Origin of the sequence: Klebsiella sp. NPDC088457, assembly GCF_044900465.1 — a bacterium.
GTDB lineage: Bacteria > Pseudomonadota > Gammaproteobacteria > Enterobacterales > Enterobacteriaceae > Klebsiella.
Window position 1 is genome coordinate 1 of sequence record NZ_JBJDNH010000033.1, and the last position, 41,596, is coordinate 41,596.

The following is a 41,596-nucleotide window of genomic DNA, read 5'->3' on the forward strand; positions in this document are numbered from 1 at the left end:
TCATCTTTGGATAATCAATCTGTTACAGTGAGCAGATTGCAGAAAAGTAAATAGCTTCGCCTATTATACACGGTGCGCGCTAAAAATTCCGCACGTCGAGCGGTTATTGCGCTTTAAAAGCGTGTAAACGGTTGGTCGCTTTGGTGAGGCCCTCTTTCAGCCAGACCTCGGTGCAGCGCGCCGCTTCGTCAACGGCCTCGTCAATCAGTTTCTGTTCGCTCATCGGCGGTTTACCCAACACAAAACCGACAACTTTATTTTTATCGCCCGGATGGCCGATCCCGACCCGTAAGCGGTGAAAGTTAGGGTTATTTCCCAACCTGCTGATGATATCTTTCAGCCCGTTGTGCCCGCCGTGGCCGCCGCCGAGCTTAAATTTAGCCACGCCCGGCGGTAAATCAAGCTCATCGTGCGCCACCAGAATTTCATCCGGGTTAATACGGTAGAAGGTCGCCATCGCCGCCACGGCTTTACCGCTGAGGTTCATAAAGGTGGTTGGAACCAGCAGACGTACATCTGCGCCGGCAACGTTAATCCGCGCGGTATAGCCAAAGAATTTGCTCTCTTCACGCAGCGGGGCGCGATGGCGATCGGCCAGTAAATCTACGTACCAGGCGCCAGCGTTGTGTCGTGTCGCCGCGTATTCGGCGCCGGGGTTCGCCAGGCCGACAATCAGTTTTATCGTCACGTTTTCTATCCTGCTTGGGTCGTTCTCTGGCGCGTAGTGTACTGGTTGCTGAGGCGCTTGACAAAATTCTGCCAGCGTAGCGGCGCAGGGGGCGATAATTTCCCTGCTGAACCATTAGAATTTGATGTTGTTCAGTAAGTTATTTGTAATTTTTTGTTGGTTTGATATTAACTAATGTGATCGCCGACGCAATCAACCTTATCCCCGTTGTCTATACTAATCCTATAAGTTTTGGGGATATTCCCAGATGACCCAAGGTTCCGGAGGTGACATATGAAACGCAGAAACGCTTCGTTACTCGGTAATGTACTGATGGGTTTAGGATTGGTCGTCATGGTGGTGGGCGTCGGTTATTCTATTTTAAACCAGCTTCCGCAGCTTGACCTGCCGCAGTTCTTCGCTCATGGCGCGGTGTTAAGTATTTTTGTCGGCGCCGTACTTTGGCTCGCCGGGGCGCGCGTCGGCGGGCATGAACAGGTCAGCGACAAATACTGGTGGGTACGCCACTACGATAAACGCTGCCGTCGTGACCAGCATCGCCACAGCTAGGCCAGTCCATTGCCTGCACCTGTTGCCAGGCGGGTGCAATTTTGTGAATTCATCCGCACTGCCGCCAGCCGCGATCTAACCGGCTGGCTGACTATGTTACTCCTGCTTATTTTACTCCCGCAACGGCCGTCCCGCTGATATTGTTGCCCCCGTTGATAAATATGCGCTTGACCCTAACGTAACGTCAGGCGGCAGAGTTGTGCCACTGGCAGACAAAAGGAGCAGTCATGTTAATTCAGGTGGGGGAACTGGCGAAACGCGCCGGAATAACCGTCCGTACGCTGCATCACTATGAACAAACCGGGCTGCTGACGCCTTCGGCCAGAAGCGCGGCGGGTTATCGGTTGTACGATCTGGCGGCCGTTCAGCGGCTGCATATGATTAAGGCGCTGGCACAGGCCGGGCTGGAACTCGCCGCTATTAAGGAGCATCTCGATCGCGGTTCGCTTTCGTTATCCGATCTGCTGGTGCAGCAAATTGCCACCCTTGATACGCAGCTGCGCACGATTTCAACGCTGCGCGAAAGGCTGGCTCTGCTGCGCGACGAGTTGGGTAGCGGGAATGAACCCGATCTGGAGTCCTGGCTACAGACCCTGGAGCTTATGAATATGTACGATCGTTGGTTTAGTCCGCAGGAACTACAGGCGCTGCCGTTCGCAGAACAGGACGAGCAGCGCAATCAAATCTGGCAGGCGCTGGTCATTGAGGCGCAGCGGCTGATGGAGGAGCGCAGCCCGCCAGACTCGCCGTCGGCGATGGCGCTGGCCACCCGCTGGATGGAGCGCCTGGAGCTTGATACCGCCGGGCGGCCTGAGTTTCTCACCCGCCTCAATGAGATGCACGCAGCGGAACCGCAAATGCGCGCGCAAACCGGGATTACGCCCGAGGTGGTGGACTACATTACCCACGCCTTTGCGCAAAGCAAGCTGGCGATCTGGGCGCGCTATTTGAACGCCGACGAGCTGGCGTTTACCCGTGAGCACTATTTCGATCGGCTGATGGAGTGGCCGGGGCTGGTATCGGCGCTGCATCAGGCCTGCGCTGAGCAGACCGATCCGGCATCCGAGGCCGGGCAAAAGCTGGCGCGGCAGTGGCTGGCGCTGTTCCAGTCGTATGCCGGAACCAGCCCGCAGACCCAGCAAAAGTTTCGCCACGCGATGGAGCGCGAACCGCATCTGATGAAAGGGACGTGGATGACGCCGCCGGTGCTCAGCTGGCTCCAGCAGGCGATAGGAGTGATGATGCGGGCGTGAACGCCCGCATCCCGCTGTGGTTAAATATTCGCCAGCGCGGCGTTGCGATCGGGGTAGAAGCTCAGGCGTCCGGCAATGGGCTGGACTCCGGCGCGCGCCAGAGTGCGCAGCGGCTGAAATTCCAGATTAGACACCCGCAGCTCACAGCCTTCCGGCAGCTTTTTCACGAAACGCTGGAAGGCATCCAGGCCGCCGGCGTCCAGCACCGGCACCGCATCCCATTTCAGCACCACGATCCGCTTACCCTCAATCCGCGTTTCCAGATCGTTAAACAGCCCCTCGGCGGCGGCGAAGAACAGCGGGCCGATAACCCGCAGCACCAGCACGTCGTCGGGGACGTCGACGTTGACCGGAGCCAGGCGCGTCATGCGGGCGATACGGCGCATAAACAGCAGCGAAGCCAGCACGATGCCGACGCTAATCGCAATGACCATATCAAACAGCACCGTCAGCGACATGCACAGCAGCATCACGATAATGTCGTCCTTCGGCGCATAGCGCAGCAGGTTAACCACTTTATGCGCTTCGCTCATGTTCCACGCCACCATCAGCAGCAGCGCCGCCATCGCCGAAAGCGGCAGCCAGGAGAGCAGCGGCGCCAGCACCAGCAGCGCCATGATCACCAGCAGGGCGTGGATAACGGCGGAGACGGGCGAGGTGGCTCCTGCGCGGACGTTGGCTGCCGAACGGGCAATGGCGGCCGTGGCGGTAATCCCGCCGAAGAACGGGGCGACGATGTTGCCAAGCCCCTGGCCAATCAGTTCGCTGTTGGCCTTGTGCTTGGTACCGGTCATGCCATCGAGGACTACCGCGCACAGCAGCGATTCAATCGCGCCAAGCATCGCCATCGAGAAGGCCGCCGGCAGCAGCGCCTGCAAAGAGGCCCAGCTGAGCGTAAAGTTGGAACCCGGCATATCCCACGGCAGCACCAGCTGCGGCAGCAGCTGCGGAATACCGTTGCCCTGGCTGCCGTCGGCGAGAAGGTAGTGGAACTGGGAGCCGATGGTAGCGACCTGGTCGCCCAGCAGATTGACGACCGCCATCACCGCACAGCCCGCCAGCAGCGCGGGCAGGTGGCCGGGCAGGCGGATCCCGAGACGCGGCCACATAATCAGGGTGCCGAGAGTGACGATGCCGATCGCCGCATCGCCGAGGTTGACCGTCGGCAGCGCCATGACCAGGGCGGCAACTTTCTGCAGGTAGTGCTCCGGAACGTGGGCCATCTGCAGACCAAGAAAATCTTTAATCTGCATGGTACCGATAGTAATACCGATACCTGAAGTAAATCCGAGGGTCACGGAAAGCGGGATATATTCGATCAGCCGGCCAAAGCGTGCCAGGCCGAAAAGAATTAAAAAGATCCCGGACATCAACGTCGCCACCAGCAGCCCTGCCAGGCCAAACTGTTGCGAGACCGGATAGAGGATCACCACGAAGGCGGCGGTGGGGCCGGAGACGCTGAAACGCGAACCGCCGGTCAGCGCGATAATGATACCGGCGACGGCCGAAGTGTAGAGCCCGTACTGCGGGGCCACGCCGCTGCCAATCGCCAACGCCATTGCCAGCGGAATGGCGATAATCCCTACCGTTATCCCGGCGATCAGATCGCGGGTGAAGCGTGGGAGGGTATATTTTTCTTTCCAGCAAGCATCGATGAGGGCGCGGAAAGGCATCACATGTGAGGAAAATAATCTGTTCACAATAATGTTTCGTCCATAGGCGCATCATCTGTCAACTAAATGGCAGGTGAAGGAGGCATTGGTCATACAAATAAATGTCGGGGACAAAAAAACCCGCCGCAGCGGGTTTTTTGGCCGGGCTCGATTAATGTTCGAACATAGCAGAGATGGATTCTTCGTTGCTGATACGACGAATCGCTTCTGCCAGCATGCCAGAAAGCGTCAGCGTACGCACTTTATCCAGCGCTTTGATTTCCGGCGCCAGCGGGATGGTATCGCAGACGACGAATTCATCAATCACAGAGTTTTTAATGTTCTGGATAGCATTGCCCGAGAAGATCGGGTGGGTGGCGTAGGCGAATACGCGTTTGGCGCCACGTTCTTTCAGCGCTTCAGCCGCTTTACACAGCGTGCCGCCGGTATCGATCATGTCGTCAACCATCACACAGTCGCGGCCGGCAACGTCGCCGATGATGTGCATCACCTGGGAAACGTTAGCGCGCGGACGACGCTTGTCGATGATCGCCATATCGGTATCGTTCAGCAGCTTGGCGATAGCACGAGCACGTACCACGCCGCCGATGTCCGGAGAAACCACGATCGGGTTGTCCAGATTCAGCTGCAGCATGTCTTCCAGCAGGATTGGGCTGCCGAAGACGTTATCAACCGGAACGTCGAAGAAGCCCTGGATCTGTTCTGCATGCAGGTCAACGGTCAGGACGCGGTCAACGCCGACGCTGGACAGGAAGTCAGCCACGACTTTCGCGGTGATAGGCACACGGGCGGAACGCACACGACGGTCCTGACGAGCATAGCCAAAGTAAGGGATAACGGCGGTGATACGACCCGCCGAAGCGCGACGCAGAGCATCAACCATAACAACCAGTTCCATCAGGTTGTCGTTGGTGGGAGCACAAGTGGACTGGATGATGAAAATATCACCACCGCGTACGTTTTCATTGATTTGTACGCTGACTTCGCCGTCGCTAAAACGACCTACAGCGGCGTCGCCAAGAGAAGTGTACAGGCGGTTGGCAATACGTTGTGCTAGTTCCGGGGTGGCGTTACCAGCAAAAAGCTTCATATCAGGCACGAGAAGAACCTCAGGCATGCGTCCAGTGGTGGATGAAAGGGGCCAAAAAAACGGTGCGGGCTGGCGCCATTCCATCCAGGCGGTGTATTTAAAGAGAACGATGCAACGTCTGGAACAGGGTGACGTTGTCACCGTTACTCAATTTGCCCGGCGTATCGACCATAATTCGTGCAATAAGCAGAATTACTGAGGTAGGGCTAGCTTGAGCGGTGAGATGTTAACACCTCGCGCCACAAAGCCTTGTAGCCATTCCGGGGCTTTCTCCAGCACCTGACGAGCGGCAGATTCGGTGTCAAATTCAGCAAAGACACACGCTCCTGTGCCAGTCAGGCGCGACGGCGCATATTCTAACAGCCAGGAAAGCGCCGCATCAACCTCGCGAAAACGTTTTCTTGCGATAACCTCGCAATCATTGCGAAATTCACATTTTAGCAACGTATCTATTGACCTGATCGGGGTGTCTCGTGGTAGCTCGGGGTCGCGAAAGATGAGCGGCGTAGGAATACTGACCCCCGGATGGGCGACCAGATACCACTTTTCCTGCGGCTCGACCGGGGTCAGAATCTCGCCAATGCCTTCGGCAAAGGCCGCGTGACCGCGCACGAAGACCGGCACATCGGCGCCAAGCTGCAGCCCCAGCGTCGCCAGCTCTTCTGCCGACAATCCACAGCGCCACAGATGATTCAGCGCCACCAGCACCGTCGCGGCGTTGGAAGAGCCGCCCCCGAGGCCGCCGCCCATCGGCAGGCGTTTGTCGATACTGATATCCGCGCCGCTGCCTGCCGGCAGCTGCCCGCGCGCCGATGCCGCCTGCATCAAAAGCCTGGCGGCGCGAACGATCAGATTCTCTTCGTCCGGCACCCCGGCCACCGGCGTCAGCAGACGCAGCGCCCCGTCATCACGAGGTTCGATGGTTAAGGTATCGCCGTAGTCGAGAAACTGAAACAGCGTCTGCAAGGTATGGTAACCGTCGGCGCGTTGCCCGGTAATGTACAAAAACAGGTTCAGCTTTGCAGGAGAAGGCCAGCGGGTCATCATTTCACAATCCAGTTATCCATTTTGAGCTTGATGCGCTGACTGCCGTTATTCAGTTCCATATTAGCCGGCAGTGAAGGTTGGGTATCGCTGGTATAACCGCCGTAGGTGACATGCCAGGTTTTGCCGTTTTGCGTGTAGTTCAGGGCGCTGAGGCGGTATTGATCGTCAAGCGTATAGTCGGTGGCCTCGCCCGGCAGGCCGATAATCCACTGGCGCAGGCTGTTCAGCGGGATGGGCATCCCGGTCAGGCGGCCAATCATCTCTTCGGCGTCGCTTGCGGTGTAGGTCTGGCCTTTGTTATCGATCAGCGTCACGCTGCCCGGCTGGGCGGTCAGCGACAGTTCCGTACTGCCTAACGGGTTGGTCAGCAGCAGGCGATAGCGATCCTGGCCGGTTTGTTGCCAGAAGAAGCGGGCATAAACTTTTTGCTCGTCGGAAAGGTAAGCGAAGGCGCCGCGGGTCTGGAACTGGTTCAGATTGCGGACATCCTGCTGGTGCTGACGCCATTGCGGCGAATCAGGGCTTTTGCCAGGGCCTTGCGGCGCGTTAAGAGTACAGGCGGTCAGGACCAGGCTGGCCAGCGGCAACAGGCGGAGCAGTCGATTCATAATGATGACAAATCCTTGATGTCTACAGTGAAATCCGGCGACGGAGGAGTACGCACACGATTTGTGTAGCGGGTTACAATTATAACCCTTAATGCTAGCGTTGCCCGGCGATAGCGTCTACGTTCAAATTGTCTGAAATCAAAAAATTACCGTTAATGGCTTTTACACCGATGCCTATTACTCCAAAAGGGGAGCGTCTCTTTTATTGATTCCGCGCATCCTGTATGATGCGTGCAGACTAACCTTAGCAACGCTGGTACTACTCCCTCACAATGACCCTTTTAGCTCTTGGCATTAATCACAAAACAGCCCCGGTAGCGCTGCGAGAACGCGTAACGTTTTCGCCGGACACGCTCGATAAGGCGCTGGAGAGCTTGCTGGCTCAGCCAATGGTGCAGGGAGGTGTGGTGCTGTCGACCTGTAACCGCACGGAGCTGTATCTCAGCGTTGAGGAACAGGATAATCTGCAGGAAGCGCTCATTCGCTGGCTGTGTGATTACCACCATCTTAATGAAGAAGACCTGCGTAAAAGCCTGTACTGGCATCAGGACAATGATGCGGTCAGCCATCTGATGCGCGTCGCCAGCGGTCTCGATTCGCTGGTGCTTGGCGAGCCGCAGATTCTGGGGCAGGTGAAAAAAGCCTTTGCCGACTCCAGCCGGGGGCATCTCAACGTCAGTGAACTGGAGCGGATGTTCCAGAAATCCTTCTCCGTCGCTAAACGCGTGCGTACCGAAACCGATATCGGCGCCAGCGCGGTCTCCGTCGCGTTCGCCGCCTGTACGCTGGCGCGACAAATCTTTGAATCGCTCTCCAGCGTGACGGTACTGCTGGTCGGCGCCGGGGAAACCATCGAACTGGTCGCGCGCCATCTGCGCGAACACAACGTGCGAAAAATGGTGATAGCTAATCGTACCCGCGAGCGCGCTCAGGTCCTGGCCGGGGAAGTCGGCGCTGAGGTTATCGCCCTGAGCGACATCGACGAGCGGCTGAAAGAGGCCGATATTATTATCAGTTCCACCGCCAGTCCGCTGCCGATTATTGGCAAAGGGATGGTGGAGCGCGCGCTGAAGGCGCGGCGTAATCAGCCGATGCTGCTGGTGGATATCGCGGTCCCTCGCGATGTCGAACCGGAAGTCGGCAAGCTGGCGAACGCCTATTTGTACAGCGTGGACGATCTGCAGAACATCATTCAGCACAATCTGGCGCAGCGCAAAGCCGCGGCGGTACAGGCGGAATCAATCGTCGAGCAGGAAACCAGCGAATTTATGGCCTGGCTGCGCGCCCAGAGCGCCAGCGAGACTATCCGCGAATATCGTTCCCAGTCCGAGCAGGTCCGTGAGGAGCTGACGGCGAAGGCGCTGGCTGCGCTGGATCAGGGTGGCGATGCGCAGGAAATTATGCAGGATCTGGCGCGTAAGCTGACCAATCGCCTGATCCACGCACCAACCAAATCTCTTCAGCAGGCTGCCCGTGACGGGGATGATGAACGCCTGCATATTCTGCGCAACAGCCTCGGGCTGGAATAGCGCACATTTCTCTCTATTTTCAGGACAGGGTGAATTCACGCCTATGAAGCCTTCTATTGTTGCCAAACTGGAAGCTCTGTACGAACGCCATGAGGAAGTTCAGGCGCTGCTGGGTGATGCTGCGACCATCGCCGATCAGGATCGATTCCGCGCGCTGTCGCGTGAATACGCGCAGCTTAGCGACGTGGCGCGCTGCTATACCGAGTGGCGTCAGGTGCAGGATGATATTGAAACCGCACAGATGATGCTCGACGATGCGGAAATGCGCGAAATGGCGCAGGAAGAGCTGCGCGACGCGAAAGCCAAAAGCGAAGAGATGGAGCAACAGCTGCAGGTGCTGCTGTTGCCGCAGGACCCGGATGACGAACGCAACGCCTTTGTCGAAGTCCGCGCCGGTACCGGCGGGGATGAAGCGGCGCTGTTTGCCGGCGATCTGTTCCGTATGTACAGCCGCTATGCCGAAGCCCGCCGCTGGCGGGTGGAGATCATGAGCGCCAACGAAGGCGAACATGGCGGCTTTAAAGAGGTGATCGCTAAAATCAGCGGCGATGGCGTGTATGGTCGTCTGAAATTTGAGTCCGGCGGTCACCGCGTCCAGCGTGTGCCGGCAACCGAATCCCAGGGCCGTATTCACACTTCCGCCTGTACCGTGGCGGTGATGCCGGAGCTGCCGGAAGCCGAAATGCCGGATATCAACCCGGGCGATCTGCGTATCGATACCTTCCGTTCCTCAGGGGCGGGCGGTCAGCACGTTAACACCACCGATTCGGCGATCCGGATTACCCACTTACCGACCGGGATCGTCGTGGAGTGCCAGGACGAGCGTTCGCAGCACAAAAACAAAGCCAAAGCGCTGTCGGTGCTCGGCGCGCGTATTCGCGCGGCGGAAGTGGCTAAACGCCAGCAGGCGGAAGCCTCAACCCGGCGTAACCTGCTGGGCAGCGGCGATCGCAGCGATCGCAACCGCACCTATAACTTCCCGCAGGGGCGGGTGACCGACCACCGCATTAACCTGACCCTCTACCGTCTGGATGAAGCGATGGAGGGGAAACTGGATATGCTGATTGAGCCGATTGTTCAGGAATACCAGGCCGATCAGCTGGCTGCGCTTTCCGAGCAGGAATGATGACCTTTCAACAGTGGCTGGCGCAGGCGATAAGCCGGCTGAGTGAGAGCGAAAGTCCGCGTCGCGACGCCGAGATCCTGTTAGGGCACGTGACCGGTAAGGCGCGGACCTACCTTCTCGCCTTCGGTGAAACGCTCCTGACGGAGGAACAGCTGGCGCAGCTGGCGCCGCTGCTCAGCCGCCGCCAGCGCGGCGAACCGGTGGCCCATCTGGTGGGCGAGCGGGAGTTCTGGTCGTTGCCGCTGCTGGTGTCAGCGGCGACGCTGATCCCGCGTCCGGACACCGAGTGCCTCGTCGAGCAGGCGCTGGCCCGTCTGCCTGCCGCGCCGTGCCGGATTCTGGATTTAGGTACCGGCACCGGCGCTATCGCCCTGGCCTTAGCCAGCGAACGCCCGGACTGCCAGGTGACGGCTGTTGATGTCATGCCCGATGCGGCGGCATTGGCCGCGCGCAATGCCGAACGGCTCGCTATCGGCAACGTCACCGTGCTGCAAAGCAACTGGTTCGCCGCGCTGGCGGGGCAGCAGTTTGCGATGATCGTCAGCAACCCGCCTTATATTGATGAAACCGACCCGCATCTTGCGCAGGGCGACGTGCGCTTCGAGCCGAAAACGGCGCTGGTTGCCGCCGATAACGGTCTGGCCGACCTGGCGCATATTATCCGCGCAGGCCGTCATTTCCTGACGCCCGACGGGATGTTGCTGCTGGAGCACGGCTGGAAGCAGGGAGAAGCGGTGCGCGCGCTGTTCCGTGACGCTGGTTATCTTGAGATCGCCACCTGCCGTGATTACGGCGATAACGACCGCCTGACCGTCGGGCGGTTCCCCGGCCTGGAGGACGTTGGCGAATGAATCTGTTTAGCGCGGTACTGTACCTGCATATCGCTTGTGTCGTGGTGTCGGTCAGCCTGTTCGCCTTACGCTACTGGTGGAGCTACAGCGGTGACGCGCGGCTTAACCGGCGCTGGGTGCGTATCGCGCCGCACTGCAGCGACACTTTGTTATTCCTCAGCGGCGCCGGATTAATGGCCATAACGCGCTATCTGCCGTTTACGGACGATGGCTCGTGGCTGACTGAAAAGCTGTTTGGCGTTATCATTTACATTGCATTGGGTTTTATCGCGCTGGGCCGTCGTCGTCCGCGCAGCCAGCAGAGCAGATTTATCGCTTTTCTGTTGGCTTTGGTGGTGTTGTTCATCATCATACAACTCGCCATCACAAGAACACCGTTACTGGGGTAAGTCATGAGGTCATTAGCTGATTTCGAATTTAATAAAGCGCCATTGTGCGATGGAATGGTCCTCATTTCTGAATTAATCCGCGACGATTTTCCGACGCACTACGTGCAGGATGAACTGGAGCGGCTGCTGAGCCTGGCGCAGGAGGAGATTGCCTCCTCGTGGGATCAGGAACGTCAGCTGGAACGGCTGCTGGAGCTGTTCTATCACGAGTGGGGCTTTCGCGATTCCCACGGCGTCTACCGGCTGTCCGATGCCCTGTGGGTCGACAAAGTTCTGATCAATCGTCAGGGCAGCGCCGCCTCTTTAGGGGCTATCGTGCTGTGGATTGCCCAGCGCATGTCGCTGCCGCTGGTCCCGGTTATCTTCCCGACGCAGATGCTGCTGCGCGCCGACCCTGAGACCAGCGAAGAGATGTGGTTGATTAACCCGTTCAACGGCGAAACGCTCAACGAGCACACGCTTGAAGTCTGGCTGAAGGGCAATATTAGTCCGGTTGCCGAGCTGTTCAACGAGGACCTCGATGAGGCGGATAACGCCGAGGTGATCCACAAACTGCTCGACACCCTGAAATCGGCGCTGATGGAAGAGCGGCAGATGGAGCTGGCCCTGCGCGCCAGCGAAGCGCTGCTGCAGTTCAATCCGGAAGATCCGTATGAGATTCGCGACCGCGGGCTGATCTACGCCCAGCTTGAGTGCGACCATGTTGCGCTGCTGGATCTGAACTATTTTGTTGAGCAGTGTCCTGAGGACCCGATCAGCGAAATGATCCGCGCGCAAATTAACACGATTTCGCATAAACAAATTACTCTTCACTAATCTGGAATGATTCCGGTTACACCCTGATAAGGCGATCTTATGAAACAAAAAGTGGTTAGCATTGGTGATATCAACGTAGCAAACGACCTGCCTTTCGTCCTGTTTGGCGGGATGAACGTGCTGGAATCCCGCGATCTTGCGATGCGTATCTGCGAACACTACGTGACCGTAACACAGAAGCTGGGCATTCCTTATGTGTTCAAAGCCTCTTTTGATAAAGCTAACCGTTCTTCCATCCACTCCTATCGCGGGCCGGGTCTGGAAGAAGGGATGAAGATTTTCCAGGAACTGAAGCAGACCTTCGGCGTGAAAATCATCACTGACGTTCATGAAGCAAGCCAGGCGCAGCCGGTTGCTGACGTGGTTGACGTGATTCAGCTGCCGGCGTTCCTCGCGCGTCAGACCGATCTGGTGGAAGCGATGGCGAAAACCGGCGCGGTGATCAACGTTAAAAAACCGCAGTTCGTCAGCCCGGGCCAGATGGGCAATATCGTCGACAAGTTTATTGAAGGCGGTAACGACAAGGTGATTCTGTGCGACCGCGGGGCTAACTTTGGTTACGACAACCTGGTTGTCGATATGCTGGGCTTCGGCGTGATGAAGAAAGTGTCCAACAACTCGCCGGTTATCTTCGATGTGACCCACGCCCTGCAGTGCCGCGACCCGTTTGGCGCGGCGTCCAGCGGTCGTCGTGCCCAGGTGACCGAACTGGCGCGAGCCGGTATGGCTACCGGTCTGGCCGGTCTGTTCCTCGAAGCGCACCCGGACCCGGAACATGCGAAATGCGACGGTCCGTCCGCGCTGCCGCTGGCGAAGCTGGAGCCGTTCCTCAAGCAGATCAAAGCGATTGACGATCTGGTGAAGAGCTTTGAAGAGCTGGATACCAGCCACTAAATACAGGTTCTGTGATGCGAAAAGCCTGCCGGTTGTGAAACCGGCAGGCTTTTTTTATCGCGGGTACGATGCGCCAGGCCGGCGTGGGGAGCGCTCCCCGGCCAGCGCAGCCGGGGGAAGGGACTCAGGCAAAAATGGTCATCAGATAGGCGGCGAAAAGCGCCAGGTGCGCCGCGCCGTTAAGCACATTGGTGCGCCCGGTAGAGAAGGAAATCTGGCACAACAGCAGCGAGGCGACCATCACGACCATTTCCGGCGCGCCAAGACCGAAATGCAGCTCATTGCCGGTTAAGAAGGCGATTAAGGTGACCACTGGCACGGTCAGTGAAATCGTCGCCAGCACCGAACCGAAGAACAGATTCATGGCGCGCTGCACCTGATTGTTCAGCACCGCCTTCAGGGCGCCGAGACCTTCCGGCGACAGAATCAGCAGCGCCACCAGGAAACCGGTGAAGGCCACCGGGGCGTTCATGCTGGTCAGCAGCGTCTCCAGAGGGTTGGCGTTCATCTTCGTCACCGCGATAACCGCAACCAGGTGGATTAACAGCCACGCGGTGTGCCAGGCGCTGCTGTGCGCGGAGGGTTTACCGTGATGCGGGTCATCGTCGTCGCCGTCATCTTCATGCTCGTAAATAAACAGGCTCTGGTGGGTTTTGGTCTGAATCAACAGAAACACGCCGTACATCGCCGCGGAAATTAACGCCACCAGCAGCGCCTGGCCGGTAGTGAAATTCGCCCCCGGCAGCGCCATCGGGAAGACCAGCACGATAATCGCCAGCGGGAACAGGGCGATCAGGTACTGTTTGATGCCAAATAGATTCATGTACTGGGTGGCAAATTTGCGCCCGCCCAGCAGCAGAGAGAAGCCGACCAGACCGCCGGTAACGATCATAATAATTGAATAGAGCGTGTCGCGCATCAGCGTGGGCGCGGCGTCGCCGGTCGCCATGAGTGCCGAAATCAGGCTGACTTCAAGAATGACCACCGAAAGGCTTAAAATTAACGATCCGTACGGTTCGCCCAGGCGGTGCGCCAGAACGTCCGCGTGGCGGACGACGCTAAAGGCGCTACACAGAATACCGACTAAGGCCAGAATGTTGATACCGATAACCGCTGGCAGCGACTGACTACTTCCGAAGAAGATAAGCACCGCCAGCGCCAGAATCGGAAAAACAAGCGACGTCTCCTTGTGGCGGGTTTTCACCGCCTCATGTGCATGTGTCATGAACCATCTCCATTGATGCAGGTGTTATAATTATAGATACCGTAAGTAGATAAAATAACAGACATTTTGCTATCTGAATTGTTTTTTTACTTAAATTTACGGCTATTGTTAACTAATTACTTAAGATTGCCAAAACTTATCGTTATTGCGATTTTATATTTATTATTCAGATGATTACTAAAAACGCTTCTGGATTATATCCCGCCTTGAAAAGCCTGAATTAGTGTCCCAGACTTATATTTTTACCACCATCCGGAGGTGAATATGCCTTATCGCAGTAAACAAGAGTTACCCGATAGCGTCCAGCGCGTGTTGCCGGCGCATGCCCAGGAGATCTATAAAGAAGCGTTTAATAGCGCCTGGGAGCAGTATAAGCACCAGGAGGACCGGCGGGACGACGCCAGCCGTGAAGAGACGGCGCATAAGGTCGCCTGGGCTGCGGTCAAGAATGACTATCAAAAAGGAGGCGATGATAAGTGGCATAAGAAAAAATAATCGTTCCGGCTGCCTCATCTGCTGCCCCGCGCCTTGCCAGGGTGGCGTTAATTGCTTATTGTCGATGAAAGCTGGATAATAATTCGGCAATATTTCACGGATGGCATCAGATAATCGCCGGGAAGCAGGCAGTGGCGGAGGTAGTAGAAAGTGTTAACTCGTGATTTCTTAATCAATGCGGATTGTAAGACGGCGTTTGGTGCTATTGAGGAATCGCTACTCTGGTCGGCAGAGCAACGGGCGGCCTCATTGGCTGCCACCCTGGCCTGTTGTCCGGATGCCGGCTCAGTATGGATTTTTGGCTACGGTTCGCTAATGTGGAACCCGGCGCTGGAGTACCGTGAATCCTGTACCGGTACGCTCCCGGGCTGGCACCGCGCTTTTTGTCTGCGGCTGACCGCCGGGCGAGGCAGCGCGCATCAGCCTGGCCGGATGCTGGCCCTTAAAGAGGGCGGGCGCACTACCGGTGTGGCCTACCGTCTCCCCGACGATACCCTGGAAGAGGAGCTGACCCTGCTGTGGAAGCGGGAAATGATCACCGGCTGCTATCTGCCGACCTGGTGCAAGCTTGAGCTTGACGACGGGCGGACGGTCAATGCGCTGGTGTTTATTATGGATCCGCGCCACCCGCTCTTTGAGTCAGATACCAGCGCCCAGGTGATTGCGCCGCTGATCGCCCGAGCCAGCGGGCCGCTGGGCACCAACGCCCAGTATCTGTTCTCGCTCGACCAGGAGCTGCGCAAGCTGGGAATGCATGATGCTTGCCTTGACGATCTGGTCGGCAAAGTGCGTAACCTGCTCGGGGAAAACAGCCAGCCAGGGCTGGCCTGAGAACGGAAAAGCGCCCGGGGTCACCCGGGCGATGATATCAGGCGGGAACGTAGCTGATGGAGTGCTCCAGAGATTGACTGTGGCTGTCGATCAGGACATTCCACGTGCCGTTGTAGGGCACGGTCAAATAGGCGCTATCGCGATCCTGCACGCTCAGAATATTCGCGCGGCTATCACCCGCAGCCCTGGCGCTCATCAGGTGAATATGGCAGCGTTCGGAACACCGAACCACCAGCGTATCACCGCCAAACAACATCAAACTTGCTTTTACCATTGCCATTTTGTACCCCGTTGTTGTCTGTCCACAGCGTCCTGCCAGCTCAATCCCGTGCGTGATATCGTTCACACTTTGCTCATGGCATAACACCAAATGGGGGACGTGCGGATGCTGATATTGATCAACAAAAGGAATAAAGATTAAACAAAAATGATGTTGTTCCTGAAAGCATTCAGCTGGCATATTTTTACGTTAAGAAACGCTGCCAGCTTGATATTTAATCCCGTCAGAAGGGGGGAATTCAGAAGGTCAGGACTTTTTCTGCCGCCAGCGTCCACTGCGCCAGCTCGACCAGGGTCCCAATTTCCACGCCGTCAATCAGCGGCAGCGCGGTGATGCCGCGACCGTCGGTACAGGTTTTACACAACTTCACCGGGACGTTCTGCGCGGTGAGGATCTCCAGCATCTGCTGAATATTATATCCTTCCGCCGGCTTTTGCCCGCGCAGCCCGGCCGTTACCGCATCCGACATTAAAAAAATCTTTAGGTCGAGCGCCGACTGCTGCTCGCGCAGCGCAATCGCCAGGCGCAGACTGTTAAACAGCGATTCACTGCCGTAGGCAGCCCCGTTAGCGACAATCACAATACTTTGCATAAGAACTCCTTGGTATAAGGCACGGTTATTGCTTAGCTGAAGTATAAAGCGTTAACCCGGGAGGGGGTATGAATAATACGGCTGGCACAACGCCTGAGGCGAATGAGTGGTTTCACCATGCCCATCAGCGCCAGAGACAGCAGCTTCGCCAGCTGGCTCAGCTGGGGGCGTTGGCAAACCAGATTAGCGCTCTGGTGCATATGCTACAGTGCGAACGCGGCGCGTCCAACATCTGGTTATGTTCCAGCGGGCGGCTCTACGCCGCGGAATGCCGTGCGGGCGGCGCGCTGGTCGACGAACAGCTGATCGCGTTTCGCACGGCGTTGGCCCCGGCACGCGATAGCGCCAGCAGCGCCCTGTGCTGGCGGATTGCCAGCGCAGTCTGGTATCTGGGGCAGATCCCGCCGCTGCGCGCGGCCGTACGCAGCCGCGCTATTGCCGCAGAAGCGGCCACGGATCAGTTCAGCCGCATTATCCGCCACCTGCTGAATATCGTCCCGCAGCTTAATGACAGCATCGACGATCCGCAAATTGCCGGGCGGATGGTGGCGCTCTACAGCTTTATGCAGGGGAAAGAGCTGGTGGGACAGGAGCGCGCGCTGGGGGCGCTGGGGTTTGCCCGCGGCCAGTTCAGCGCTGAGCTACGCCAGCAGCTGGTGGATCGGATTGATGGCCAACAGTCCTGTTTTGATAGCTTCATCGCCCTGGCTGACGCGGCGCAGAGCGCGCTGTTTACAGCGCAGTGTCAGGCCAGTCTCGATATCGAGCAGCTGCGGCGGATCGCCTGTACCCGGCAACCCCCGGCGGACGAGGGTGAGGCGGCGCTGCGTTGGTTCTGCGCCCAGACCGCGCGCCTGGAGCAGATGCGGGGACTGGAAGAGCGGTTGATCGGCGATCTGCTGAACGCCGCCGATCGGCTGCTCAGCGGAGAAGAGCCGCCGATGCCGCCCGCCAGCTGGCCGCAGGAAGAGGCGGATGATAGCCTCGCACATCGGCTGGATAAACAGCTGCTGCCGCTGGTCCGCCAGCAGGCGTTCGAGCTGCAACAGCTCTCCGGCCAGCTGGCATCGCTAAAAGATACGCTTGAAGAGCGCACGCTGATTGATAAAGCGAAAAGCGTGCTGATGACCCATCAGGGAATGCAGGAGGAGCAGGCCTGGCAGACCTTGCGCAAAATGGCGATGGATAAGAATCAGCGGATGGTGGAGATCGCCCGCGCGCTGCTGACGGTGAAGTCGCTGTGGTCAGTAACCCCAAAGGAGTAGTTGCACGATGTGTGGGCATTTGCTGCCTGTCGACGGTGCAATTTCGGCATAGCCAGCGTTCATTGCGCGAGGAAAAGGGCGGTAAAAGGCCTTTCTGAATATTGGCATCCGTTTTGCAATATTCAATATATCAGCGCGAAAGCGCAAGTTCGGGTCAGTAGACAATTTTGGGCAACAGGCCAACGGCGGTCTGATGGCCCATGGATAAAGGCGTCCTGCAGTGCATAAGCACTGTCGGGCGCTTTTTTTTTGCGCGTTCTGGAGCGGGTATGGGCGATAAATTTTCGATTTCACGGCGGCATTTTCTGCAGGCAGGCGCCGCGCTGGGCGGCGCGATGCTGTTGCCTGGCGTGATGCAAAGCGCGTGGGCAGCAGGCTCCGATAAGCCGGAGCAAACCACCGTGCGGGTGGGTTTTATTCCGCTAACGGACTGCGCGCCAATAGCGATCGCGTCGCTGAAAGGGTTCGATAAAAAATACGGCATTACCCTCGTGCCGACGAAAGAGGCCAGCTGGGCGGCGGTGCGCGACAAGCTAATCGCCGGTGAGCTCGATGCGGCACATATTCTGTATGGCCTGCTGTACGGACTGGAGCTGGGGATAGCCAGTAAACCGCAGTCGATGGCGAACCTGATGACGCTCAACCGTAACGGCCAGGCCATCACCTTATCGCAGGATCTGCAAAGTCAGGGGGTGAGCGATCTTTCCGGGCTGAAACGGCTGATTGGCCAGAGCGCGCCGGGCAGCTATACCTTCGCTCATACCTTTCCCACCGGGACCCATGCCATGTGGCTCTATTACTGGCTGGCCAGCGGCGGCATTAACCCGTTCGAAGATGTGCGTACCGTGGTGGTCCCGCCCCCGCAAATGGTGATGAACATGCGCATCGGCAACATGGTCGGTTTTTGCGTCGGCGAACCGTGGAACGCAAGGGCCATTAACGATCGCATTGGTTTTACCGCCGCCACTTCACAGGATATCTGGCCGGAACATCCGGAAAAAATTCTCGGCACCCGCAGCGAATGGGTCGAGCGCAACCCTAACACCGCGCGAGCGCTGGTAGCGGCGGTACTGGACGCCGCGCGCTGGATTGAGGCTTCAGCAGAGAACAAACGCGAAACGGCGCGCATTCTGGCAAAACGCGCCTGGCTGAATACCAAAGAACAGTACCTCACCGGGCGGATGCTCGGTGAGTACGACAACGGACTGGGACGCCGCTGGCAGGATGCGCACCCGATTCGCTTTTACGACCAGGGGGAGGTGAGCTTCCCATGGCTGTCGGACGGGATGTGGTTTTTAACCCAGTTTCGCCGCTGGGGCCTGTTGAAAACGGTGCCGGATTATCAGGCGGTGGCCCGGCGCATCAACCGCATTGACGTCTGGAAAGAGGCGGCGCAGGCCGTCGGCGGGATCGCCGTCCCGACCCAGGCGCTGCGCAGCAGCACATTGATTGACGGTACGGTCTGGACGGGGGCCGATCCGGAAGGTTACGCCCGCGGCTTCGCGATTCAACGTAAGGGGGCATGAAATGAAACACGCGCACAATACGCAACCTGCCGTCAGGGCAGAAAAGACGCCGGGTGAAGTGATTATTCTACCGCCGGTGCAGGTCCGGCGTTCGGTGCCGCCCGTCAGGCGCTGGCTGCGCGACGGCGTGCAGCGCCTGCTGCCGCCCATGCTGGGGCTGGGTCTGCTGCTGCTCTGCTGGCAGCTGGCGGCGATCAACGGTAAAGGCTTCCCGACGCCGCTGAGCACGCTCGATTCGGCGCTGACCCTGTTTGCCGATCCTTTTTACCGGGACGGGCCGAACGATATGGGCATCGGCTGGAACGTGCTGGCCTCGCTGCAGCGGGTGGCGGTAGGCTTCGGTCTCGCGGCGCTGGCCGGCATTCCGCTGGGCTTTTTGATCGGCCGCTCGCTGTTTTTCGCCCGGATGTTCAATCCGCTGATTGCGCTACTGCGCCCGGTCAGCCCGCTGGCATGGCTGCCTATCGGCCTGCTGCTGTTCCAGAAGGCGGAACCCGCCTCGAGCTGGACCATTTTTATCTGTTCCATCTGGCCGATGGTGATCAACACCGCCGAAGGGGTACGGCGTATTCCGCAGGACTATCTCAACGTCGCCCGCGTCTTACAGCTTTCTGAATGGACGGTGATGCGCCGCATCCTCTTCCCGGCCGTACTGCCCGCGGTGCTGACCGGCGTACGCCTCTCCATCGGTATTGCCTGGCTGGTGATCGTCGCCGCCGAAATGCTGACCGGGGGGCTGGGGATCGGTTTCTGGATCTGGAACGAATGGAACAACCTCAACGTGGAAAACATCATCATCGCCATCGTCATTATCGGCGTCGTCGGCCTGCTGCTTGAGCAGGGACTGATGCTGATCGCTCGCCGCTTTAGCTGGCAGGAAAAATAGGGAGTCGCTATGAAACCATTAATTCAGGTCCAGGCCGTCAGCCAGCGTTTCAACACCGCCAGCGGCGAGTTTCTGGCGCTGCAAAACGTCTCTTTCGACATCTATGAAGGGGAAACCGTCAGCCTGATCGGCCACTCCGGCTGCGGCAAATCGACGCTGTTGAACCTGATCGCCGGGATCACCTTACCCAGCGAAGGGGGGCTACTGTGCGATAACCGGGAGATCGCCGGGCCGGGGCCGGAGCGGGCGGTGGTCTTCCAGAACCACTCGCTGCTGCCGTGGCTGACCTGTTTTGACAACGTGGCGCTGGCGGTCGATCGGGTGTTTCGCCGCACCATGAGTAAAGCTGAGCGTAAAGAGTGGATCGAGCACAACCTTGAACGGGTACAGATGGGCCACGCCTTGCATAAACGCCCGGGGGAGATCTCCGGCGGGATGAAGCAGCGGGTGGGGATTGCCAGGGCGCTGGCGATGAAGCCAAAGGTGCTGCTGCTGGACGAGCCTTTTGGCGCGCTCGACGCCTTGACCCGCGCCCATTTGCAGGACGCGGTGATGCAGATTCAGCAGGCGCTGAATACCACCATTGTGATGATTACCCATGACGTCGATGAAGCGGTGCTGCTCTCCGACCGCGTCATGATGATGACTAACGGTCCGGCGGCGACGGTAGGGGAAATCCTCGGCGTCAATCTCCCCCGGCCGCGCAATCGCGTCCAGCTGGCGGACGATAGTCGTTATCACCAGCTGCGCCAGCAGATCCTGCATTTCCTCTACGAAAAGCAGCCGAAAGCGGCGTAGGGGGCAGGGATGAAGCGGCATCTGGTGATTATCGGCAACGGTATGGCGGCTACCCGGCTGGCGGAAACGCTGGTGGCGCGGGGGGAGGGGCGATTTCAGATAACCATCATCGGCGATGAACCGTACCCGGCCTATAACCGTATCCAGCTGTCGCCGGTGTTAGGCGGGGAAAAAACGCTGGACCAGACGCTGCTGCTGCCCGCCCGGTGGTATCAGCAGCACGACGTGACGGTGCGGCTTGGGGAGTCGGCGCGGGAGGTTGATGTCGAGGCGCGCACTCTGCGCACGACCCGGGGCGAACTGCGCTGGGACGAGCTGATCTTCGCCACCGGCTCGCAGGCCTTCATTCCGCCGCTACCCGGAGCTGAGCTGCCGCACGTCTATGGCTTTCGTACCTTTAGCGACGTGGCCGCCATTCTGGCGACCGGCGGGCCGGCGGTGGTGATCGGCGGCGGGGTGCTGGGCGTCGAGGCGGCAGCGGCATTACAGCGCCAGGGTGACAAGGTGACGTTACTTCATCGCGGCGGCTGGCTGATGGAACAGCAAACCGATGAGTTTGCCGGGCAGCAGCTCCGGCAGCAGCTGGCAGAGCGGGGGATTGAGTGCGTGACGGGCTGCACTATCGCCGCCATCCGCGAGCATGACGTCGTGCTGGAGGACGGCCGGACGTTTGCCGCCCGTCGCGTCGTGCTGGCGACCGGGGTACGCCCCCATATTCAGCTGGCGCAGCGCAGCGGCATAGCGTGCCGCCGCGGCATCATCGTCGATCGCCAGATGGCGACCGCGCTGCCGGGAATCAGCGCCATTGGCGAATGTTGCGAAATTGACGGCCAGACCTGGGGACTGGTCGCCCCCTGCCTGCGTCAGGCCGAGGTACTGGCCGGGCGGCTATGCGGCACGCCGGACGAGGATTTTAGCTGGCAGGACAGCGGTACCCGCCTGAAGGTCACCGGCATTGCGCTGTTCAGCGCCGGTGAGCTGCAGGCGACGGAGCGGGATGAACTGTGGACCAGCTGGGATCCGCTGGCTCACCACTACCGTCGCTTGCTGGTCCGCGACGGCAAACTGCGCGGCGTTTTACTGTTTGGCGACTGCGCAAACGCGGCGCCGCTAACGGCTCAGCTGGGGGCCAATGCGCCGACAGACTGGCTTTTCGACCCTTCTTCAACGCAGCCACGCGCTGCAGGACAACCCACTATGACAAAACCTACTTTGGTGCTGGTCGGCCACGGCATGGTCGGCCACCATTTTCTTGAGCAATGCGTCAGCCGGAACCTGCATCAACAGTTTCGGATCGTGGTGTTTGGCGAAGAGCGCTATGCCGCCTACGACCGGGTGCATTTATCGGAATATTTTGCCGGCCGCAGCGCAGCCTCGCTGTCGCTGGTGGAGGGCGATTTCTTCAGCCAGCACGGGATTGAACTGCGTCTGTCTGCACCCGTCGCCGCCATTGACCGCGAGGCGCGGGTCGTCCGTGATGCTCATGGGCATGAGACGCACTGGGACAAGCTGGTGCTGGCGACCGGGTCATACCCCTTCGTGCCGCCGGTGCCGGGCCATGACCTGGACGGCTGCTTTGTCTACCGCACGCTGGACGACCTCGACCGCATTGCCGCCTGTGCCAGCACGGCAAAACGCGGGGTGGTGATTGGCGGCGGTCTGCTGGGACTGGAGGCCGCTAATGCGCTCAGGCAGCTGGGGCTCGAAACCCATGTGGTGGAATTTTCGCCGAACCTGATGGCGGTTCAGCTCGACGAACCGGGGGCGGCGATGCTGCGGGAAAAAATCAACGATATTGGCGTCGGGGTGCACACCAGCAAATCGACGCAGGCTATCGTGCGCCAGGCTGACGGCCTGGTGCTGAATTTTGCCGATGGCGAATCGCTGGCTACCGATATGGTGGTGTTCTCCGCCGGCATTCGCCCGCAGGATACGCTGGCGCGCGCCAGCGGGCTGGCGCTTGGCGAGCGCGGCGGGATCCGCATCGATAATCAGTGTCGGACCTCTGATCCGGACGTGCTGGCGATTGGCGAGTGCGCGCTGTGGGAGAACAAAATCTATGGCCTGGTGGCCCCGGGCTACCAGATGGCGAGAACGGCGGCGGCGGAACTGGCCGGGGATGAGGCGAGTTTCAGCGGGGCCGATATGAGTACCAGGCTGAAGCTGCTGGGTATCGATGTGGCCTCTTTCGGCGATGCGCAGGGGCGTACGCCCGGCTGCCAGAGCTATCAATGGACCCATGGCCCGGAACAAATCTACAAGAAAATCGTCGTCAGCCAGGATGGTAAAACGCTGCTGGGCGGCGTCCTGGTGGGCGACGCCAGCGATTATGCCACGCTGCTGCAGATGATGCTTAACGCGATGGCGCTGCCTGCGCGCCCGGAAAGCCTGATACTGCCCGCCCTGGAGGGGAGCGCGCCGAAAGCGCTGGGGGTGGCGGCGCTGCCGGACAGCGCGCAGATCTGCTCGTGCCACAACGTCAGCAAAGGCGATATCTGTCAGGCGGTCAGCGCGGGCGCCGGCGATATCGCGGCGATAAAAAGCGGCACCAAAGCCGCGACCGGCTGCGGGGGATGCAGCGCCCTGGTCAAACAGGTCATGGAGTATCAACTTGCGGCGCAGGGCGTGGAGGTCAAAAAAGATATCTGCGAACACTTCCCGTGGTCGCGCCAGGAGATTTATCACCTGGTGCGGGTGAACCATATCCGCAGCTTTGAACAGCTGATTAGCCGCTATGGACAGGGGCACGGCTGCGAAATCTGTAAGCCGCTGGTGGCCTCGGTGCTGGCCTCCTGCTGGAATGAATATCTGCTCAAACCGGCGCATTTGCCGCTGCAGGATACCAACGATCGCTACTTCGCCAATATCCAGAAAGACGGCACCTATTCGGTCGTCCCGCGGATGGCGGCCGGGGAGGTGACCCCGGACGGGCTGATCGCCATCGGACAGATTGCTAAACGCTATCAGCTGTACAGTAAAATTACCGGCGGTCAGCGTATCGATCTGTTTGGCGCCCGGCTGGAGACGCTGCCGGCTATCTGGCGCGAACTGGCGGAAGCCGGTTTTGAAACCGGTCACGCCTACGGCAAATCGCTGCGCACGGTGAAATCCTGCGTCGGGTCGACCTGGTGTCGCTATGGCGTCCAGGATTCGACGGGGCTGGCGGTTACCCTCGAGCATCGCTACAAGGGGCTGCGGGCTCCGCATAAGATCAAAATGGCGGTCTCCGGCTGTACCCGCGAATGCGCCGAGGCTCAGGGGAAGGATATCGGGGTGATTGCCACCGAAAAAGGCTGGAATCTCTACGTTTGCGGCAACGGCGGCATGAAGCCGCGACATGCCGATCTGTTCGCCAGCGATCTGGATGAGGCGACGCTGATCCGCACCGTCGACCGCCTGCTGATGTTTTATATCCGCACCGCCGACCGTCTGCAGCGCACCAGCACCTGGATGGATAATCTCGAAGGCGGGCTCGACTATCTGCGTGAGGTGATCCTTGAAGACCGCCTCGGGATCGGCGAGGAGCTGGAGCAGGAGATGGCGCGGGTGGTGGCGAGCTACCAGTGCGAATGGCAGACCACTCTTAACGATCCGCAGCGGCTGGCGCTGTTCCGCTCCTATGTCAACAGCGAGCAGCCGGACGAAGCGGTACAGCGGCAAACCTTACGCGGTCAGCCGCAGCTCATCGCCGCGTCCCCGAATCATGATGCCGCACCATCAAATCGCCCGTGGCAGGCCATTTGCGATCTTGAGTCGATTCCCGCGCAGGCAGGGATCGGCGCCCGGCTCGGCGAACGCCAGATTGCGCTGTTTCGCTTTGGCGAGCAGGTCTACGCCCTCGATAACCTGGAGCCGGGCAGCGAGGCCAACGTGCTGTCGCGCGGTATTCTGGGCGATGCCGGCGGCGAGCCGATTGTGATCTCCCCGCTGTATAAACACCGCATCCGCCTGCGCGATGGCCGCCCGTGTGACGGCGGTGAACCGGCGGTACGCGCCTGGCCGGTGAAGGTGGAAAACGGCAAGGTGTGGGTCGGCAACCAGGCGCTGCTGGCGCGGGCGGAGGCTTCCTGATGACGGAAACCCGGACCACGTGCCCCTACTGTGGGGTGGGCTGTGGCGTGCTGGCGCGCGTGGAGGCCGACGGTCAGGTCAGCGTTCGGGGCGATGGGCAGCATCCGGCGAACCTTGGTCGCCTGTGCGTTAAAGGCGCGGCGCTCGGGGAAACCACCGCTCTGGAAGGACGCCTGCTGATGCCTGAGCTGGATGGCGTGGCGGTCAGCTGGCCGCAGGCGCTGGCGGCTGCCGGTTCGCGGCTGCGGGAGATTATCGATCGGTACGGGCCGCAGGCGGTGGCGTTTTATGCCTCCGGTCAGCTGTTAACCGAGGACTATTACGCGGCGAATAAGCTGATGAAGGGGTTTATCGGCGCGGCCAATATCGATACCAACTCTCGACTGTGTATGTCCTCGGCGGTCACCGGCTACAAGCGCGCCTTCGGCGCCGATGTGGTGCCGTGCAGCTATGAGGATGTGGAAAACAGCGATCTGGTGGTGCTGGTGGGGTCGAACGCCGCCTGGGCCCATCCGGTGCTCTACCAGCGGCTGGTGCAGGCAAAGCGGGATAATCCGCAGCTGAAGGTGGTGGTGATTGACCCCCGGCGGACCGCCACCTGCGATATTGCCGATACCCATCTGGCGCTGGCGCCCGGCAGCGATGGCGGGCTGTTTGTCGGCTTACTCCACGCTATCGCCGGCGCGGGCGAGCTGACCCGCGGCTTTCGCGACCAGCAGCAGGCGCTGGCGGCGGCGGGGGAATGGAGCATCGACAAAGTGGCGGAGTTTTGCGGCCTTGAGGCGCATCAGGTTGCGGCGTTCTACCGCGACTTTATCGCCGCGCCGCGCGCCATCACCCTGTACACCATGGGGATCAATCAGTCGGCCAGCGGCAGCGACAAGTGCAATGCCATCATTAATGTCCATCTTGCCAGCGGCAAATATGGCCGCGCGGGCTGCGGGCCGTTTTCGCTGACCGGACAGCCAAATGCCATGGGCGGCCGTGAGGTGGGGGGGCTGGCGACGATGCTCGCCGCCCATATGAATTTTGAGCCGCAGGATCTGCAGCGCCTCGCGCGTTTCTGGGGTACCGAACGGCTGGCGCAGACGCCGGGGCTGACGGCGGTGGATCTGTTTGCCGCCATCGGTCGCGGCGAAGTGAAAGCGGTATGGATAATGGGGACCAATCCGGTGGTCTCTCTGCCGGACAGCCACGCGGTGAGCCAGGCGCTGGCCGCCTGCCCGCTGGTGATGGTCTCCGATGTTACCGCCGCAACGGATACCGGGCGTTTCGCACATATTCGCTTTCCGGCGCTGGCGTGGGGCGAAAAAAACGGCACCGTGACCAATTCCGAGCGACGTATCTCCCGCCAGCGCAGCTTTCTACCGCCGCCGGGGGAGGCGAAAGCCGACTGGTGGATTATCTCCCGCGTCGCCCGACAGCTGGGCTTCGGCGCGGCCTTTGCCTGGCAGCACCCGCACGATGTGTTCAGCGAACATGCGGCGCTCTCGGGGTTTGAAAACCACGGCCAGCGGGCGTTTGATATCGGCGGGCTGGCGGAGCTCAGCCGCGAGGCGTGGGATCGGCTGGCGCCGGTACGCTGGCCGGTCAGCCGCAGCGGCGCGGAGCTCAATTTACAGCGAGGCTGGCATGGCGATGGCCAATTACGCATGGTGCCGGTAACCCCGCAGGGGACGCGGGCCGTACCCGATGCTTTTTACCCGCTGATCCTCAACAGCGGCCGCATCCGCGATCAATGGCACACCATGACCCGTACCGGCGCCGTTCCGCGTCTGATGCAGCATATCGCCGAACCGGTGGTGGAAGTCGCCCCCACGGACGCCCGGCGCCTGCAGCTGCAGGAGGGGGCGCTGGCGCGGATCTGGTCGCCTAACGGGGTGATGGTGGCTAAAGTGATCGTTGCCAGCGGACAGCGTCCCGGTTCGCTGTTTGTACCGATGCACTGGAATAATCAGTTTGCTCGCCAGGGGCGGGTAAACGACCTGCTGACCGCGGTGACCGATCCCTGGTCCGGGCAGCCGGAGAGCAAACAGGTGGCGGTGGCGATCGCGCCGTGGCGCCCCGCCTGGCAGGGGGAGCTGTTTTGTCGCCAGCCGGTTCCGCTGCCCGCCTCGGTCCACTGGCGGCGTCGGGCGGCGGCGGGAGTGAGCCATCTCTCTTTAGCCGGAGAGAAAAATCCACGCGAATGGCTCACCGCCTGGTGTCAGCAGCAGGGGTGGCAACTTCAGGTCGCGCAGGCTGGAGCGGTGTGGAACCTGCTGGCCTGGCGCCAGGGGACGCTGATGCTGGGCTGGTGGAGCGACGCCTGCGCACCGACGATCGACGCGGAGTGGATCGCCGACGCGTTTCGTACGCCGCCGCCAAACCCGGCGCTTCGTCACGCGCTGCTGAGCGGCAGGAAGGGCGGCGACGTCGTCCCGGCCGGGCGGATTATCTGTAGCTGCTTTAGCATCGGTGAACGGGCCATCAGCGAGGCTATCGCCGGCGGCTGTCGCACGCCAGGCGAGCTGGGGGCAGCGCTCAAATGCGGGACCAACTGCGGCTCCTGTATCCCGGAACTGAAGGCGCTGCTGGCGGAGAACAACGCGCGGGTGTAACGTTCGGTATATTCCTGGAATTGGCCCAAGGACTGCGGGGGCGGGCAAAAAACGGTAAACTTAGCGTTTGTGACCATTCGTCGTGAGTTAACGTAACCCATTTAATGTTTTTGTCGTCCCGCGTTATTCCAACCCTTCCCCTCCTCTTGCTGCTGGCAGGGGGACCCGTACGTGCCCTGCAGGACAGCAATGCGTTCAGTGAAAAACAGGCGGCGCTGCCGGATCTCGGTATCGCTCCGCAGGTTGACGACGACGCCCGGCATTTTGCCGAAATGGCCAAAAAATTTGGTGAGGCCAGTATGAGCGATAATGGCCTGACCACCGGTGAACAGGCGCGGATGTTGGCGATTGGCAAGCTTGGCAGCGAGGTGAGCCACCAGCTGGAAAGCTGGCTATCGCCGTGGGGCAACGCCAATGTCGATCTGCTGGTCGATAAAGCGGGTAACTTTACCGGCAGCAAAGGCAGCTGGTTTGTCCCGTTACAGGATAACGGCGATTATCTGACCTGGAATCAGTATTCGGTGACCCAGCGGGAAAAAGACCTGGTGGGGAATATCGGCCTGGGGCAGCGCTGGCGGATGGGGGAGTGGCTGCTTGGCTACAACTCGTTCTACGACAAAGTGCTGGACGAGAGCCTGGCGCGGGGTAGTCTCGGCGCCGAGGCGTGGGGCGAGTATTTGCGTCTGTCGGCCAACTATTACCATCCTCTGGGGAGCTGGCAACGCGGCGATAGCCTGACCCAGGAGCAGCGTATGGCGACCGGTTACGATGTCACCGCCCAGGCGCGACTGCCGTTCTACCAGCATATCAATACCAGCGTCAGCGTTGAGCAATATTTTGGCGATAGCGTCGATCTGTTCCACTCGGGTACCGGCTACCATAACCCGGTTGCGGTCTCGGTAGGGCTGAACTACACGCCGGTCCCGCTGGTGACGGTCACGGCCAAGCATAAGCAGGGTGAAAGCGGGCTGAGTCAGAACAACGTCGGTCTGAATTTGAATTACCGCTTTGGCGTGCCGCTCAAGCAGCAACTGGCGGCCGATGAGGTGGCGATCAGCCGCTCTCTGCGCGGCAGCCGTTACGACAGCCCGGAACGCGATAATCTGCCGGTGGTCGAATATCGTCAGCGTAAATCGCTCTCGGTCTATCTGGCGACGCCGCCGTGGGATTTGCAGTCAGGGGAAACGGTACAGCTGAAGCTGCAAATTCGCAGTCTGCATGGCATAAAGTCGCTGAAATGGCAGGGCGATACCCGGCAGCTGAGCTTAACATCGCCGGTGGATGCCAATAGCCCGGACGGCTGGAGCGTGATTCTACCGGTGTGGAACAGCGAGCCGGGCGCAAGCAACGTGTGGCATCTGTCGGTGGTGGTGGAAGATAAAACGGGTCAGCGCGTCTCATCCAATGAGATCGCCCTGGCGCTGACCGAGCCGCTGGTAAAATTCTCGGCCGACGGCGTCACCTGGCAGGGGACGCCTTAGAAAATCCGCTCCTGATGTACCCATACCGCGGCTTCAACCCGCGATTTGAGCTTCATTTTCTTCAGCATATGCTTCACGTGCACCTTCACGGTACTTTCGGTGATCTCCAGACGACGGGCGATCATTTTGTTCGGCAGCCCCTGGGCAATCAGCTTGAGAATATCGCGCTCGCGCGGCGTCAGCTGGCTGATATCGCGATCGGAGGTGGCGCGGTTGGCGCGCAGGCTGGCCGCCAGCACCGGCGTTAAGGCTTCGCTGAGCACCATCTCGCCCGCGGCCGCCTGCTGCAGCGCTTTTAACAGATCTTCCGGCTCCATATCCTTCAGCAGGTAGCCGTCGGCGCCGCGTTTTAACGCCGTAACCACGTCCTCTTCGTGGTTGGAGACGCTGAAGACGACCACCCGGCCAGAGAGTGATTTCTCCCGCAGCTTATCGAGAGTCTCCAGCCCGTTCATCCCCGGCATGTTGAGATCCAGCAGGATCAGGTCGGGATCCAGCGTCTCCGCCAGCGCGATGCCTTGTTCGCCATTGCTGGCCTCGCCAATGACCTGAATATCATTGGCCATGCTAACGAGCTGTTTGACCCCGGTGCGCAGCATCGGGTGATCGTCAATGAGAAGGATGGTTGCCCGTTCCTGTTGACTCATAGGGTTCTCCTTATTGGATTGAAAACGTTTTTTCCGGGATAAAGGTGACGACCACTTCGCTGCCGCCCGTTTCCCGGCGACGGACCTGGCAGTCTCCGCGCAAACTCTGGGCGCGATCCCGCATAATGATTAAGCCGTAATGGTTACTGCGTTCAGCATGGTCCGGCACGCCGCGGCCGTTATCCGCCACCACCATCCGGACCTGATTATCCCGCAGCGAGACGGTGACGGTGACTTCCGTTGCCTGCGCATGCTTTAACGCATTGCTCAGCGCCTCACGGGCGATTTGCAGCACGTGGATCGCCTGATGAGACGGGACAAAACGCGGCGGCAGCTGGTAATCCAGCTGTACCGTAAAGCCGAAATGCGCGCTATATTCCTGGCAGCTGGCTTCCAGCGCCGGGCGCAGCCCCGCTTCGGTTAACTGCAGCCGGAAGGTGGTCAGCAGCTCCCGCAGCTGCGCCCAGGAGGTGTTCAGCTCGTTGCGGATCTGGCCCAGCAGTTCGCGGCTCTCCGGCGGCAGATTTTCGCCCTGCATCTGCAGACAGCTGACCTGCATCTTCATGCAGGAGAGCGACTGGGCGATGGAATCGTGCAGTTCGCGGGCGATGGTCGCGCGTTCCTCCATCACGATCAGCTGCTGCTGATGCTCCTGATGTCTGTCCAGCGCGAGCGTGGAGGTCAGCTGTTCGACCAGTGTATCGACCAGCTGCTGCTGATCGTGGCTCAGGTGGCGACCCGCCGGCAGCGTGGCCAGCAGGATCCCATACTGATTGTGGGCATCGGACAGCCGCCATTTCAGCGTGGCGCCGGCGTCCGGCAGCGGCGGCAGATCGCGCGGGCAGAGATAGCAGCCTTTGTCATCGCACTGGATGTCCGAATGACAGGCAAACTCCTGGTGATTGTCTTCATCTTCGCAGTCATAAACCCGAACTTCGATATCACGCAGCAGGGTCAATCCCTGCAGGCCGTTGAGCACCGGCGAAATGCGCTCGCACAGCGGCGCGCTGGAGTGCAGGCGACGGTTAGCCTGCCACAAAAAGGCGAGGATTTCGTTTTTCTGCTCCAGCCCGGCGGTTTTCTCCTGCACCCGCCGTTCGAGCACGGAATAGCTTTCCGCCAGCTCTTCCGACATGTTATTCAGCGCCATACCGAGGCTGGCCATCTCATTGCGGCCGCTGATATGGACGCGCTGGGTAAAATCACGATGGCTGACCGCCCGAGCCATCGCCAGCAGCTGTTTCCACGGGCGCAACAGCCGCGCTCGCAGCCAGACGATGGTAAACAGGAACAGCAGCGCCATGCCGATAGCCATCACCCGCTGCAGCCAGACGACGTAGCGGATGCGCTGCTCGGTGGTATGGTCAAAAGAGGTGACCAGGTGGTCTATCCGATTGACAAAACCGGCGACATCGGTCGCCACGCTGGCCTGATTCTGCGCGCGCTTCATGCCCGGAGCCAGCTCCTGCTGCCAGTATTGCTGCAGGGATTTAAGCTGGTTCTGCTGGCCGTCCCTCAGGGCGGCATTTTGCAGCTCTTCGCTGAATACGGTGGCGGTCATCTCATCGAGTAATCTGCTGTCGCCCGCCTTAAGGGGGACGGCTGCCAGCAGACGATAGCTTTGCATCCTTAGCGACCCGGCTTTATTGATCGCATGGGCGCTGCCCTGCACGCCGTGCACCAGGCGGGCGGAGATACCGATGCCTGCTACGCCAATCGCCGTCGATAGCAGCACGATTAACGCCAGTTGATTGACCAACGTAAGCGGGGTAAAAAGACGTTTTAACATACAATGCGTGGCTCCTGACCGGCAAACCATCCGGGAGTGGCGACTATTCTCGGATATCCCATGGAGTATACCCATACCCATAAGGGATTACCCCTTAATTGTCGGTGGTGGGTAGTTGAGCAGGCGGCGATCGTCTAAACCCGGCAGCCATGTGAAAAACCACACTTTTTTTGGCGAAAAAGACTACTCACTTCGGATAATGATTTTTTTTTAAGCAATTTAATGACCCCTTTTCCTTTGATTTATATCAACTTACCGCCACCGGTAACCCCTAATGTAGCGGCAGGATATATGAATAATCAGAGGTATTTATGCGTCAATCTTCCCTACCGGAGAAGGCCAGTACTTCAGTCATTACCGACTGGCGTCCTGAAGATCCCGAGTTTTGGCAACAGCGCGGCCACCGCGTGGCGAGCCGAAATCTGTGGATCTCCGTTCCCTGTCTTTTGCTGGCGTTCTGCGTCTGGATGTTGTTCAGTGCGGTGGCGGTTAACCTGAATAAGGTCGGCTTTCAGTTTACCACTGACCAGCTGTTTATGCTGACGGCGCTCCCGGCGCTGTCGGGGGCGTTATTGCGCGTTCCTTATGCCTTTATGGTACCGCTGTTTGGCGGCCGTCGCTGGACCGCATTCAGTACCGGCATCATGATCGTACCTTGCGTATGGCTGGGCTTCGCGGTGCAGGATACCTCGACGCCGTTTAGCACCTTTGTCATTATCTCTTTGCTTTGCGGCTTTGCCGGGGCCAATTTTGCCTCCAGCATGGCCAACATCAGCTTCTTCTTCCCTAAGCAGAAGCAGGGGGGCGCTCTGGGCATTAACGGCGGCCTCGGCAACATGGGCGTCAGCGTGATGCAGCTGGTTGCGCCGCTGGTGGTTTCGCTGTCAATTTTTGCCGTCTTCGGCGGCACCGGCACCGTGCAGCCGGACGGCTCCGTTCTGTATCTGGAAAACGCCGCCTGGATTTGGGTACCGTTCCTGGTTGTTCTGACGCTGGCCGCGTGGTTCTTTATGAACGATCTCTCGGCCTCTAAAGCCTCGCTGAGCGAACAGCTGCCGGTCCTGAAACGCGCGCACCTGTGGATCATGGCCCTGCTGTATCTGGCGACCTTTGGTTCGTTTATTGGTTTCTCCGCGGGCTTCGCCATGCTGTCGAAAACCCAGTTCCCGGACGTCCAGATCCTGCATTTCGCCTTCTTCGGCCCGTTTATCGGCGCGCTGGCGCGTTCCATGGGCGGCACTATCTCCGACCGTCTGGGCGGCACCCGCGTGACGCTGGTGAACTTCGTGGTCATGGCTATCTTCAGCGGCCTGCTGTTCCTGACCCTGCCGACGCATGGCGTGGGGGGGAATTTTATCGCCTTCTTCGGCGTGTTTATGGTGCTGTTCCTGACCGCCGGTCTGGGGAGCGCTTCAACCTTCCAGATGATTTCCGTCATCTTCCGTAAAATGACGCTGGATCGCGTCAAGGCGCAGGGAGGGAGCGAAGAGCAGGCGATGCGTGAAGCGGCGACCGATACGGCGGCAGCGCTGGGCTTTATCTCGGCGATTGGCGCCATCGGCGGCTTCTTTATCCCGAAAGCGTTCGGTATTTCGCTGGATCTGACCGGTTCTCCGGCCGGCGCGATGAAGGTTTTCTTCGTTTTTTACGTCGCCTGCGTGATCATCACCTGGGCGGTTTACGGGCGTAAACAGAACGCTTAAGCAGCACCCTTAGCCATATCAGGGCGCAATTTTTATTGCGCCCTTTTTTATCGCTTTAGCGCTGAATGCGATAAACGTTTTGCCCCATTAATCAGTCACCACAGGCTCAGCGGGCAGCCGCCGACATGTAGCGAAATTATCTACCGACAAGGATATCTACCCCTTAATACCTTGGTGAGCCTCTAAGACGCATCTTATTTGCCGGTAATTCATGAAATTCCTTTAAAAACAAAATGATAAAAAATATAAATCACTACCACTTCGGTGGTATTTGCTATTTCTCCCGCTTTTTATAAGCCATAGCGCATTGATCGTTATCAATTCTCGCCCTCTTTCATAGCGTTACCTTCGCTGCAAATCCAGCAATGTCGATTTATCAGAGAGCCGTCAGGCTCCACACAGGAGAAACCCGATGAGTAAATTCCTGGACCGGTTTCGCTACTTCAAACAGAAGGGTGAAACCTTTGCCGATGGGCACGGCCAGCTTCTAAAAACCAACCGGGACTGGGAGGATGGATACCGCCAGCGTTGGCAGCACGACAAAGTTGTGCGCTCCACTCACGGTGTAAACTGCACCGGCTCATGCAGCTGGAAAATTTATGTTAAGAATGGTCTCGTCACCTGGGAAACCCAGCAGACGGACTACCCGCGTACGCGCCCGGATATGCCCAATCACGAACCGCGCGGCTGCCCGCGCGGCGCCAGCTACTCCTGGTACCTGTACAGCGCTAACCGCCTCAAGTATCCGCTGATGCGTAAACGCCTGATGAAAATGTGGCGTGAAGCGAAAGTCCAGCATCGCGATCCGGTTGCCGCATGGGCCTCCATTATTGAAGATGCCGATAAAGCCAAAAGCTTTAAGCAGGCGCGTGGCCGCGGCGGCTTCGTGCGTTCTTCCTGGCAGGAAGTCAATGAGCTGATTGCGGCATCCAACGTCTATACCGTGAAAACCTATGGCCCGGACCGCGTTGCCGGCTTCTCGCCGATCCCGGCGATGTCGATGGTGTCCTACGCTTCCGGCGCGCGCTACCTGTCGCTGATTGGCGGCACCTGCCTGAGCTTCTACGACTGGTATTGCGATCTGCCGCCGGCCTCGCCGATGACCTGGGGCGAGCAGACCGACGTGCCGGAATCGGCCGACTGGTATAACTCCAGCTACATCATCGCCTGGGGTTCCAACGTCCCGCAAACCCGTACGCCGGACGCCCACTTCTTTACCGAGGTGCGCTACAAAGGCACCAAAACCGTGGCCGTAACGCCGGATTACGCGGAAATCGCCAAGCTGTGCGATCTGTGGCTGGCGCCGAAGCAGGGGACCGACTCGGCGATGGCGCTGGCGATGGGCCACGTGATGCTGCGCGAGTTCCACCTCGACAAACCGAGCCACTATTTTACCGACTACGTACGCCGCTACACCGACATGCCGATGCTGGTTATGCTCGAAGAGCGTGACGGCTATTATGCCGCCGGCCGCATGGTGCGCGCCGCCGATCTGGTGGATGCGCTGGGCCAGGAGCAGAATCCGGAATGGAAAACCGTCGCCTTTGATGAGCAGGGCGCAATGACCGTACCGAACGGGTCGATTGGTTTCCGCTGGGGCGATAAAGGTAAGTGGAACCTCGAGCAGCGCGACGGTAAAACCGGCGAAGATATCGAGCTGCGTCTGAGCCTGCTGGGCAGCCATGATGATATCGCCAACGTCGGCTTCCCATACTTTGGCGGCGACGGTAGCGAGCACTTCAATAAGGTCGAGCTGGAAAATGTTCTGCTGCACAAACTGCCGGTCAAACGCCTGCAGCTGGCCGACGGGTCTTCCGCCCTGGTGACCACCATTTACGATCTGACCATGGCTAACTACGGCCTGGATCGTGGCCTGGGTGATGAGAACTGCGCCGCCAGCTACGATGATGTGAAAGCCTACACGCCGGCCTGGGCGGAGCAGATTACCGGCGTTTCCCGCGCCCACATCATCCGTACCGCGCGTGAATTTGCCGATAACGCCGATAAGACCCACGGTCGTTCGATGATCATCGTCGGCGCCGGTCTGAACCACTGGTATCACATGGACATGAACTACCGCGGCCTGATCAACATGCTGATCTTCTGCGGCTGCGTGGGGCAGAGCGGCGGCGGCTGGGCGCACTATGTCGGCCAGGAAAAACTGCGTCCGCAGACCGGCTGGCAGCCGCTGGCGTTTGCCCTTGACTGGCAGCGCCCGGCGCGCCACATGAACAGCACCTCCTACTTCTATAACCACTCCAGCCAGTGGCGTTACGAGACCGTGACCGCGCAGGAGCTGCTGTCGCCGATGGCCGATAAATCGCGCTACAGCGGCCATATGCTGGACTTCAACGTCCGTGCTGAACGAATGGGCTGGCTGCCGTCTGCGCCGCAGCTGGGGACCAACCCGCTGCGGATTGCACAAGAGGCGAAGAAAGCGGGCATGAGCGTGGTGGATTACACCGTTAAAGCGCTGAAAGAAGGCGCGATTCGTTTTGCGGCCGAACAGCCGGAGAACGGCAAAAACCATCCGCGTAACCTGTTTATCTGGCGCTCCAACCTGCTGGGCTCTTCCGGTAAAGGTCACGAATACATGCTGAAGTACCTGCTGGGTACCGAGCACGGTATTCAGGGCAAAGATCTGGGCGAGCAGGGCGGCCTGAAGCCGGAAGAGGTGGAATGGCGCGATAATGGCCTGGAAGGTAAGCTGGATCTGGTGGTGACCCTGGACTTCCGTCTGTCGAGCACCTGCCTCTATTCCGACATCGTGCTGCCGACCGCCACCTGGTATGAAAAAGACGACATGAATACCTCGGATATGCATCCGTTTATTCATCCGCTGTCTGCTGCCGTAGACCCGGCGTGGGATTCGAAAAGCGACTGGGAAATCTATAAAGACATCGCGAAGAAATTCTCCGAAGTCTGTGTCGGCCATCTGGGGAAAGAGACCGATGTCGTGACGCTGCCGATTCAGCACGACTCGGCGGCAGAGCTGGCGCAGCCGATGGGCGTTGTCGACTGGAAGAAAGGCGAATGCGACCTGATCCCAGGGAAAACCGCGCCGCACATCATTCCGGTTGAACGTGACTACCCGGCAACCTGGGAACGCTTTACCTCGATTGGCCCGCTGCTGGACACCATCGGCAACGGCGGTAAAGGCATCGCCTGGAATACCCAGAGCGAAATGGATCTGCTGCGTAAGCTCAACTACACCAAAGCGGACGGCCCGGCGAAAGGCCAGCCGATGCTGAATACGGCGATTGATGCCGCCGAGATGATCCTGACCCTGGCGCCGGAAACCAACGGTAAGGTGGCGGTGAAAGCCTGGGCGGCGTTGAGCGAGTTTACCGGCCGCGATCACACCCATCTGGCGAAAAACAAAGAAGAGGAAAAAATCCGCTTCCGCGATATTCAGGCTCAGCCGCGCAAAATCATCTCCAGCCCGACCTGGTCTGGCCTCGAAGATGAGCACGTCTCCTATAACGCCGGTTATACCAACGTACATGAGCTGATCCCGTGGCGCACCCTGTCCGGTCGCCAGTCGCTGTATCAGGATCACCAGTGGATGCGCGACTTCGGTGAAAGCCTGCTGGTTTACCGTCCGCCGATCGATACCCGTTCGGTGAAAGCGGTCATGGGCGAGAAGTCCAACGGCAACCCGGAGAAGGCGCTGAACTTCCTGACGCCGCACCAGAAATGGGGGATCCACTCGACCTACAGCGATAACCTGCTGATGCTGACGCTGTCGCGCGGCGGGCCGATTGTCTGGATGAGCGAAGCCGATGCTAACGATCTGGGGATTGAGGATAACGACTGGATCGAGGTCTTTAACAGCAACGGCGCCCTGACCGCGCGTGCCGTCGTCAGCCAGCGCGTTCCGGCCGGTATGACCATGATGTACCACGCCCAGGAACGTATCGTGAACCTGCCGGGATCGGAAATTACCGGCCAGCGCGGCGGGATCCATAACTCGGTCACCCGCATTACGCCGAAACCGACGCATATGATCGGCGGCTATGCGCAGCTGGCTTACGGCTTTAACTATTACGGCACCGTCGGCTCTAACCGTGATGAGTTCGTGGTGGTGCGGAAGATGAAGAACATTAACTGGTTAGACGGCGAAGGTAATGACCAGGTACAGGAGAGCGTAAAATGAAAATTCGTTCACAAGTCGGCATGGTGCTGAATCTCGATAAATGCATCGGCTGTCACACCTGCTCAGTCACCTGTAAAAACGTCTGGACCAGTCGTGAAGGGATGGAATACGCCTGGTTCAACAACGTTGAAAGTAAGCCCGGCGTGGGGTTCCCGAACGACTGGGAAAACCAGCAAAAATGGAAGGGCGGCTGGATCCGTAAAATCAACGGCAAGCTGCAGCCGCGCATGGGGAACCGGGCGATGCTGCTGGGTAAAATCTTCGCCAACCCGCATCTGCCGGGGATCGATGATTACTACGAGCCGTTTGACTACGACTACCAGAACCTGCACACCGCGCCGGAAAGCAAGCATCAGCCGATCGCCCGTCCGCGATCGCTGATCACCGGCCAGCGCATGGATAAGATCACCAGCGGTCCGAACTGGGAAGAGATTCTGGGCGGCGAGTTTGAAAAACGCGCCAAAGACCAGAACTTCGAAAACATGCAGAAAGCGATGTACGGCCAGTTCGAAAACACCTTCATGATGTATCTGCCGCGGCTGTGTGAACATTGCCTGAACCCGGCGTGTGTCGCCACCTGCCCAAGCGGGGCGATCTACAAGCGGGAAGAAGACGGGATCGTCCTGATTGACCAGGATAAGTGCCGCGGCTGGCGGATGTGTATTACCGGCTGTCCGTACAAAAAGATCTACTTCAACTGGAAGAGCGGCAAGTCCGAGAAGTGCATTTTCTGCTACCCGCGCATCGAGTCCGGGATGCCGACCGTCTGCTCTGAAACCTGCGTCGGTCGTATTCGTTACCTCGGCGTCCTGCTGTATGACGCGGATGCGATTGAACATGCGGCAAGTACCGAAAATGAGAAAGACCTGTACCAGCGTCAGCTGGATGTGTTCCTTGACCCGCATGATCCGAAAGTTATCGAGCAGGCGCTGAAAGACGGCGTTCCGCAGGGGGTTATCGAAGCCGCCCAGCAGTCGCCGGTTTACAAAATGGCGATGGACTGGAAGCTGGCGCTGCCGCTGCACCCGGAATACCGCACGTTGCCGATGGTCTGGTATGTGCCGCCGCTGTCACCGATTCAGTCGGCCGCGGATGCCGGGGAACTGGGGAGCAACGGGATCCTGCCGGACGTGGAAAGCCTGCGTATTCCGGTACAGTACCTGGCGAACCTGCTGACCGCAGGGGATACCCAGCCGGTACTGCTGGCGCTGAAACGTATGCTGGCGATGCGTCACTTTAAGCGTGCGGAAACCGTTGATGGCGTCGTGGATACCCGCGCGCTGGAGGAGGTCGGTCTGACCGAAGCCCAGGCGCAGGAGATGTACCGCTACCTGGCGATTGCCAACTACGAAGATCGTTTCGTGGTACCGAGCAGCCATCGCGAACAGGCCCGCGACGCCTTCCCGGAAAAAAGCGGTTGCGGCTTTACCTTTGGCGATGGGTGTCACGGGTCGGATAGCCAGTTCAACCTGTTCAACAGCCGTCGTATCGATGCTATCGACGTCACCAGCAAAACGGAGCCGCACCCATGATTGAACTCGTCATCGTGTCGCGCCTGCTTGAGTATCCTGATGCTGCCTTATGGCAGCATCAACAGGAGATGTTCGAGGCGCTGGCAACATCGGAAAGGCTGAGCAAAGAAGATGCTCAGAGCCTGGGCGTTTTCCTGCGCGATTTGACCGCTCTGGACATTCTCGACGCCCAGTCATCCTACAGCGAACTGTTCGATCGCGGACGCGCCACCTCGCTGCTGCTGTTTGAACACGTCCACGGTGAATCTCGCGATCGCGGCCAGGCGATGGTGGATCTGATGGCGCAATACCAGCGCCACGGTTTAGAACTCGACAGCCGCGAACTGCCGGACCATCTGCCGCTGTATCTGGAATATCTGGCGCAGCTGCCGGAGGGCGAAGCCATCGCCGGGCTGCAGGATGTGGCGCCGATCCTCGGTCTGCTCAGCGCGCGTTTGCAGCAGCGTGCCAGCCGCTATGCGGTGCTGTTTGAGCTGCTGCTGAAGCTGGCGAGGACGCAGGTCGACAGCCAGAAAGTGGCGGAAAAAATCGCCGACGAGGTCCGCGACGATACGCCGCAGGCGCTGGATGCGGTGTGGGAAGAAGAACAGGTGAAATTCTTTGCCGATAAGGGCTGCGGCGAGTCAGAAATCGCCGCTCACCAGCGTCGTTTTGCCGGAGCCGTTGCCCCGCAATATTTAGATATCTCTAACGGAGGACAGCAATAATGCACTTCCTGAATATGTTCTTCTTTGACATCTATCCGTACATTGCCGGGTCGGTGTTCCTGATTGGCAGCTGGCTGCGGTATGACTACGGCCAGTATACCTGGCGCGCGGCCTCCAGCCAGATGCTGGACCGCAAAGGGATGAACCTGGCGTCTAATCTGTTCCACATCGGGATTTTGGGTATTTTCGCCGGCCACTTCCTTGGGATGCTGACGCCGCACTGGATGTATGAATCGTTCCTGCCGATCGATGTTAAGCAGAAGATGGCGATGTTTGCCGGCGGCGCCTGCGGCGTGATGACGCTGGTGGGCGGTTTGCTGCTGCTGAAACGCCGTCTGTTCAGCCCGCGCGTTCGCGCAACGACCACCGGCGCGGATATCCTGATCCTCTCTCTGCTGATGGTGCAGTGTGCGCTGGGCCTGTTGACGATTCCGTTCTCTGCCCAGCATATGGACGGCAGTGAAATGATGAAACTTGTCGGCTGGGCGCAATCTGTGGTGACCTTCCACGGCGGGGCGTCGCAGCATCTGGATGGCGTGGCGTTTATCTTCCGCGTGCACCTGGTGCTGGGGATGACGCTGTTTCTGCTGTTCCCGTTCTCCCGCCTGGTCCACATCTGGAGCGCGCCGGTAGAATACCTGACGCGTAAATACCAGATTGTGCGCGCCCGCCGCTAATGGCGCCGCTTGCAGGCGATCAAACCCCGCTACGGCGGGGTTTTTTGTGACTTAACGAGAGCGTTTCCCCCCAGCTCAGGTTATTTCCCGCCGCCGCCAACAGGATCAACGCGCCGCCGGCGAACTGCACCGGCGCCAGCGCATGGTCAAAGACCAGATAATCGACGACAATCGCCACTATCGGATAGATAAATGAGAGCGAGCCGGTCACGGGCGTGGGGAGTTTCTGAATCGCGCTATACAGCAGCTGGTACATGATACCGGTATGGACCACGCCGAGAATCAACAGATAGTGCCAGGGGAAGGCGGTAGAAAAATCCGGGACGTGCGCTAGCGGCAGCAGCATTATCGTCCCGACGACCACCTGAATAAAGGCAATATGCTGCGGTGGAAGAGGGTGCAGCTTCCGGGTGATTATCGCCGTCAACGCATAGAAAAAGGCGGCGCCGAGGGCTAAAACAATCCCCGCCAGCAGCTGAGCGCCGTGCGGCTGCGCCAGCTCGCTCGACAACAGAACCACCACGCCGATAAACGCTAACCCCAGCCACGCCCATTTGATTGGCTTGACCCGTTCGCCAGTTAATATGCCCATTAATACCAGCATAAACGGCTGCGTGTTGTAGACCACGGTAGCCATGCCGATGGAGATGCGCGCGTAGGCCGCAAACAGCAGCAGCCAGTTGATGACCAGGGCCATCCCGCCCAGTACCGCCAGCAGCAACGTCAGGCGGGTTAACGGGGCGAAAGGCCGCCGGCCGAGAGAGATAAAGCCGAATAAACTCAGGGCGCCAATCAGGCAGCGCCAGAATACCACATCGATAACCGGCAAACCGGAAAGCAAGACGAATACGCCAACCGAACCGGAAATGATCATCGCCAGGCTCATTTGCCAGACGCCTGTCAGCTTGTGTGTCATTTTTCCCCTCCAGTGTTATGCCGATATTGTCGTTAATCAGATGACAGGTTTAAATGCATGATCTAAGATAAAATAGCCATATTGCTTTTATTTATAAGGTAAAGAGGATGGAATGCTTAATTGACAATATCGACCGCGCCATTCTGGCCTGTCTGACGGAAGACGCGCGGATTTCGCTCAAGGTACTGAGCGCGCGGGTGGGATTGAGCTCTCCGGGTACCGCCGAGCGGGTGAAACGGCTGGAGGAGCGTGGGGTCATTCAGGGATACGGCGCCCGGGTTAATCTGGCGGCGCTGGGCTATACCCTGCAGGCGCTGGTGCGCGTCAAACCCTTGCCGGGACTGCTGCAGAAGGTCGATAAATATATTCAGGCGCTGCCGGAATGCATTGAATGTGACAAGGTCACGGGGGAGGATTGCTTCGTGATGCGGCTGGTGGTGCGCGATATCGCCCAGCTCGATACGCTGCTGGATGGTCTGGCGGAACATGCCCAGTGTAATACCTCGGTGGTCAAAAGCTCGCCGGTAGCGCGGCGCCTGCCGCCGATGTAACTGCCCCGGATGGCGGCGTAAACGCCTTATCCGGGCTACCCCTGGTCGAAGCTTCTCATCCTTCCCTGTATGGGCAGAGTATAAGATGGCGGAATTTTTGGGGAGTAACGGGTAATCAAAAAAGGATGGTGGTGGGGGAAGGATTATTCGGAGCTGAAGCTCCTCACCCTTCGGGCCGTTGCCTGCGGCAACGTTCTCTCGCTGTCGCTCGAGCCGAACCCTGGTCGAAGCTTCTCATCCTTCCCCGTATGGGCAGAATATAAGATGGCGGAATTTTTGGGGAGTAACGGGTAATCAAAAAAGGATGGTGGTGGGGGAAGGATTATTCGGAGCTGAAGCTCCTCACCCTTCGGGC

Annotated in this window: 34 protein-coding genes and 2 other RNA genes (1 of these 36 cut by a window edge); 23 read left to right on the forward strand and 13 right to left on the reverse strand. The window is 59.2% G+C overall.

The annotated features are described in order from the left end of the window. Positions 1–103: 103 nt before the first annotated feature. Positions 104–688, reverse strand: a complete 585-nt coding sequence (gene pth, locus ACI2JR_RS19500; protein WP_132731404.1) for an aminoacyl-tRNA hydrolase — start codon at positions 686–688, stop codon at positions 104–106. A gap of 273 nt (positions 689–961) precedes the next feature. On the opposite strand from pth, the gene ychH reads away from it, so the two are divergent. Further along, positions 962–1,237 carry a stress-induced protein YchH gene (ychH, locus tag ACI2JR_RS19505; protein ID WP_132731405.1) on the forward strand — a complete coding sequence of 92 codons (276 nt, stop codon included), beginning with the start codon at positions 962–964 and terminating at the stop codon, positions 1,235–1,237. A 227-nt stretch (positions 1,238–1,464) separates the two neighbouring features. After that, positions 1,465–2,490 (forward strand): MerR family transcriptional regulator, encoded by a 1,026-nt coding sequence (locus ACI2JR_RS19510; RefSeq protein WP_462479254.1) that lies wholly within the window; start codon positions 1,465–1,467, stop codon positions 2,488–2,490. A gap of 20 nt (positions 2,491–2,510) precedes the next feature. Here the strand turns inward: ACI2JR_RS19510 and dauA are convergent, their stop codons facing one another. The 4 genes from dauA to lolB form a co-directional block, all read right to left on the reverse strand. Next, complete coding sequence (gene dauA / locus ACI2JR_RS19515) at positions 2,511–4,190, reverse strand: C4-dicarboxylic acid transporter DauA (protein ID WP_462479255.1); 1,680 nt, start codon at positions 4,188–4,190, stop codon at positions 2,511–2,513. 124 nt (positions 4,191–4,314) lie between these two features. After that, positions 4,315–5,262 carry a ribose-phosphate diphosphokinase gene (gene prs, locus ACI2JR_RS19520; RefSeq protein WP_002910407.1) on the reverse strand — a complete coding sequence of 316 codons (948 nt, stop codon included), beginning with the start codon at positions 5,260–5,262 and terminating at the stop codon, positions 4,315–4,317. A 183-nt stretch (positions 5,263–5,445) separates the two neighbouring features. Continuing rightward, entirely contained in the window at positions 5,446–6,297 is an 852-nt protein-coding gene (gene ispE / locus ACI2JR_RS19525; RefSeq protein WP_462479274.1) for a 4-(cytidine 5'-diphospho)-2-C-methyl-D-erythritol kinase, read from the reverse strand. Then, positions 6,297–6,908, reverse strand: a complete 612-nt coding sequence (gene lolB, locus ACI2JR_RS19530) for a lipoprotein insertase outer membrane protein LolB (protein WP_132731409.1) — start codon at positions 6,906–6,908, stop codon at positions 6,297–6,299. Before lolB ends, ispE begins: the two co-directional genes overlap by 1 nt. 272 nt (positions 6,909–7,180) lie before the next feature. On the opposite strand from lolB, the gene hemA reads away from it, so the two are divergent. Genes hemA through kdsA form a run of 6 tightly spaced genes read left to right on the forward strand, consistent with a single transcriptional unit; the run spans position 7,181 to position 12,513 of the window. Next, the gene (hemA, locus tag ACI2JR_RS19535; RefSeq protein WP_462479256.1) at positions 7,181–8,437 is read left to right on the forward strand and encodes a glutamyl-tRNA reductase; all 1,257 of its coding nucleotides are present in this window, start codon (positions 7,181–7,183) and stop codon (positions 8,435–8,437) included. Positions 8,438–8,480: 43 nt separating this feature from the next. After that, on the forward strand, positions 8,481–9,563 hold the full coding sequence (prfA, locus tag ACI2JR_RS19540) for a peptide chain release factor 1 (RefSeq protein ID WP_132731411.1): 1,083 nt from the start codon (positions 8,481–8,483) through the stop codon (positions 9,561–9,563). Beyond that, on the forward strand, positions 9,563–10,414 hold the full coding sequence (prmC, locus tag ACI2JR_RS19545; RefSeq protein ID WP_132731494.1) for a peptide chain release factor N(5)-glutamine methyltransferase: 852 nt from the start codon (positions 9,563–9,565) through the stop codon (positions 10,412–10,414). The genes prfA and prmC overlap by 1 nt, the downstream gene beginning before the upstream one ends. After that, a complete protein-coding gene (gene sirB2 / locus ACI2JR_RS19550) occupies positions 10,411–10,803 on the forward strand; it encodes an invasion regulator SirB2 (protein WP_132731412.1) in 393 nt (130 codons plus the stop codon). Before prmC ends, sirB2 begins: the two co-directional genes overlap by 4 nt. 3 nt (positions 10,804–10,806) lie before the next feature. Next, a complete protein-coding gene (gene sirB1 / locus ACI2JR_RS19555) occupies positions 10,807–11,619 on the forward strand; it encodes an invasion regulator SirB1 (RefSeq protein ID WP_132731413.1) in 813 nt (270 codons plus the stop codon). 39 nt (positions 11,620–11,658) lie between these two features. Beyond that, positions 11,659–12,513 (forward strand): 3-deoxy-8-phosphooctulonate synthase, encoded by an 855-nt coding sequence (gene kdsA, locus ACI2JR_RS19560; protein ID WP_462479257.1) that lies wholly within the window; start codon positions 11,659–11,661, stop codon positions 12,511–12,513. Positions 12,514–12,637: 124 nt separating this feature from the next. Here the strand turns inward: kdsA and chaA are convergent, their stop codons facing one another. Beyond that, entirely contained in the window at positions 12,638–13,738 is a 1,101-nt protein-coding gene (gene chaA / locus ACI2JR_RS19565; RefSeq protein ID WP_462479258.1) for a sodium-potassium/proton antiporter ChaA, read from the reverse strand. A gap of 264 nt (positions 13,739–14,002) precedes the next feature. Between chaA and chaB the strand changes: the two genes are divergently transcribed. Continuing rightward, on the forward strand, positions 14,003–14,233 hold the full coding sequence (gene chaB, locus ACI2JR_RS19570; protein ID WP_132731416.1) for a putative cation transport regulator ChaB: 231 nt from the start codon (positions 14,003–14,005) through the stop codon (positions 14,231–14,233). Positions 14,234–14,383: 150 nt separating this feature from the next. Further along, the gene (locus ACI2JR_RS19575; RefSeq protein WP_462479259.1) at positions 14,384–15,064 is read left to right on the forward strand and encodes a gamma-glutamylcyclotransferase; all 681 of its coding nucleotides are present in this window, start codon (positions 14,384–14,386) and stop codon (positions 15,062–15,064) included. A 37-nt stretch (positions 15,065–15,101) separates the two neighbouring features. Here ACI2JR_RS19575 and ACI2JR_RS19580 read toward each other — a convergent pair whose 3' ends face one another. Both ACI2JR_RS19580 and ACI2JR_RS19585 read right to left on the reverse strand, forming a co-directional pair. Then, the gene (locus ACI2JR_RS19580; RefSeq protein WP_462479260.1) at positions 15,102–15,344 is read right to left on the reverse strand and encodes a hypothetical protein; all 243 of its coding nucleotides are present in this window, start codon (positions 15,342–15,344) and stop codon (positions 15,102–15,104) included. Positions 15,345–15,582: 238 nt separating this feature from the next. After that, complete coding sequence (locus ACI2JR_RS19585) at positions 15,583–15,936, reverse strand: DsrE/DsrF/TusD sulfur relay family protein (protein WP_132731419.1); 354 nt, start codon at positions 15,934–15,936, stop codon at positions 15,583–15,585. A gap of 68 nt (positions 15,937–16,004) precedes the next feature. Here ACI2JR_RS19585 and nasR point away from each other — a divergent pair, with 68 nt between their 5' ends. The 7 genes from nasR (at position 16,005) to ACI2JR_RS19620 (ending at position 28,563) form a co-directional block, all read left to right on the forward strand. Next, complete coding sequence (nasR, locus tag ACI2JR_RS19590; protein ID WP_462479261.1) at positions 16,005–17,201, forward strand: nitrate regulatory protein NasR; 1,197 nt, start codon at positions 16,005–16,007, stop codon at positions 17,199–17,201. 269 nt (positions 17,202–17,470) lie between these two features. Then, a complete protein-coding gene (locus ACI2JR_RS19595) occupies positions 17,471–18,727 on the forward strand; it encodes an ABC transporter substrate-binding protein (RefSeq protein WP_132731421.1) in 1,257 nt (418 codons plus the stop codon). Position 18,728: 1 nt separating this feature from the next. Further along, positions 18,729–19,613 carry a nitrate ABC transporter permease gene (ntrB, locus tag ACI2JR_RS19600; RefSeq protein WP_132731422.1) on the forward strand — a complete coding sequence of 295 codons (885 nt, stop codon included), beginning with the start codon at positions 18,729–18,731 and terminating at the stop codon, positions 19,611–19,613. Positions 19,614–19,622: 9 nt separating this feature from the next. Next, positions 19,623–20,411, forward strand: a complete 789-nt coding sequence (locus ACI2JR_RS19605) for an ABC transporter ATP-binding protein (RefSeq protein ID WP_132731423.1) — start codon at positions 19,623–19,625, stop codon at positions 20,409–20,411. A 9-nt stretch (positions 20,412–20,420) separates the two neighbouring features. After that, entirely contained in the window at positions 20,421–24,482 is a 4,062-nt protein-coding gene (gene nirB / locus ACI2JR_RS19610) for a nitrite reductase large subunit NirB (RefSeq protein ID WP_462479262.1), read from the forward strand. Continuing rightward, positions 24,482–27,082: a molybdopterin-dependent oxidoreductase gene (locus ACI2JR_RS19615; RefSeq protein WP_462479263.1), complete on the forward strand. Its 2,601-nt coding sequence runs from the start codon at positions 24,482–24,484 to the stop codon at positions 27,080–27,082. Before nirB ends, ACI2JR_RS19615 begins: the two co-directional genes overlap by 1 nt. Positions 27,083–27,186: 104 nt before the next feature. Continuing rightward, positions 27,187–28,563, forward strand: coding sequence for a YchO/YchP family invasin (locus ACI2JR_RS19620; RefSeq protein ID WP_132731426.1), 1,377 nt, complete (start codon positions 27,187–27,189; stop codon positions 28,561–28,563). On the opposite strand, the gene narL is transcribed toward ACI2JR_RS19620, so the two are convergent. Next, entirely contained in the window at positions 28,560–29,210 is a 651-nt protein-coding gene (narL, locus tag ACI2JR_RS19625; RefSeq protein WP_132731427.1) for a two-component system response regulator NarL, read from the reverse strand. The two genes, ACI2JR_RS19620 and narL, sit on opposite strands and share 4 nt — an antisense overlap. A 10-nt stretch (positions 29,211–29,220) precedes the next feature. Further along, on the reverse strand, positions 29,221–30,999 hold the full coding sequence (gene narX, locus ACI2JR_RS19630; RefSeq protein WP_462479264.1) for a nitrate/nitrite two-component system sensor histidine kinase NarX: 1,779 nt from the start codon (positions 30,997–30,999) through the stop codon (positions 29,221–29,223). A gap of 311 nt (positions 31,000–31,310) precedes the next feature. Between narX and ACI2JR_RS19635 the strand changes: the two genes are divergently transcribed. The 5 genes from ACI2JR_RS19635 to narI all read left to right on the forward strand — a co-directional run bounded on the left by ACI2JR_RS19635 (position 31,311) and on the right by narI (position 39,774). After that, complete coding sequence (locus tag ACI2JR_RS19635; RefSeq protein WP_462479265.1) at positions 31,311–32,702, forward strand: NarK family nitrate/nitrite MFS transporter; 1,392 nt, start codon at positions 31,311–31,313, stop codon at positions 32,700–32,702. A 412-nt stretch (positions 32,703–33,114) separates the two neighbouring features. Beyond that, positions 33,115–36,858 carry a nitrate reductase subunit alpha gene (locus ACI2JR_RS19640; protein WP_132731430.1) on the forward strand — a complete coding sequence of 1,248 codons (3,744 nt, stop codon included), beginning with the start codon at positions 33,115–33,117 and terminating at the stop codon, positions 36,856–36,858. Beyond that, positions 36,855–38,390 (forward strand): nitrate reductase subunit beta, encoded by a 1,536-nt coding sequence (narH, locus tag ACI2JR_RS19645; RefSeq protein WP_462479266.1) that lies wholly within the window; start codon positions 36,855–36,857, stop codon positions 38,388–38,390. The genes ACI2JR_RS19640 and narH overlap by 4 nt, the downstream gene beginning before the upstream one ends. Continuing rightward, a complete protein-coding gene (gene narJ, locus ACI2JR_RS19650; RefSeq protein ID WP_132731432.1) occupies positions 38,387–39,097 on the forward strand; it encodes a nitrate reductase molybdenum cofactor assembly chaperone in 711 nt (236 codons plus the stop codon). The genes narH and narJ overlap by 4 nt, the downstream gene beginning before the upstream one ends. Further along, a complete protein-coding gene (gene narI, locus ACI2JR_RS19655) occupies positions 39,097–39,774 on the forward strand; it encodes a respiratory nitrate reductase subunit gamma (RefSeq protein WP_462479267.1) in 678 nt (225 codons plus the stop codon). Before narJ ends, narI begins: the two co-directional genes overlap by 1 nt. 19 nt (positions 39,775–39,793) lie before the next feature. On the opposite strand, the gene ACI2JR_RS19660 is transcribed toward narI, so the two are convergent. Further along, complete coding sequence (locus ACI2JR_RS19660) at positions 39,794–40,690, reverse strand: DMT family transporter (protein ID WP_462479268.1); 897 nt, start codon at positions 40,688–40,690, stop codon at positions 39,794–39,796. Positions 40,691–40,797: 107 nt separating this feature from the next. Between ACI2JR_RS19660 and ACI2JR_RS19665 the strand changes: the two genes are divergently transcribed. After that, a complete protein-coding gene (locus ACI2JR_RS19665) occupies positions 40,798–41,241 on the forward strand; it encodes an Lrp/AsnC family transcriptional regulator (RefSeq protein ID WP_132731435.1) in 444 nt (147 codons plus the stop codon). A 126-nt stretch (positions 41,242–41,367) separates the two neighbouring features. Here the strand turns inward: ACI2JR_RS19665 and ACI2JR_RS19670 are convergent. Together ACI2JR_RS19670 and ACI2JR_RS19675 are read right to left on the reverse strand one after the other, a co-directional pair. Continuing rightward, a non-coding RNA gene (locus ACI2JR_RS19670) (RtT sRNA) lies at positions 41,368–41,500 on the reverse strand. Between the two features lie 46 nt (positions 41,501–41,546). Then, positions 41,547–41,596, reverse strand: a non-coding RNA gene (locus ACI2JR_RS19675) — RtT sRNA (it continues 183 nt past the right edge of the window).

What these genes read in the sequence shown, in the direction of transcription:
- sirB2 (WP_132731412.1), top strand. Translation starts at nt 10,411, where the DNA reads ATGAATCTGTTTAGCGCGGTACTGTACCTGCATATCGCTTGTGTCGTG.
- narH (WP_462479266.1), top strand. Translation starts at nt 36,855, where the DNA reads ATGAAAATTCGTTCACAAGTCGGCATGGTGCTGAATCTCGATAAATGC.
- narI (WP_462479267.1), top strand. Translation starts at nt 39,097, where the DNA reads ATGCACTTCCTGAATATGTTCTTCTTTGACATCTATCCGTACATTGCC.
- prfA (WP_132731411.1), top strand. Translation starts at nt 8,481, where the DNA reads ATGAAGCCTTCTATTGTTGCCAAACTGGAAGCTCTGTACGAACGCCAT.
- ACI2JR_RS19585 (WP_132731419.1), bottom strand. Translation starts at nt 15,936, where the DNA reads ATGCAAAGTATTGTGATTGTCGCTAACGGGGCTGCCTACGGCAGTGAA.
- ACI2JR_RS19605 (WP_132731423.1), top strand. Translation starts at nt 19,623, where the DNA reads ATGAAACCATTAATTCAGGTCCAGGCCGTCAGCCAGCGTTTCAACACC.
- ACI2JR_RS19640 (WP_132731430.1), top strand. Translation starts at nt 33,115, where the DNA reads ATGAGTAAATTCCTGGACCGGTTTCGCTACTTCAAACAGAAGGGTGAA.
- ACI2JR_RS19615 (WP_462479263.1), top strand. Translation starts at nt 24,482, where the DNA reads ATGACGGAAACCCGGACCACGTGCCCCTACTGTGGGGTGGGCTGTGGC.
- ACI2JR_RS19635 (WP_462479265.1), top strand. Translation starts at nt 31,311, where the DNA reads ATGCGTCAATCTTCCCTACCGGAGAAGGCCAGTACTTCAGTCATTACC.
- ACI2JR_RS19580 (WP_462479260.1), bottom strand. Translation starts at nt 15,344, where the DNA reads ATGGCAATGGTAAAAGCAAGTTTGATGTTGTTTGGCGGTGATACGCTG.
- prmC (WP_132731494.1), top strand. Translation starts at nt 9,563, where the DNA reads ATGACCTTTCAACAGTGGCTGGCGCAGGCGATAAGCCGGCTGAGTGAG.
- narX (WP_462479264.1), bottom strand. Translation starts at nt 30,999, where the DNA reads ATGTTAAAACGTCTTTTTACCCCGCTTACGTTGGTCAATCAACTGGCG.
- nirB (WP_462479262.1), top strand. Translation starts at nt 20,421, where the DNA reads ATGAAGCGGCATCTGGTGATTATCGGCAACGGTATGGCGGCTACCCGG.
- narL (WP_132731427.1), bottom strand. Translation starts at nt 29,210, where the DNA reads ATGAGTCAACAGGAACGGGCAACCATCCTTCTCATTGACGATCACCCG.
- ACI2JR_RS19665 (WP_132731435.1), top strand. Translation starts at nt 40,798, where the DNA reads ATGGAATGCTTAATTGACAATATCGACCGCGCCATTCTGGCCTGTCTG.
- ychH (WP_132731405.1), top strand. Translation starts at nt 962, where the DNA reads ATGAAACGCAGAAACGCTTCGTTACTCGGTAATGTACTGATGGGTTTA.
- kdsA (WP_462479257.1), top strand. Translation starts at nt 11,659, where the DNA reads ATGAAACAAAAAGTGGTTAGCATTGGTGATATCAACGTAGCAAACGAC.
- sirB1 (WP_132731413.1), top strand. Translation starts at nt 10,807, where the DNA reads ATGAGGTCATTAGCTGATTTCGAATTTAATAAAGCGCCATTGTGCGAT.
- ACI2JR_RS19660 (WP_462479268.1), bottom strand. Translation starts at nt 40,690, where the DNA reads ATGACACACAAGCTGACAGGCGTCTGGCAAATGAGCCTGGCGATGATC.
- ACI2JR_RS19620 (WP_132731426.1), top strand. Translation starts at nt 27,187, where the DNA reads ATGTTTTTGTCGTCCCGCGTTATTCCAACCCTTCCCCTCCTCTTGCTG.
- ACI2JR_RS19595 (WP_132731421.1), top strand. Translation starts at nt 17,471, where the DNA reads ATGGGCGATAAATTTTCGATTTCACGGCGGCATTTTCTGCAGGCAGGC.
- chaB (WP_132731416.1), top strand. Translation starts at nt 14,003, where the DNA reads ATGCCTTATCGCAGTAAACAAGAGTTACCCGATAGCGTCCAGCGCGTG.
- hemA (WP_462479256.1), top strand. Translation starts at nt 7,181, where the DNA reads ATGACCCTTTTAGCTCTTGGCATTAATCACAAAACAGCCCCGGTAGCG.
- nasR (WP_462479261.1), top strand. Translation starts at nt 16,005, where the DNA reads ATGAATAATACGGCTGGCACAACGCCTGAGGCGAATGAGTGGTTTCAC.
- ntrB (WP_132731422.1), top strand. Translation starts at nt 18,729, where the DNA reads ATGAAACACGCGCACAATACGCAACCTGCCGTCAGGGCAGAAAAGACG.
- ACI2JR_RS19510 (WP_462479254.1), top strand. Translation starts at nt 1,465, where the DNA reads ATGTTAATTCAGGTGGGGGAACTGGCGAAACGCGCCGGAATAACCGTC.
- chaA (WP_462479258.1), bottom strand. Translation starts at nt 13,738, where the DNA reads ATGACACATGCACATGAGGCGGTGAAAACCCGCCACAAGGAGACGTCG.
- ispE (WP_462479274.1), bottom strand. Translation starts at nt 6,297, where the DNA reads ATGACCCGCTGGCCTTCTCCTGCAAAGCTGAACCTGTTTTTGTACATT.
- narJ (WP_132731432.1), top strand. Translation starts at nt 38,387, where the DNA reads ATGATTGAACTCGTCATCGTGTCGCGCCTGCTTGAGTATCCTGATGCT.
- lolB (WP_132731409.1), bottom strand. Translation starts at nt 6,908, where the DNA reads ATGAATCGACTGCTCCGCCTGTTGCCGCTGGCCAGCCTGGTCCTGACC.